Below are 57,671 nucleotides of genomic sequence, written 5' to 3'. Positions count from 1 at the left end.
GATTCCCAATTCGTATAAAGAGGCTTCATACGCGTTGGGCGCAACTAAATGGGAGACCATCATCAGAGTGCTGGTTCCGGCAGCCTCATCAGGAATTTTCACAGCCATCATTCTTGGAATAAGCAGGGCCATTGGAGAAACCATGACCGTTCTCATGGTCGCAGGAAATTCGGCCATAATCCCGACGAGCTTTCTCCAGCCGGTAAGGACAATGACGGCGACCATAGCCGCCGAGATGGGGGAAGCTCCTGTGGGAGGGGATCACTATCACGCCCTATTCGCCATAGCGATTGTGCTTTTTGTTATGACTTTGATTTTCAACATTGTCGCCGACTTTATATCCGAGAAGTATAAGGAAAGGATGGGGAAGGAATGAAACAGGCTTTGATGGCGACAAGACGGCGCACTCAGAAGGTGGCATTCTCGTTGAGTTGGGGAGCTACCGCGCTCACTCTGGCCTTTTTCTTCATCATCGTGGCTTTCATCGCTCGAAATGGACTTCCTGTGATGAGCATTCAGTTCCTGACTGATATGCCAAGGATGGGAATGACCGAGGGAGGGATCTTCCCGGCGATCCTGGGCACCTTTTATCTAATGCTCGGGTCCATAATCTTCGCCCTCCCCATGGGAGTCCTTGGAGCAATATATCTTGCGGAATACGCCAAGCAAGGCATATTAATGCGGATAATCCGTATAGGAGTGAACAGCCTCTCTGGCGTGCCCTCGATAGTGTTTGGCCTTTTCGGGCTTTCGGTGTTCGTGAAATTCATGGGCTTTGGCGTTTCCATCTTATCCGGCAGCCTTACACTTGGCATACTAATCCTTCCTACCATCATCAGGGCATCGGAAGAAGCGCTGATGGCGGTTCCCCATTCATTTAGAGAAGCATCCCTGGCCCTCGGGGCGACTCGCTGGCAGACAGTCCGCAAAGTTGTCCTGCCTGCCGCGATTCCGGGTATACTTACAGGTTGTATTCTGGGAGTGGGGCGCGCGGCCGGCGAGACCGCGCCAATCCTGTTCACTGCCGCGACTTTTTACACCATGAGATTGCCTGGTTCGATATTTGATGAGGTGCTGGCGCTGCCCTATCATATCTACGCTCTCATGACAGAAGGAACTATGATAGATAAGCAAATGCCCATAGCCTACGGGTCGGCTCTGGTATTGCTCTTCCTGGTGCTATCCTTCAATCTTGCGGCCATAATCATCAGGATGAATTATGCCCGCAAGAAACAATGGTAAGATGGCGGCCGGGCGCGGCGTCTAAACTTCCCTCCATTGGCACGTTCACCATTCTATGTCTCCAACGCCGGGGTGTCTTTCCACTTCCCCGGCCATTTCTCCTTTTATTCTCTCGAGCGCGGCTTCATTTTTGGCCTCGCAACGCATGACAAGCTCGGGTCCGGTGTTTGACGCTCGCACGAGCCCCCAACCATCAGGGAATAGAACCCTCGCTCCATCCACGTCCACGACTGGATAGCGTGCCTTGAAATGGTCTCGTACAGATTCGACAACGCGGAATTTGACATTATCCGGGCATTTGACGCGGGTCTCTGGCGTGGATGGGTAATATGGCACATCAGAAAGAAGATCGGAAAGGCTCTTGTCGGTGTTGGACAGTATTCTAAGCAGCCTTGCCGCGGCATAGAGCGCGTCATCAAATCCGAAATATTCATCGGCGAAGAACATATGGCCCGACATTTCTCCAGTAAATACAGCGCCAATCTCTTTCATTTTGGCCTTTATCAATGAATGGCCGGTCCGGTAAAACATCGGCTTCCCGCCGAGTCGTTCCACTTCCTCGACAAGCGCCTGCGAGCATTTCACCTCTACTATGGCGGTTGTGCCCGGATATTTGGGCAGTATCTCCCTCCAAAAGAGAATCATCAGGCGGTCTCCCCATATGATATTCCCTTTTTCGTCGACCACGCCGATACGATCACCATCACCGTCAAAAGAGACTCCAAGGTCAGCTTCTTTTTCGCGCACTGCCTGGATCAGATCAGTGAGGTTCGCTGGCCTTACCGGGTCAGGAAAATGATTTGGGAAGGTCGGATCTGAATCGCAATAAAGCGGAATCACATCGCATCCCAGTCCTTCAATAAGCTTGGGCGCGAAAAGGGAGGCCGTTCCATTGCCGCAGTCTACGACCACCTTCAAGCGGCGAGGCCCCAATTTGACCTTTTCAATGATCATATTGATATAGGAATCCCGCGGGTCATCAGATGAGAGGTTGCCATGGCCCCGTTTGAAATCTCCTGATTCCGCCAGTCTACGAAGGGTCTGGATCTCATCTCCATATATAGTAGAATGGCCGCAGGCAACTTTCATTCCGTTGAATTCGGGCGGATTGTGGCTGGCGGTGATCATCGCGCCGCCTCCGATATCATAGAGGATGATGGAATAGTAAAACGCGGGAGTTACAACCAGACCAATGTCGACCACGTTGCACCCGGTTTCCAGTATGCCAGCAATTACATTTTCCTTTATGTCTGGCGATGAAGCCCTATTATCCATTCCGACGATAGCGCGCCCTTCCCCTGCGGCCTGCAGATATGTTCCGATGGCGAGACCGAGGCGACCGGCCACCTCGGGTATGAGGTCTCGAGACGCTATTCCCCTGATGTCATATTCGCGAAAGATCTCAGGATTGATCATGGTAGGCATAGCGATCACTCCCTGGGGCATATATATTCTGTATCCTGATTATTGGACAGCCTGTATTATATCATGGTATTCACTACATTGCTATATTATGCCATGATTGCTTGGCCATCATGTGCGATTGAATGTGTTGCCAAAATCTGATATACTTGGCTCGTACATCATTTTTCGGAAAGGGGCAATGTGGATGTATCGCGTTGGTGTGATAGGCGCCGGTACCATGGGACGAGTCCATGCAGGTTGCTATAAGAGGATCAGGGATGCAGAGCTGGTATGGATAGCTGACATTGATGCTGAAAAGGCCAGTTCCCTCGCAGATAGCCTGGGTGCCCGAGCTACGGCCAATCCAATGGGAGTAGTAGAAGATGCAAGCATAGATATTATTGATGTATGTCTTCCGACTTACCTTCACAAAGAATGGGTAATCAAGGCTGCGCGGGCAGGTAAGCATGTCTTCTGCGAAAAACCCATAGCCTTAACCCTTGAGGATGCCGAAGATATGATAAGGACATGTGAACGGGAGAGCGTAAAGTTCTCCGTCGGCCATGTGCTGAGATTCTTCCCGGAATATGAAATGCTGAGAGAATCCGTTGCAAGCGGTGAATTGGGCCAGATCGCAGTCGCTCGTTTCGGGCGCGGAGGACCTTTTCCTCGCGGGTGGCAGGACTGGTATAGGGATATCAGTAAATCCGCGGGGATGCTGGTGGATCTGAGTATCCATGATTTCGATTTTGTCCGCTGGTGTTTTGGAGATGTCGAAAGGATTTACACCCAGTCAATATTCACCGCCGCTCCTCTTCAGTACGCCCTTACGACCCTCAGGCTGAAATCTGGCGCCATAGCCCATGTGGAAGGGAGCTGGGCTCATCCAGGCGGTTTCTGGTATAAATTTGAGGTGGCAGGCAAGACTGGCATGATGAATTTCGATAGTCGCGCATCTGCCCCCATAAGTCTATCCAGAGCGATTTCTCAAGCCGGTCCGGGCGGGGTGGCGGTGCCAGAGAGCCCGCTGGAGGAAAAAAACCCTTACCTCGCTGAGCTTGCCAATTTCGTCGGCTACATAAAAGGTGAATCCCAACCAAGGGTCACTCCTCAAGATGCGTTCGAGGCACTGAGAATCAGCCTCAGCGCCGTCAAATCAGCCGAAGCCGGCAAGGTCATCAATCTATAGGGGGGAGTCTAGATGGTACGCATAGGGATCATGAGTTTTGCCCATGTACACGCTCCGAGTTATGCAAGCTGCCTCAAATCTCTTGAAAACGTAGAGTTCGTCGGAGTTGCCGACCCCGTGGAAGCGAGGGGCCGGGCCGCCGCTGAATCATTCGGCGTGAGATATTTCCCGGATTATGACGCGCTTCTTGGGGCTCACCCTGACGCTGTGGTTATTTGTTCAGAAAATGTAAACCATAAAGATATCGCTCTGGCTGCCGCAAAGGCTGGATGCCATGTGCTCTGCGAGAAGCCCATCGCAACTACCGTGGAAGACGCAAGGGCCATGATAGATGCCTGTTCACGGGCGAACGTGAAGCTTGCCACGGCTTTCCCCGTGCGGAATGCGCCTCCTATCCTGCGCGCTAGAGAAATAGTGAGGAATGGGGATATCGGAAAGGTGCTGGCGATAAATGGGACCAATCGCGGCAAGATGCCCGGTGGATGGTTCGTTGATCCTGTTCTTGCAGGCGGGGGGGCCGTGATGGATCACACCGTTCATGTGACTGATCTAATGCGCTGGTTCTTAGATCAGGAAGTGACAACGGTCTATGCAGAAATTGGCACAAGGATCTACGACATACCGGTGGATGATTGTGGCGTGCTAAATATGAAATTCTCCGGCGGGGTTTTTGCGACATTAGACGCCAGCTGGTCAAGGCCCCAGAGCTTCCCCACCTGGGGGGACGTCACGATGGAGATAGTTGGCACCGAGGGAGTGCTCTATGTCGACGCCTTTGCCCAATCATTCATTGCATATGACGGCAGGCAGAAGGGGGTCGCGCTCCGGCACTGGGGAGATAACATGGACCTTCTTATGGTCAAATCATTTGTAAAGGCTGTTGAGGAGGGCGGTCCTGTTTTCGCCACAGGAGAGGATGGTATGCATGCTATGGCCGTCGCCTTGGGCGCTTACCGTTCCTCCAAGCTCGGGCGGCCCGTGGAGTTGAAAGAAATATTGGGCCAGTAAATGCTTGTATTGCACTCAAGGCTTAGCACACATAGAGCCTGGCGCGTCGCGGCTCAACTGCTGCGCCACTGGAATGGGGCTTTCTGCGCCAGGCTCCCTAGATCTTTCAAGTTAGCCGCCAGGAGGCAAAGAGAGGCGCATGTCATTGTCATGATGTATAAGCCATACAAGCTTTTTCGTCGACCACTTGCGGAGCTGACACAGAAACTTGTGGCTGCCGCTATGGGACGGGAGCCCGCAGATCTTGTGATTCGAAAGGGAATCCTTGTGAATGTCCATACAGGCGAGATACTCCCTGATACGGATGTGGCTGTGAAATATGGGAGGATTGTGCGCGTAGGAGACGCTTCAGACCTGGTGGGGCAAGATACTGAAGTGATTCAGGGCGAAGGTTTTTATCTTGTCCCCGGCTTTCTGGATGGACATGTTCACGTTGAGAGCAGCATGGTGACAGTCACCCAATTTGCGAGAGCTGTGCTACCTCATGGGACTACTGGCATTTTCATGGATCCTCATGAGATCGCAAATGTGCTGGGACTACCTGGCATTCAGGTGATGCTAGAAGAAGGCAGGCATCTCCCGCTTAAGGTATTTGCCACAGTGCCTTCATGCGTGCCGGCGGCTCCTGGATTCGAGGACGCTGGGGCGACATTTGGCGCGTCTGAGATACGAGAAGCCATGGGCTGGCAGGGGATCGCAGGCCTTGGGGAGATGATGAATTTCCCTGGTGTGCTTTCCGGAAATCCGGAGGTTCATGCGGAAATCCAGGCGACTCTGGACGCCGGCAAGATCGTGACCGGGCATTATTCAATCCCGGATGTCGGCAAGGGACTTCAGGCATATATCGCTGCCGGGATAAGTTCGTGTCATGAATCGACGCGGAAAGAAGATGCCCTGGCCAGACTTCGCTATGGGATGTATGCCAAGCTCAGGGAAGGTTCGGCCTGGCTCGATGTCAAGGCTACCATAAAGGCAATAACTGAAAGCCGGATTGATTCAAGGCATGCTATCTTGGTTTCCGATGACGTGCACCCAGATACGCTTCTCAGCGTCGGGCATCTCGACCATGTTGTCAAGCGCGCCATTGAAGAAGGGCTCGATCCGATTCGCGCCATACAGATGGTCACCATCAACACAGCTGAATGCTTTGGCATGGATCGCGATCTTGGCAGCATCGCCCCTGGTCGATACGCAGATATCCTCATGTTGCGCGACCTGGCGGATGTTGCGGTATCCCGGGTTATTACAGATGGGGTCTTGATTGCAGAGGACGGAAGTCTGCTGGTTGATATGCCAGCTGTGGAATATCCTGATTTCGTAAGGCACTCCGTACATTTGAAACGCTCGCTTCAATCTCAGGATTTTGAAGTGAAGGCCGGCCGGTTCAGTGATGGGACCTCGGGGTGGAATGGCAAAGTTGTACGGGCTCGGGTCATGAAGGTGATGGAAGGTAAAGTGGGGACCGAAAACATCATACTTGAACTGCCGGTTGAGGATGGCGGCATCATCTCGGCGTCAAAGGAGCATGATGTGGCGAAGATCGCTGTGGTTGAGCGGCATCATGCTACAGGCACGATGGGATTGGGATTTGTCAAGGGCTTCGGTTTTGATAGGGGCGCCGTGGCGTCAACTGTGGCCCATGATAGCCATAACCTTCTGATAGTAGGCATGAATGATGAGGATATGGCATATGCAGGCAATGTATTGGCTCAATGTGAGGGAGGAATGGTGGCAGTAGACCGCGGCCGGGTCCTCGCGCTGGTTGAATTGCCGATAGCGGGGCTACAGTCTGATCGTCCTGTGGAGGAAGTATCGAGGCAGGTTGAAAGCCTGGCAAGGGCCTGGAAGGAGCTTGGGTGCCAGCTTGTTTCTCCCTTTATGACCATGGCGCTGCTTTCGTTGCCGGTATTACCCGAACTCAGGCTCACGAACCGTGGCTTGGTGGATACTCTAGCTTTCAAGTTTGTTGACCTGGTGGCGGGTGATTAAGCTCCTCATCATAGGGTTGTTTGCGCGCGGCGTCGTCTTATTATATGCCACGGCGCCGCTGCTTACTGAGCAATGCCGCGTAACCCGGCCGTCAGCCCTGCTATGGCAACCTGAATGCCAAGCACTGCCGACCACATGATGATTGTAGCTATGAGTCCTTTGGCCCTGGAGATTCTCCAGAGTTCTGACAGACCAAATACGCTGAGGAATATATACATTAGCGCGAAGATATTCAGGTTGCTGAGCAGTACCCCACGGGGGGTCGAGAGTTCTGAGAAGGATAGCGCCATTCCCAGCCCGGGAGTGACCGGTCTCCCCGCGCTCCATATCGTGATAGCTGAGACAAGTCCGGAAAGCAGCGACGGGTAGTTCAGATATCCAGACACCGCAAGGCTCTGTTTGAAATCCAGTTTGGCCTTAAAAATGTTTCCAATTCCCAGGAAGATCGCGGCTCTAATAGGCCACCATATGGCGAGGGCGATCAAAGATGAGATGGATCCGATGATGGCTGATGCTGTAACATTTATTGGGATATTTTGCGCCTGACCCGGGGCCATTTCAGGAATCTGTTGAAGGGTATAGGCTGTCGACGGCATCGAAAGAGCAGCCGTTATGACGATAATGGTCATGGGACCCATGAAATCAGGTTTTTCAATGATATCCTTGAATATGCTTCCTGGGTCCACCAGTATCGTCAGCAGCCTTTCAATAACTCCTCTATGTGCCTTTCGTGTATTGCCATTTGTCGGTTCCATTTCGTTTATCGCCATCTAGATCATCTCCTTTTAGATCCTCGCTTATTGCCCACATCAAAGATATCTTATGCATGGGATTCGATTTTCCTGTCATCGCTAAGATGTATCAAAGTAAAATCCACGCAAAATCTCATATCAGCGCCTGACGAAATGAATAAAACTCGATATGATTAGTCTAAAGGTACCGGTTTTGGAAATAACAGCAATCAAGGCCGCATGGGCACGGGGTCACCTCCGTGCCAAGCAAAAGAAAGGAGGCAGGCGCATTCCTCCTTCCAATAAATCGGGGGCAATCCTGCGCCGGATCTTGTGAAAAGGTTGATAGCAGGGATTTTGATAATAGGTATCATCATCAGCGGGAGCGTCCTCCTTGCGAGGCGGACAAAGGGGGCGACAGGCACTCTTGTGGAAATCGGGACGGCGAGAAAGGGTGCATTTCAGGTTACAGTTTCGTGTTCTGGCGAGATAAGATCCGTCAAGTCATTGGAAATACGGAGCGCAGTCACCGGAACGATCGAGAGGATCCTGGCGCAAGAGGGAGATCAGGTGAAAAAAGGGCAAGATTTACTTGTCTTTGATACCCGCGACCTTTCCATACAACTCAATGAGGCAAAGGCAGCGGTAGCTGGAGCTGAAGCGGATCTGGCAGAATTATCCCTCGCCCCTGACGGGCGGGATCCTCAAGTTGAGCAGGCCCGGGCGCGACTGGCGTCTGCGATGGCAAGATTACAGGACGTGGAGTCAGGTCCCAGTAAGTCACAGATTGCTCAGGCCAAGGCGTCCCTGGATGAGGCATCGGTGGCCCTTTCCGAGGCTCGGAAAAGCCTTGAGGTCACTAAAGCCCTTTTCGCCGAAGGGGCTGTGGCAAAGAATACGCTCGATGAGGCGGCGTCCAAGGTCAAGACGGCTGAAGCCAGGCATAGAGCGGCGAAGGAACAATATGAAGAGCTGCTCAAAGGACCTGATGAAGCGGATATCGCCATCGCTAAAGCTGAGGTAAAGGAAGCAAAGACTGCCTTGGCCGCGGCTCAGGATGCAGAGCGTGATAAAACCCGGCGCAGGTATGCCGCTGAGATGCGCCTCAAGCAAATGAAGGCGTCCTTGAGCGCCATCCAGGCCAGAATTGCGGCGGCCATTGTGAAGAGCGGCATCGACGGGGTTGTAGCAAATATGCTGGTCAAGGAAGGTCAGCAGGCGCAAGAAGGTATGCTGCTTATGAATATCCTGGATCTAAGCCGCCTTCTTGTAGAAGCCAGAGTAGATGAGGTTGATATTCCCAAAGTCCGTCCCGGCCAATGGGCGGTGATAACTGTAGACGCGGTTCCCGGGACCGAATTCCGTGGGAAGATAGTTAAGATCTCCCCTACGGCGGTAATGGACGGTTCTGTCCCCAAATTCAAAGTTGATATAGAACTCGAGGGCGGGGCCGCGATTCTGAAGCCAGGCATGGGAGCGGATGCTGAAATCACAGTGTATCAGCGAAAAGATGCCATCCTGGTGCCAAGCCAGGCCATTGTGGAACGCGAAGTTGATAGGCCCGAGGCTCATTTTGGCGGGGCCTCTTCCCGCTTGAGGAAGGTAGTCTTCAAAATAGAAGGAGATCGTGTGCGCGAGGTCCCGGTAAAGGTCGGGATGGAGACCGCTCTCGATGTGGAGATCCTCGATGGAGTGAGCGCTGGAGATAAGATCGTAATTGGTGACTACAGGGCATTGAAGAACCTCAAGGACGGGGATCGAATCAGGGCCAAGCAGGAAAATAAGAGTGGAGCCGCAAAACAGAGAAGTGGCCTCCAGGTAGGGGTGGCGCCTTCATGAGTTCTTCGGGTAATGCCATTGAGATTGTCAATGTAACAAAGATCTACAATTCTGGCGAAGTGAAGGTCCATGCATTGAGGGGCGTCTGTCTTACTGTCTCATCCGGTGAGTTCATCGCCATCATGGGACCTTCTGGGTCCGGGAAGTCTACGCTCATGAACATAATCGGCTGCCTTGACAGGCCGACCTCTGGGTCATATTTGCTCGACGGGAAGGAAGTTTCCACTCTCTCGTCCGATGAACTGGCCGAGGTGCGAAACAAGAAGCTGGGCTTTGTGTTTCAAACCTTCAACCTTTTGCCCAAGCTTACAGCCGTGGAGAATGTGGAGCTTCCCCTTGTTTACGCCGGTGTGAGTTTAAAGGAAAGACGGGAGAGAGCCATGGCTGCGCTGCGTGCCGTAGGACTCGGCGATAGGTGGGGACACAGGCCAAATCAGCTTTCCGGAGGCCAGGCCCAGAGGGTTGCCGTGGCACGAGCGCTGGTAAACAATCCTTCTATCATCCTGGCGGATGAGCCGACCGGCAACCTTGATTCAAAGTCAGGCAAGGATGTCATGAATCTGCTAATGGAGATGAACAAGACCGGGATTACGATAGTGATGGTGACTCATGACTCAACCATTGCGAGCTTTGCGGAGCGGGTCATATACATAAGAGACGGAGAGATCGTGCCAGAATTGTCAGGCATTCCCCCCGAGCCAGGCGCTCTCGGCACAAGGACCTTGTGATACTCGCCTTATCATCGATATTGCCGAAGGAGGAAGATTGCACATTCTGCATCTTTGCAGGCTGTTGCAGATGTCTATGGGCTTTAGAGATTATCTTCGTCTGGCGCTATCTAGTCTCTATCAGAATAAACTCAGGTCTGCGCTGACCTTGCTGGGGATAGTCATCGGAGTGGCCTCGGTGATAACCATGGTGTCTATAGGTGAAGGCGCCCGAACAGAAGTGACAAGCCAGCTCGAGGGATTGGGATCAACTATGTTGTTCATCCAGCCCAATTACTTCGACCAGGATGTAATGATGGGGCAGGTTGTCACAATATCTCCGGAAGATGTCGAGCTTCTTAGGCAATCCTCTCCGGCTCTAGTTTATGTGAGTCCCCAGATAACGGCAAGAGGCGTGATCAAGTTCGCAAGTGAAGAGAAGAAGACAACCATTGTATGCACCAATGATGAACTGGCCTGGATGCAAGGACTTGCCATGGATGAAGGCAGATTCTTCTCCCAGTCTGATATTCAGAGCAGGCGCGCAGTCGTCGTGCTGGGACGCGATCTTGCGGATTACCTCTTTGGGAATATGGATCCCCTTGGACGGCGCGTCCGGGTAAATGACACCATCTGTAGCGTCATTGGCATTATGAAGAAGAGAGGACAAAGGGCTTTCTCCGGGGGAATGGATACCGAGGATATGTACGCTTACCTTCCCATCACTCTGGCCAGGAGGGCCCTGGGTGTCGATCAGGCGCAAGTTGTGTTGACCCAGGCGAAAGATGTCAACTCGGTCAGAGATGCCAAAGAACAGATGGAGAACTTCCTCCGACGCAGATTTGGTCGCGGTCATAAATTTCGTGTCGAAAGCGCTGAGTCGATGCTGGAATCAGCTAAGATGATCCTCGGAATATTGACGGCCATTTTGGGCGGGATAGGAAGCATATCTCTCCTGGTAGGCGGAATTGGTGTGATGAATATAATGATGGTCACCGTGACGGAACGTACGCGTGAGATCGGGATACGAAAGGCCATCGGGGCCAAAAATAGCCACATATTACGACAATTTGTCACGGAAGCCGTAGTCTTGTGTCTGGTTGGCGGAATAGTAGGTATACTCCTGGGCGCTATAGGCGCGAAGATTGTGTCGGCACTGTCTCCCATCCCGGCCGTCGTTTCTCCTTTTGCGATAATCATCGCATTCGCGTCCAGCAGCCTTGTGGGCCTTATCTTCGGGGTATACCCCGCATATAAGGCTGCAAACCTGGATCCTATCCAGGCTTTGAGGCATGAATGATCCTTTCGACTGACCTCATGTTTTGAAGGATTTCTTGAAGGCTTGTCGCATAATCGCTGACTCCGGGGGACATAAACCAACACGTTCCTGAGAGGGGTCCGTGTTATAATCTGCCTCGGAAGATAAATCTGAATGCCGAGGCAGGAGGAACGGGGAAATGCTATCTGGTGCCAGGAAAAGGAGCGCCTGGAGCAGGAATTTCAAAACCGGGTCAAGGCGAAATGTTGCACTGAGTATTTTGGGACAAGCTCCGTTTCGGATGTCATTCATTTGCTTTTTCATGGCATTCTTACTGTCGCGCGGGAGTCTCCTGGGTTTCATTTGGCCCTTTGGGTTGGCCTATTATGCGGTTGCCGTGGCATACTGGCCTCATTTTGCCCTTATCTCTACCCTGGGGGTCTTTTTGGGCAAACTATCATTGGGATCCATGACAAACGCCCTGGGCGCGCTTCCGCAGCTTTTCCTCATATGGTTTGCCATGACGCGCGCTTTGCCGGATAAGAGGGGATCCAGGTTGATCCCTCTTGTAGTCATGTTGATCGGTAGCGCGGCCGGGACTCTGATGCACGCCTTCATGGGCACGCTGGATGTGGGTCTTATTCCTACGTTATTCGAGAGTTTCATCGCTGCCTGTCTCTCATTCCCTCTCTCGTTCTTCGTTCCCAAGATTCCTTCACTGGGATATGCACAGGGCCTTGGATGGCATGAAAAGATAGGCATGACAGTTTTGGCGGCCGGGATGATCATCGGGATGGGGACGCTGACCCTCTGGGGGATTTCACTTGCGGGGGTCATCGCGGGGGCGGTGGTCATCCTTGGGTCCGCTAAAGGAGGGGTAGGGGGCGGCACCATTTCGGGGGTAATCATGGGCACGGCTCTCAGCCTGTCAAATGCAGTTCCCTTCCCCCTGACTTCCGCCTTTGCTGTCGGAGGGCTTATATCCGGAATTTTCAGTTCTTATGGGAAACTGATAATGGTCCTGGCATTCTTTCTAGGGGCCGGAATCTTCTCCCACCAGGTCCCCAATGCAACAGGTGTTCTGCCTTTCATCTGGGGACTTGCCATCTCTTCTATTCTCTTTGTCGTTACGCCAAAGAGATGGCTCTGGTTGATTCCCGGGTTTGAGAAGGAGCTATCGCCCAGGCGTTCCGCAGATGTCTCTATATATCGGGATAATAGATCTATCACTATAGCTTCGCGCAAACTTGACCAGGTGAAAAGCATTTTCGATGAACTCGCTCGCGATCTGGCGGCGGTGCCGGACCTTAGCGGAATCTCAGATAGAGCGTTACTGGTCTCGCTTTTGAACGACATTTCTCGTCTTGCCTGTCATCGCTGCGGCGCCTATCTTACCTGCTGGCGCGACAATTTCCACAGGACCTACAGGAACTTGGTGGATTTGCTGGCCCTTGCGGAGTTGAAGGGCGTGTTATCGCCAATGGATGCGCGGGAATCTACCGGTTCATGGTGCCACCAGAGCGACCGGATATCGCAGGCTGTGGCCAGTTGTCTCGAGAGCTGGCGTATGAAGATGAGGTCAAGGGGTTTTCAACAGGAACGCAAGATCATTTCATTGCAGTTGAAGGGAATCTCAGAAATCATGCAGGGTCTTGTGTCAGAACTAGAAACTGCCGCCTATTTTGATGCTGCCAGGGAGAGCGCGTTGCGTAAGGAACTCAAGGGTGTCGGGCTTCCGGTAAGAGCGATTTCCGTAACACGGCATTTCGGAAGGTACTTTGAGATCGTGGTAAACATGGATAAATGCGGAGGAGTGGCAGAATGTCGAAGGGCGCTTCTTCCGGTGCTCAAAAATATACTGGGTGAGGATCTCTCTGTCTCTCAGACGAGTTGCGGTTGGGCAAGCGGGAGGCCATCCTGCGAGCTCAGAATCATACCTTCCGTCCGGCTCAAGGTCCAGGCCATCCAGGTGCGGCAACCCAAGCCTGGCAGCAGTGTTTGCGGCGATACTTCATATATAGCGGAGCTCCCTGATGGACGCGTGTTGATGATCATAAGCGATGGTATGGGCTCAGGGCAGGATGCCGCCATCCAGAGCCGGGCTGCAGTCACCATGCTCAGGCGCTTGATCGAGGCCGGTTTTGGACACGAGTTTGCGGCAAAGACGACGAATTCCCTCCTGCTTCTCAGATCACCTGGAGAGACTTTTGCGACAGTCGATCTTGCGGTAATAGATCTTTACACGGGTGAGGCCGAATTCATCAAAATAGGATCATGTCCAAGTTATATAAGACGCCGGCGCGGCGTCGATGTGATAAAGTCTCAATCCCTACCTGCTGGGGTGCTGAATTCCGTGGATGTGGAAAAGAGCGCCACGAGGTTGAGGCCGGGGGACCTGCTGATTATGGCTAGCGACGGTATAGGGGACCCCCGCGTCCTTGGAAGCGATCGTGAGGGAATAATTGCCAGGATCTTGAGAAAACTCCCGCCTGACGATCCCCATGCGACCGCTCAGGCTCTGATGGACAAGCTCTCCAAGGGAAGGGAAAGAGGTTTCACCGATGACATAACTCTCATCGTCGCGAAAATATCATTGCGCTCCGAACGTCAACGTCCTTCCTCGGGTAAAAATGAATTGCGCGTCGCGGGCTCTGAAAATCAGCCCAATGATACTCCATTCGAATCCTATAGTCAGGTAGGTTGGTTTGCTTAAAGAAGGATATTTTGGGCGCTTTGTGGAAAGTTAAAGGTCAAGCAGATTTGCCCGGGATGAGGCAAGAGGCAATGAAATAAGATGCTGCCAACATTGGGCGCCCAAAGCAGGAGATTTGTGAGGGTGTTCCGGTAGAAGGTTGTAGAAGGTTTTTGAAACAGGGATATGGGATTTATTGAAAGAGTGCGCAAGGAAATAGAGAGGCATAAGATGATCCGTCCGGGAGAGCGCGTGATTGTCGCCGTCTCAGGTGGACCGGACTCAGTCGCCCTCTTAAACGTCCTCCATACTCTCGCGTCGGAATACAGGATCTCGCTGCATGTGGCTCATTTCAATCATCAGCTGAGAGGTCTCGAAGCCGAGCAAGATGCTAGATTTGTCGAGGATCTGGCCAGGGGGATGGGCCTTCCTGTCACGGTGGGAAAAGGGGATGTGGCAGCCTATTCCGAGCGGCAGGCATTGTCAATCGAAGAAGCGGGGCGGGTGCTTCGATATGACTTCCTGCGTTCGGTTGCTCGCGAGATAGGGGCAGATGCGATCGCGTTGGGGCATAATTGCGACGACCAGGCCGAGACCATCCTGATGAGGATTCTCCGCGGCGCCGGGAGAGCGGGCCTTGCGGGCATTCCTCCGGTGAGGGAAGAGGCGCTCTCCCTTGTAGGACATGAGGAAACGCGGGTTATAAGATTTATAAGGCCGTTTCTTGGAATCTTGCGAGAGGAAATAGAAGCATATTGTAGAACCCGGGGCCTTGCAACAAGGCTTGACCGGACCAATCTCGAGCCAGAGTATCTTAGGAATAAGATACGCCTCGAGCTGATTCCATTCTTAGAGCGCGAGTACTGTCCCGATCTCAAGAAAAGGCTCTCGGTAATTGCTGAGATCATGAGAGAAGAGGATGAATATCTAGATAGAGAGGCTCAGGACCATTTCGAGCACGTCTTGAGCGACAGGAGTGAATCTTCCCTGGAGATTTCGGTGAGTCATCTTCTTGGCCTTCCATGGGCCTTAAGACGTCGCATCATCCGGCTTGCGTTGCAGGAGATCCTCTCATCCCTCCGGGATATTGATTTCCGCCATATCGAGGATGTCCTGGATCTTGCGTGTTCTGGCAGATCGGGGCTAGGAATAGATTTGCCATGTCGCGTGAGGGTGTCGAAGGAATATGATAGGCTAGTCCTCGAGAAGAATCGGCTCCAGGACCGAGGCTATAGAGATAAGTCTGAGTGGTCTTTAGATCTCCCTGGGGCGGTAGATATCCCACATGGTTTCAGGATAGCTGCTGAGGAAATTCCGCGGGAGGAGTGGGAGAAGAGGGTCGGGATAGGAGAATATGATGCCTATTTCGATCTTGATCATATTACCTTGCCCCTTCTCATCCGTTTCCGTCGTCCAGGCGACCGTTTCCAACCATTGGGGCTTGGTGGGGCTAAGAAGCTGAAGGACTTTTTCATCGATGCAAAGGTGAGCAGGAGGATAAGAGACACAACCCCTTTAGTGCTGAGCGGGAACGAGATTATATGGGTTGTCGGATTTCGGATTGATGAGCGATTCAAGGTGACCCGTGAAACGGCCCGTGTTCTCCATCTTTCGGCAAGTCGCATACAGATAGCCGAATGAGGGCGGCAAGTGCTCGGGTATGTTCCGTATCTAAACTGGAACAATGGGGTAATTCGCTTCATGAACATTGTAGACAATTGGCAATCCGGTGGCGCTGTGCTATAATAGCCTTGGCGTAGGGATTATCCATTGTTTACATGTGTCTGCCAATTGGGCAAGGCGCCTTTAGACGGAAAACTGCAAGGAGGTATTCTTTGTTGAATAGAGCATTCAGGACCCTAGGGCTATGGCTTCTGCTGGGTCTTATAACGGTCTCTCTCGCAAGCAACATGTGGGGGGCTAGAGAACAGCCAAGAACTATCAGCCTTAGTCAGTTTTTGGATAGGTGGATAGCTGGAGACGTCCGGGAACTGCATATAGTCGGCGAACATTTCGTTCGGGGAACACTTCGAGATGGGCGCGACTTCCAGACTTATGCGCCGGATATCACGCTTTTGACAGATAAATTGAAGCAGCAACCCGAGATATTGAAACAGGTAGAAATAACTGCTGAACCCGCTCCGACTCCGCCCTGGTGGGCAGCCATCTTGCCTCAGGTTGTCGGCATGCTTTTCTTTGTCGGGTTGTGGATTTTCCTCTTGAACCAGATGCAGGGAGGGGGAAACCGGGCTATATCTTTTGGCCGGAGTCGCGCGCGGCTTCATGTTGAAGAGAAGGGGAAGACCACCTTTGCAGACGTTGCAGGCGTTGATGAAGCAAAGGAGGAGCTTGCCGAGGTCGTTGAATTCCTTAAGCATCCCAAGAAATTCATCGAACTCGGGGCGAAAGTTCCCAAGGGCATTTTGCTCGTAGGACCTCCGGGCACGGGAAAGACCTTGCTTGGCAGAGCTGTGGCCGGCGAAGCAGGCGTGCCATTTTTCATAATCAGCGGGTCTGATTTCGTAGAAATGTTTGTCGGTGTCGGCGCGGCCAGGGTTCGCGATCTTTTTGATCAGGCCAAGAAGAATGCCCCATGTATCGTGTTCATAGATGAGATCGATGCTGTGGGGCGTCAGAGGGGCGCAGGACTTGGCGGCGGCCATGACGAACGTGAGCAGACCTTGAACCAGCTCCTCGTCGAGATGGATGGATTCGAACCCAATAATGGGATCATCGTGCTTGCAGCTACCAACAGGCCGGATGTCTTGGACCCGGCATTGCTCAGGCCCGGGCGGTTCGACCGTCAGATCGTGGTGGATATGCCGGATGTGAATGGACGTGAGAGTATATTGCGCGTCCATTCCCGAGGCAAGCCACTGGCGCCTGATGTCGATCTGAAGACCCTGGCCAGAAGGACGCCGGGATTCACTGGCGCGGACCTTGAAAATATGTTCAATGAGGCTGCGCTTCTTGCGGCCAGACGCGGCAAGAAGAGAGTATCGATGGTTGAGTGCGATGAGGCCATCGATCGAGTCGTGGCGGGTCCGGAGCGCAAGAGCCGCGTCATGAGCGAAAAGGAGCGCCAGCTTGTAGCTTACCATGAGGGTGGTCATGCGCTTGTGGCCAAGTCCCTTCCTGACGCAAATCCAGTTCATAAGGTGTCTATCATCCCGCGCGGGAGGGCCGGTGGATATACATTGATGTTCCCGGATGAGGACAGGTATTTTCTGACCAAATCGGAGATGCTGTCCGAAATTACGGTATTGATGGCCGGACGAGTGGCTGAGGAGATTGTATTTGGTGAAGTCAGCACCGGTGCGCAAAACGACCTGGAAAGGGCGACCAAGATGGCGCGCAAGATGGTGACTGAATACGGTATGAGTGAAAAGCTGGGCCCTCTTACGCTGGGCGGACGCCATGAAGAAACGGTGTTCCTGGGAAGGGATATAGCCAGAGAGCGTAACTACAGTGAAGAAATCGCCGCTGCTATAGACAAGGAAATCCATGAGATTATAATGAATTGCTACAACAAGGCGCGGACGATACTGACAAACAACAGGGCGAAGCTGGAAAGATTGGTGGCATTGCTGAAAGAGAAGGAGACCATTGAGGGGAAGGAGCTGGAGGCCATCCTCAACGAGGCCGATGAAATGCCCCAGAGTGCAGGGATGCATGGTGGCGAAGCGATGGACGATGGCCGGGCAGCAGCTGTAACCACGGGGCCGGAGGCGCAGGGCGGTTCCGGTGCCAAGGAATCTCGCAAACCCAGGATACTTGCGGAGAATCCAGGAACTGCCTGAGGCTCGAGTTTGAGGTTCTTTTATCATTCGAACCATTTCAAAGCAATAGTGTCGGAAACGCAGGGGTAGAGGTATGGATTTGTCATCTGGCAGCAGGCGACAAAAGATAGTCGAGGTGCTCAAAGATCGGGGGGAGCCTGTTACAGGCTCAGATCTTGCTGCTTCCCTAGGAGTTTCGCGCCAGGTAATAGTTCAGGATATAGCTTTGCTTCGCGCCAGGGGCGAAAAGATCCTATCTACCCCGCGCGGATACCTCCTTGCAGGCAAGGTCATCCCCGGGCTCGCGACGCGGGTTATCGCCTGTAAACATACAAGGGAACAGCTGGCTGATGAACTCCACACTATCGTTGCCCACGGCGGGCGCATTATTGATGTGATCGTCGAACATCCACTTTATGGAGAACTTAGAGGCATGTTGATGATCGAATCGCATAAAGATGTAGAGGAGTTCGACAGGGCGCTGACCGAGAGTGCCGCGAAACCTCTTTCTGCTCTGACCGAGGGAATGCATTTGCATACAGTGCAGGCAGCCAGTGAGGCGGCGCTGGACGGGGTTGAGGCTGCTCTGGAGGCTAAGGGATACCTCTTGAGTGAATAGTATGATTCCGCCGCAGTCAGGCTTATACCGTTCCGGCGGTCCCGTGGGGTGATCGATCATGGCCAGGGTGGTCGATTTCGCCCGGGATTCGTCGGGCGTTTTTTATTGATGACCATGGTGGTCGCGTATGACATCATCAACCATCTAATTCCGAAAGCGTAGTAGATCTTCGTGGTTCTATATCATAGGGGTTGAGATAAATGAAGCTAGTAGAATGTGTTCCAAACTTCAGTGAGGGTAGGCGGGAGGATGTCGTCCGGGCGATTGTGGCCGCCATAGGAAGCGTAGATGGCGTGCGGGTTCTGGATTATTCCATGGATTACGACCATAATCGCTCAGTGGTTACTTTCGTGGGAAAGCCGGAGGCCGTGAAGGAAGCCGCGTTTCTTGGGGTGGCCAAGGCGGCAGAATTGATCGATATGAATAAGCATCGCGGCCAGCATCCGCGCATTGGGGCCGCCGATGTGGTGCCATTTGTGCCAATCTCAGAGGCTACAATGGACGAGTGCGTCGAGCTTGCCAGGGAATTGGGCCAAATGGTGGCAAATGAATTGAGGATCCCAGTCTATCTCTATGAACGGGCGGCTCTCAACCCGGCGCGCAGGAACCTCGCGGATATCAGGAAGGGTGGTTTTGAAGGTCTTAGCCGGGAGATACAGAGTCCTGAAAGGCGCCCGGATTTTGGCGCGCCCGAGATGCATCCCACCGCTGGAGCAGTTGCCATAGGGGCTCGAGATTACCTGGTTGCATTCAATGTCAACCTGGGGACTGATGACCTGGCCATAGCCAAGAGGATCGCCAGGGCCGTGAGGGGTTCCAGCGGCGGGCTCGTGAACGTGAAAGCCCTTGGCATCAAATTAGAGAGCAGAGGCATTGTGCAGGTCTCAATGAATCTCACCGATTTTAGAAAAACTCCGATACATCTGGTCTTCAACCTCATTAAGGCTGAATGCGAAAGGTATGGCGTGCAAATAGTGGGGAGTGAGATCGTAGGGCTTATCCCACAAGAAGCCCTCCTTGACGCGGCTGTTTATTTCCTCAGGCTGAATAATTTCATGCCTGAGCAGGTGCTAGAAAACCGTCTGAGCAAGATTTCCGTCTAAACCGGGATTGCGGTGATGTTCCCCCTGATCAGTTAGTGTGAAAATATATGTCAAGACACTTGACAAGACAGATTTTAATGGTTATCATCAGCTTAGCATCTCTGGAACCCCTTTAGGCCACCCCTGTAGTGCCGGCGGTCGCCAGTGAGATGCGCATTTTGCCATGAAAGGATTGATAATCATGAAATCTCGCGAGCTGATATGGGGGGCTTTGCTCGCCGCGCTTTCCTTTATGATCCCGGTATACTTTGGAGGATTGTTGACAGTTCCCATTCCGCCATTTACCGCGACACTTGCATCGCATGTTCCAGTGATGATCTCGATGCTGCTTGGCCCATGGGTAGCCATAATGGTCGGACTTGGTTCGGCCTTTGGGTTCTTGCTCAAGCTTGGCCCTGTCATCGCGGCCCGCGCTGCAATGCACGCGATCTTTGGACTCGTGGGGGCCATGATGATACGCAGGGGAAGGACATTTGCCGAAGCACTTGCTGTAACAGCTCCTATTCATGCAGGCCTCGAGGCCCTGATTGTCCTGCCTTTTGGCTTTACGCTGGTCAAGGCCGGGTCAGTAGTCTTTGTCGGGACATTTTTACATCATATAGCTGACTCGCTCATCTCGCTCACTGTCGCGCGGATAGTAGGGCTCACCGGCAAGAAAAAGATGCTGCGAACAGCGTAGATCGCCCTCTGAGCGAACCTGATAGATTCATTGTCCAAGTGATTTGGACTTTGACCATTCTGGATAAGACCCAAGGATTTTCAAGTAGGAAGTCTTGGGTCTGAGCCCCATGATGGCGTCTGCTACATCGGCATCATCCTTATGTCCCTGGCAATCGACAAAGAAGATGTATTCTCCAAGCATTCGCTTTGTGGGGCGTGATTCAATCTTGGTAAGATTGAGAGATCGTTTAGCGAATTCCTCCAGTATGGAATAGAGAGCTCCCGGTCGATCGCGCATCGTGGAAAAAGCGATAGAAGTCTTGTCGCGGCCGGTGCTCCGGGTGTTTGCGGACTTCGCCAGCAGGACGAAACGTGTTTCATTCTCCTGGACATCTTGGATGTCAGTATCTATGACCGAGAGGCCATATAGTTCCGCGGCTCTTAGCGTCCCTATAGCCGCGGCTACCGGTCCTGAGTCCTTTCGAGATGAGACCTCGCGTGCAGCCTCGGCTGTGCTGGTGGTTGCTCTTTCGCGGACACCTGGAAAGCGTCCGAGTATGTAGTTTCTACATTGGGCAAGGGCCTGCGGATGGGAAAGAATCTCCTCGACGGGCCTTGATCTGTTAGATTCCCAAATCAGGAGGTTGTGGCTCACCGGTATCGTGATCTCACATTGAATGAAGAGGTCTTCAGAACGCACTAGCAAGTCCAGAGTCTCTGATACTGAGCCCTCGATGGAGTTTTCTATTGGGACTACTGCCGCCGGGAGCGAACCATTCTCCACGGAAGTGATCAATTCCCTTATGGTCCGGCCCGGGATGAGAGACGAAGCCGACAGGCCGGAGACTACGCCAGATCGAACCAGGCGTATTGTAGCTTCCTCACAAAAACTGCCGGGCGGGCCGAGGTATCCAATGGATAAGTCATTCTCTTTACTTTCATGGTACTCATGTATCATTCCACGTCACCCCCATCTGACGCCAGAAATTCCAGGGCCAGAATATATCCCATCGGGCCCAGGCCGATTATCTGGCCCTTTGTCACAGGCGCCGTGACCGAGGTGTGCCGGAATTCTTCCCTCGCGTGAATGTTGGACAGGTGGACCTCGATGGCCGGTATTTTCACAGCTGCTAAGGCGTCTCTTATAGCATAACTGTAATGGGTATACGCTCCCGGGTTTATGACGATCCCTGTCGCCCACCCAGCAGCTTGTTGTATTGCATCGATTATCTCGCCTTCATGATTTGATTGGATGATCTTGAGGGTAATGCCCTTACCTTGCGCATAGTCCAGCATTCGCTGATTTATCTCATTCAGGGATGCTCTTCCATATATTCCTGGTTCTCGCTGCCCCAGGAGATTTAGATTCGGCCCGTGGATCACCAGTATATTCAGCATAGCATCTCCTCCAGAAGAGACCGGATAACAACATCTGATATTTCCATCTCCGTGACTTCACCGATTCGTCTGGGCAGGATAAACCTCAGTTTGCCGCCCTTTGCCTTTTTGTCGAGGGCCATATGATCCATAAGCTCTTGGATCACCTGCGATCTCTTTTCCGCCATGGCCGTCTGGTCTCGAACCTGACCAAGATGTTCCCTTATCTCAATAGGAAGCCCAAATCCCCCCAGCAGTCTTTCGAGCTTTGTAAGATCCGCTGCTGGCGCAAGGCCAAGCCTTATGGCGAGCCTCATGGCAGCCATCATGCCAAGGCTTATCGCCTCGCCATGCCTGAGCGTTCCATACCCTGCCAGAGCCTCGATGGCATGCCCGATCGTATGGCCGAAATTGAGATAGGCCCTGATGCCATGGTCCCGTTCGTCCTGGCTTACGACCTCTGCCTTGATACTGCAGCAACGATATACAAGATCCGTGAGGAGATCTGTATCCCGGCGTAGAATGGCTTCTATATTTTTTTCCAGGTAGGTGAAGAAATGTGAATCCCAAATTACTCCATACTTCACTACCTCAGCCAGGCCTTCCCGGTACTCGCGTTCAGACAAGGAGAGAAGAGTGCCCACGTCTGCGATGACTACCGTAGGCTGGTAGAATGCGCCTATCAAATTCTTCGCTCTCGGATGATTTACCGCAACCTTCCCCCCTACGCTGCTATCGACCTGGGCAAGGAGAGTGGTTGGCACCTGGATGAATCTTATGCCGCGCATATAGGTGGCTGCCACAAACCCTGCCAGATCCCCCACCACCCCGCCTCCGAGGGCGATCAAAATGGTGTCGCGGCCCACCCCATGAGAAGCCATGAAATCATAGACAGACATGACCTGGTCCATTTCTTTGAATTGCTCTCCATCGCCAATCTTATATTGAAAGGCGCTGACACCATGCCTTGAAAGGATTTTCTCCAGGCGATATCCATAAAGCTGCGACAGCAGAGGGTTGGTTATTATGATGGCCCTTGACCCGGGAGCAAGGGCTGATACGATACGGCCAGTTTTGGCCAATATTCCGGCCCCAATATGGATAGAATATGGCGGCGAAACTTCGACCTCCACAATCTGTTCAACTGAGTGATTATCGGGCATGTTGAATTTGCCAAGGAAGGCGCAGATCTTATCCACCGCTTGATCGGGCGACAGCTGCGTAGTGTCCAGATAAAGATCGCCAGATTTATAGTAATCTTCTCTTTCCTTGAGTAAAGCCGTGATCCTCTCGAGTTTCCCATCGCCAGCAAGGAGGGGTCTGGTAGAATCTTCCCCAACTCGTCTGAGGATTTCTTCCGGGGAGGCTGAAAGCATTACGACGATTCCTGATGAATCCAGGATTTCCCGATTTTTTGAACTTATAACAGCGCCCCCGCCCAGGGCGATCACAATACCGCGCAGTTCCGCGAGTCTTTCGATGGCCTCCTCTTCGAGTTTGCGAAAGTAAGACTCCCCATATTTGGCGAATATCTCACTCACCTTTTCCCCGGTGGAATCTTCAATGAACTGGTCAACATCCACGAAGGGGCGCCTGAGTTTCTGCGCTAGTTTCTTCCCCACGGTAGTCTTACCAGAAGCCATGGGACCAGCTATCGCTATGTTCAACATCCTGCATCCCCACCTGTCGCTGGGGTTGTCATATACTCCTCTATCCCTTTCAAGTATCCAGCGAAATTTCGGCGCATCTCCTCGAGGCTGTCCCCGCCGAATTTGTCAATGAAGGCTTCACATAAAGAAAGCGCCACCATGGCTTCCGCTACAATGGAGCATGCTTGCACTGCGCATACATCCGAACGCTCGCTATGCGCCGGGGATGGCACCCCGGAAGCGATATCCACCGAATTCAGGGGGTTTCTGAGGGTCGGAATGGGTTTCATAGCCGCGCGGACCACTACAGGCTCACCATTGGTTACACCACCCTCGAGGCCTCCTGCATGGTTTGTCTTTCGATAAAACCTGCCATCAAAGTAAATCTCATCATGCACTTGTGATCCAGGGTACCTGGAGGCTTGAAACCCAAGCCCGATCTCTACACCTTTCACCCCGGGAATGCTCATGACCGCCTGAGCAATCCTGCCGTCCAGTCTCTGATCCCATTGGATATATGATCCGAGGCCTACGGGAACTCCAGTGGCTATGACCTCAAAAGTTCCTCCAAGAGTGTCACCTGTTTCCTTAGCCCTATCGATGGCGGCGATGATCTGCTGCTCAGCCTTTGCACTGATTCCGCCAATATCCAGCACGCGGCTTTCTATCTGGATGCCGAACTCCGCCAAAAGTATTCTGGCGATGGCTCCGGCAGCAACCCTGGCTGCAGTCTCTCGGGCGGAAGCCCTTTCAAGAACATTCCGTATGTCATGATGGTCGTACTTCAGAATGCCTGCGAGATCCGCGTGCCCTGGCCTTGGAACCGTAACAGGGATGGATTTCCCCGCATCCGCCGGGTCGTGCGACATCACCTGCTTCCAGTTTTCCCAATCCTTATTCCAGATCAATAAGGAAATAGGGCTTCCTAGCGTGATTCCATGCCTGATTCCAGATATTATCTCAACGCGATCATGTTCGATTTTCATCCTGTCCCCGCGACCGTAACCCGCCTGTCTCCTGGCAAGTTGGAGATCTATCCCATCGTTGGAGACTCTGAGGCCCGCAGGGATCCCTTCCATGAGGGCGATGAGCCCCTTCCCATGGGATTCACCTGCAGTATAAAACCTGAATCTACCCACCTGCGTTCCTACCTTTCCACTGAGATCTCAAGCGCCCTGCGCATGACTTGCACGGGAGCCTCCTGGTTCATCCACAACTCAAAAGCTTTAACCCCTTGATAGAGAAGGATTGAAAGGCCCAGGACCGTCCTGGCGCCAGCCATCTCAGCTATCTCAATAAGCCGTGTCTTGCCTTTTGGCATTCCGCGCCTATAGACAAGATCGCAAACTACCATATCCTTGCGAATAGCCCCAGGATCATCTACGATACAGTCTCCCGCAGATTTGAGGCCTACAGACGTGGCATTTATGAGAAGGCCCGCGTCTTTCATAAGGTCCTTCAGTTTCGCCAGCGGAAACGCCTTGCACACGGTCGCATGATTTACTACTTTTTCAGTCTGCTGCGGCGTGCCTAACTGGACCTCAGCCCTTCTCACCTGTTCAGCCAGGTCCTCTGCCTTGTTCAGGGTCCTGTTCACTATCAATATTCGTGCCGCTCCGGCCCCTGCAAGGGTCAGCGCGCAAGCTCTTGCAGCGCCCCCAGCCCCGGCGATGACCACTTCTTCGCCCTCGGGCTCATATCCCGCGTCCTCAAGCGCTCTTAGCAAGCCGTAGCCATCCGTATTATGCCCTATCAGCCGCCCGTCCTGGTTTATGATGGTATTCACGGCGCCGATCCTTTGAGCGTCAGGGGAAAGTGAATCCATCAGGCCCAATGCTTCCACCTTGTGGGGCACGGTGACGTTAGCGCCGACCATCCCCAGTCCGCGGATACCGGCCATTGCGTCCGCCAATCTTTCCTTTTGCACCTGAAAAGACATGTAGCAGATATTGAGCCCGAGATGCCTGAATGCTGCATTATGCATGGCTGGCGAGAGGCTATGCGCGACAGGGTATCCCAAAAGACATACTAGTTTTGTACTGCTATCAATTCCCCGTAAGGGCATCAAGGGTCTCCCAAAATCCTGGGAATGAGATATCAACGCATTCAGCTCCCTCTATGACAATTGGTTCAGATGAAATCAGGCCTGCTATCGCCAAGGCCATGGCAACTCGGTGATCGCCATGGCTCGAGCAAGTGACGCCGCCCCTTATTGGCGTCTTGCCCGAGATCACTATTCCATCCGGAAGCTCCCGGACCCTCCCTCCGATTTTCGTAAGCTCAGAGGCAAGAGCTGCAATCCTGTCACTTTCCTTTGCCCTTAACTCGCCTGCCCCCCGGATGATGGTTTCCCCTTCGGCCTGAGTCGCCATCACGGCAAGAATAGGTATCTCATCTATCACACCCGGTATTGCAGGGCCTTCAATTGTAATGCCTTTTAGCTGTCCGTAGGATACGGCGATATCCGCCACTGGCTCTGGCCCATCAGAACGTTCATCGAGATATTTGGCTTCATTGCCCATGGATCTCAGGCAGTCGAGGAAACCAGCGCGCGTTGGGTTGATCCCCACGTCACGCACGACTATAGACGATCCGGGAACCAGCGCAGCGGCTGCTAATAGAAAAGCTGCCGAAGAGATATCGCCAGGTATGAAGATCTCTTTGCCGCTGAATTCCTTATTTCCATCCACGCTCACCGTATGCTCGCCACCACCAAAGCTTTCGTGCACCTGGATGCCGAAGAACCTCAGCATTCTCTCTGTATGATCCCTCGAGATTGCCGGCTCCACCACTGTGGCTCCACCGCCGAGCAATCCCGCAAGCAGGATGCATGATTTGAGCTGCGCGCTGGCGACAGGGGCGTTCCATGTGATAGGACGGAGAGCCGCTCCCTTGATGGCCAGGGGAGCATATTTTGAGCCGCCCCGTCCAAATATGGTCGCGCCCATTTCTCTGAGAGGTTCGATGACTCTAGCCATAGGACGCCGCCTGAGAGATGCATCACCAGTTATCACGGAAAAGAAATCCGAAGAGGCCAGGACTCCCGCCATAAGCCTGATTGTGGTCCCGGAATTGCCTGCGTCCAGCACATCTTGCGGCTCTTGAAGGCCGGATGGGCCCTTGCCATGGATCAGAATCATGTGCTGGCTCATGGACTCAGCTTCTTCTTTGATATGTTTGACCTCCACTCCTAGATCTCTGAGGCATTGAAGAGTGCTCTGGCAGTCTATGCCGCTGGCATAACCATGAATTATAGTGATACCATGGGCTATTGAGCCTAATATGGCTGCGCGATGAGATATTGACTTGTCCCCGGGAACCCTGATTTCCCCCTTGAGCGGGCCACAAGATGATACTTGGCGGTTCAAAGAAAAACTCTCCCCTCCGATCAGGATCTACATACTAAGATTTCGGCTCCACGAGACCGTAGCTCAATTAGAACTGGGCGGGAACTTCAGAGAATCACGAAATAACTTTATTTCCCTCAGCTTTTGTCTCAGGCCCTCTATATCCTGTTTTCTCACCATGGACATGATCTCCTCTATGATAGAGTTGAATTCAGATGCCATGTTTTCAAGCGCCTCGGGATTTGTGAGGCATATGTCAGCCCCCACCAGAGGATCTCGACTGGCGGTCCTGGTGGAATCCCTGAAACCCCCTGCCATAAGCCGCGATAAACTCGGGAAATCCTGGGACTTTTTGAGCGCTAGCCCTGCCAGGGCGACGGAGCATAGATACGGGAGGTGACTGACGATCGCCACATATATATCATGCTGTTCTGGTTCCATGAAAATCTCTCTTGCGCCAGCCACCCTCACCATCTGGCGCAGGGTCAAGAGTTCTCTGGAATCTTCCTGGATGCCATCAGGCGGGCAGAGCACGTAAGTCGCGCCTTTAAGAAGATCCTTCCGGGCTGCCTCTATCCCGCTTTTCTCAGAGCCGGCCATCGGATGGCCACCTATGTATGTGATGCTCCCGGGAAGCCTTGCAGGCATTTCCTTTGCCAGGTAGGCCTTTGTGCTACCCAGGTCTGTCACAATGCTGCCCGGGCGCATATGTGGCGCTGCCTCTTGAGCGAGGTGCGGCATTTCACGGATCGGCGTCGCCAGCACAAGGATATCGGTGAAAGGGGCGGCCTCCGAAATATCTGCGACTGTTCTGTGAGCGGCATGCTTTTCTATCGCCCTTGCAAGAGTGTCTTTATTTCTGTCGACACCGATGATTTCATATTTAGGCTCATTTTCATAGAGGGCCATCCCAAGGGAACCGCCCATGAGACCCATGCCAACGATGGTCACTGTGAGCCTGCGCGGGGATTCCTCTCCCATTTGCTCAAGCGTCACCTCCTATCAAGCGATCCTTCCTACCGCTTGCGCCACAGGTTTGATTTCATTCATCAGCTGCTCGAAGCCCTCGGGCTTGAGGGATTGCGGTCCATCAGACAGGGCTTTCTCAGGATAAGGGTGAACTTCCACCAGTAAGCCATCAGCCCCGGCGGCCACAGCGGCCCTGCTCATGGGAATGACAAGATCGCGTGATCCAGTCCCATGGCTGGGGTCGACCAATATAGGAAGATGGCTCAGCTTTTTCACCAGCGGGACTGCACTAAGGTCAAGCGTGTTGCGGGTGTAAGTCTCAAAGGTCCGAATTCCTCTTTCGCACAGGATCACCTGATCATTGCCGCCAGAGAGGATGTATTCTGCAGACATCAACCATTCCTCGATGGAATTCGCGAGGCCTCGTTTCAGCAGCACCGGCTTTCGTACTTTCGCGACAGTCTGCAGTAGACTGAAGTTTTGCATATTCCTTGCGCCTATCTGCAATATGTCCGCATACTTTGAGACAAGATCCACGTCTTGCGGGGACAGGACTTCGGTGATCACAGGCAGCCCTGTTCCTTCCCGCACTCTGGCCAGCATCTTGAGACCCTCCTCTCCAAGGCCTCTGAAATTATATGGTGATGTCCTGGGCTTGAAGGCGCCGCCCCTGAGGATGGTCGCGCCTGCGGCCTTGACCTTTATCGCTACTTCCATCAATGTGTCTTCGTCTTCAACTGCGCAGGGACCAGCCATCACGACCAGCTGCCTGGACCCGATCTCTGCCCCATTGTCAAGCTTGACTATGGTGGGCTCGGGTTTGAAATCACGGCTCGCCAGCTTGAATGGATGGAGAATACGGACAACCCTTTCCACGCCTGGGAGCGCTTTGATTGAGTCAGGCAAGATCTGGCGGACATCCCCCACGACGCCAATAATGGTCCTCTCAGAACCTTGAGAGAGGTGAAGAGAAAGTCCTGCCATACTAATCCTCTCCTCCACTCTCTTAATATCTTCTTGAGTTGCGTCACGATTCATAATGATGATCACTTGAATTCACCACCGTGTTCAATCAGGTTGCTCCGGGTCGTTGGAATATTGAGCTAAATCGGGCCTGAGATTTTCTGCCTCTCCCAAATAGACATGTTTTATTTCATCAAGGCGCTTGTCACTGCTGAAAAGGATAAGAATCCTTATGCATCTATCGAGAGATCCTGTGACATCTATCTCGCTGCAGCAGAAAAGAGGCACCAGAGAAAGACCAAGCTCCCTCGCTCCGGCTGCAGGAAAGGCAGCGTCGAGATCAGGGGTCGATGAAAAGATTATGGCTCCTATATCTCCAATATCGATGTGATTTTCGCTTATCATCTTGTTCAGAAGCTCTTTCGTGCCCTCTATGATGGCTTCAGATGAATTCTCTTTGACGACGATCGCTCCCCTTGCACCCCTCAGGCGCATTCCTCAAATCCTCCTCCTGATACCGGACCGGACTTGTATCGGTATATTAATGGTCAGTATACCATGCAATACGAATTTCATCAAGTGGTGGACGAATTTATACGAAAAACTTTTTGTTGGACATCTTGAGATACGATATTTGAATAATATGACATGCATTCGTCGGCTCTTCGCATTGATCGTTCAGGCCCTTTGGATAGAAATGGCCAAACGAATCGCCAGCCTTCTGATCGAGATGACCGAAGAAATCACCAATGCTTGCCATATGGTCATGATTCGCATATAATGAATCTGCTATGAATGTCAATGTCAGGATTATAGATATTCCAAATATAAAACGCGCCCGGGAGGAAATGGAGCGCCTTTCCGTCTCTCCAGAAGGGATCCGGATAATGGCTCCTAAGGCTGTCTTTCGGGCTGTCAAGCTCTCGCAAGTTCCCATAAAAGCTGCCATCCTCCTGAAACAGGAGATGCTGGCAAAAGGGGGCGAGGCCGCGACCAGTGAAGGTGTAGCCAGCCTGTCGGTAGAAGCGGCGGATGTTCTTCTTCTGGGAACCTTGCGCCAGTTTGACGAAGCCCTTGCAACCCTCAAACGACAACCTTTCGGGCTCAGGGAGATTGCTGATAAGATAGAAGAAGCCCTGAGACGATGCGAAAGCCGATATCTCCCTGAGGTTAAATGGAATGAGCATGTATTCCGGCCCGGCGCGCGGACCTATGTTATGGGCATCGTAAATGTGACCCCTGATTCATTTTCTGATGGAGGAAAATACATGGATCCCTTTGCTGCGGTTGAGCATGCCAAAACCCTTGTGGCAGAGGGAGCCGACATAATTGACATCGGCGGCGAATCGACTCGTCCCGGGTCAGAGCGAGTGCCCTGCGATGAGGAACTCAGGAGGGTAATCCCCGTTGTAGAGCGGCTTTCCCGGGAGATAAACATTCCCATTTCGGTAGATACTTATAAGGCGGAGGTGGCTCGCAGGGCGATAGAGGCCGGGGCAAGCGTAATCAATGATATCAGCGCTTTGAGGTTTGACCCGGATCTTGGTCGCGTGGCAGCGGATTTCGGGGTGCCGATGATTCTCATGCATATGTTGGGGGAACCCGGAACAATGCAACGGAATCCCCAATATCATGATGTAGTGTCAGATATTATCTCCTTTTTTGAGGATGCGGTGGAACGTGCAATCTCGGCTGGAATCAAACCCGAGAAGATCATACTGGATCCTGGTATTGGATTTGGAAAGCTCCCCGAGCATAACTTGGAGATCCTGAGACGACTGCGGGAGTTTCGAGCGCTTGGATACCCCATTTTGGTTGGCACATCACGAAAATCATTCATTGCCCGGATAGTTGGGCAGTCTATCGAGGAACGCGATGATGGAACTATGGCAACGGTCGCCCTGGCAATAGCCGGTGGAGCAGATATAGTAAGAGTGCACGATGTAAAGAGAACTGCGAGGATGGTGCGCATGACCGACGCGATAGTCCGAGAGGGGGAGCAAAATGGGTGAAGATAAGATTCTCTTGAAGGACATGGTATTCTATGGATATCATGGGGCTTTTAGCGCGGAGAAAGAATTGGGTCAACGATTTGAAGTGGATGTGGAGATGGTCACGGATCTTTCTCAAGCTGCGCAAATGGATGATGTGGAATTGTCTGTCAACTATGTGGACGTTTATACCCTTGTCAAGGACATTGTGGAGGAGAGGGAGTTCAACCTTATTGAAACCCTGGCGGAGACCATTTGTCAGGAGATCCTGGCTGCCTATGCCGTTCGCGAAGTGACGGTCAGGGTGCGTAAACCTCATGCTCCTCTTGGCGGACTTCTCGGTTATGTTCAGGTGGAGATCACCAGGAGGCCTGAGCAGTGATCGCCTACATTGGCGTTGGCTCTAATCTCGGGGACAGGCAGCGAAATCTCGAAGGAGCACTAAGTCTCGTCCGGAGCTTTTCTGGTATCTGGATTTTACGGACATCACGTGTCTATGAAACTGAACCATGGGGCTACAAAGACCAGCCAAAGTTTCTGAATATGGTGGCGGAAGTTGAGACTTCTCTTGGACCGTTTGACCTCCTTGACGGTCTACTCAATATAGAACAGCGACTGGGGCGCGAAAGGCGAACTCGCTGGGGCCCGCGCGTCATTGACCTCGATATCCTCTTATACGATTCTCTCACTCTGAATGATGAGAAGCTGACTATCCCTCATCCGCGAATGTGGGAACGAGGGTTCGTCTTGGTTCCTCTGTCAGAATTGACTCCCGATCTTAAGAATCCCACCGGGGAAAGCTTGAAAGACATTGTAAGGCATCCCGAAATCAACCAAGGTGTAGCATTGTATGGGAGCCTGAGCGGCTGGTCAGAATAATTCTGATCTTGGTTGTAGGGGGTTTTTGCGAATCTTGTCTGCCAAGATTATGGCGTTAGTAATCGCCTTGATAGCGGGCATACTCATGGCTTTGCAGGGATCGCTGAATTCGCGCCTTGGGAAAGTGGTAGGGCTCTGGGAGACTACCTTCATCGTTCACATATTCGGGCTCGCTACCATTATATTCATCCTTTTTGTCCTGAGGCTTGGAAAGGGGCAGCTTGAGGCGGCGCCTCATGCTCCCTGGTACACCTTTCTCGGCGGCATTTTGGGGGTATTGATCGTCTATGGGGTGGTGACCAGCATTCCCAGGCTAGGCGTTGCGATCGCCACCACCTCCATAATAGTGGGCCAGGTACTTACGGCTTTGATAATCGATCATTTTGGGCTATTCGGACTGGCCAAGATGCCCTTTACCTGGATCAAGGTCTTGGGTCTCGTGCTGCTCGCAGGCGGCGCGAAACTGCTCCTGGGATGAAATCTAGCAGAGCCATTACCAGCCTTGATCATCAGGATCTTTGTCCAGTTACGACAGTCCCATTTTTCAGTGAGCCTCTCGCCATGCTTTTTGACACTGCCAGCGCGATGGGCGTGATCACCACTGCTGCCACAATTGCTTCTGGTATACCATGGGCGATTGCTATGGTGAGTATGCCTTTCTCTCCAGCGACCGGGGCATAGCCACGCAGCGCAAAAAGGGAGAGCGTCCCTATAGTGTTTGTGGCGCTTCCTGCAGCCGCTGCCAGTGCGAGCCCCCAGGATGTCTTGCGGGTCAGCATATAGACATAATATGCTACGACCCCAATCAAAAGCCGGGCAGGGATGACCACGAGAGGATCGGCCAGGAATTGCAAAGTGAAGAGGCCGAAGATCAAGCCAGTTAGGGAGCCGACCAGGGGCCCTTCGAGGATACCAGCCAGAATCACGGGGAGATGCATCAAAGTTGCAGCGCCAGCGGGGGTAGGTACCGGGATGAATCCGATGCCGGTAGCTCCCATGACGATGGTGAGCGCCGCTAGAATACCGGATACTACGATCTGCCGAATGGATAGTCTCATATTCTATTTTACACCTCCGTTCCAGCCCCAATGGGTGCCGGACGTTTTTCATGCGCGCCTATCTACGATATCACCAGCCGCAAGCACCGAACCCACACGGGTTGCCTTCATGACAGCGCGCACTATGGCCATGCTCACTACATCTGCCGCCACAGATCCGATAGCGGTCACGTCCGCTTCTTTATCTCCTGTGGACAGGGCAAAAACAGTATCTCCATCATACATAGTATGCACCGGACGAATCGATCTTGCAATACCATCATGGGCCATTTCCGCGACTTTATTGGTTTCTTCTTTGGTGAGCTTTGCATTTGTCGCCACAACCACCAGGGTGGTGGAGGAAATTGGGCCTGGAGATTCTGGTGGTACCTGATCTGGCGACTTTGCGAGATTCGACCTGCCGAAGTCCGCGTTTGTCGCGCCCTGTACCCCAAGCCTCCTCATCGCGGCCGAGCAATCAAGGAATCTACCTGACGCAAAGTCATATGCTCCTGCGATGATCCTGCCTGTGCCGGGGTCCACCACATCACCCAGGGCATTTACCACCGCAAGGGCCCCAACTCTTATCCCATCCCCGATTTCAACGCAATACGTCCCCTGTCCGCCTTTCATGCAAAATACAGGGCCATAGACTTTCCCCACCGTGGCACCCATCCCGGCTCCGGCATTGCCTTCGGGCACGGAGCCGGACGATGCCGCCTTACAAGCAAGATACCCCATTTCCTTATCTGGTCGCACCTTGCTGCTGCCCATTCCAAGGTCGAATATCACCGCAGCGCCGACAATGGGGACCCGCCCGAATCCTGTCTCAAACCCTATCCCTTGTTCCTCCAGGAATGCCATAACGCCGCTTGCTGCATCTAGTCCAAAGGCGCTGCCTCCCGAAAGAACTATTCCATGCACCTTTTGAACCAGCCTGGCCGGCCGCATAAGATCGGTTTCCCTGGTCCCAGGCGCAGATCCCCTAACATCAACGCCTGGAACAGCGCCTTCCTTCGCCAAGATCACGGTGCATCCTGTAAGGCCAACGGGATCCTCAGCGCATCCAACCTCGATGCCTGGCACGCATGTTATGGAATTATGCATCCCAAGAGGTTCAGCGTTAGATATCATGCGATCACCACATTATGACCTTCGACGTTTTTGGCCATTTCCCTCCTGCTATCAATCCCCATGGAGATTGTGCTGCTGGGGGCCTCTGGCGCTCTGGCGCGATGGCGTTGTATGGCTCCTATGAGGTATGCTAGAATTAAAATTGCCCAGGCATGGTGAGGAGGTAGGAGAATGCGCAGGTTTAACACCACCGGCCCATGTGACCCCACTTTGCATTATTATGTGCCTCGCGAGGAACTACTGCAGCAGACACTGAAGCAAATCGAAGGCGAAGGCTGCGACGGAATAACGAAGCGAGGGCGCTATTTCACGTTGTATGCGCCGCGACAAACTGGCAAGACCACATTTGTTGAGGCAATCGGGCGTAGACTTGGGGAAGAGTACCTCTTTTTGGTCCTCTCCTTTGAAGGCATGATCGACGTTACGGAGGAAGAGTTTTGCCAGCTCCTTGCCTTTCGATTGAATGCAAAGCTATCCCTGTGTGGGATTGACTTGCCAGAAAAGGGGCCTTGGAGGATTGCGGAGTTGCCGCGATTTTTCCAAATCATGCGGCAGATCACGAGAAGAAGACTGGTATTAGCGATTGACGAGTTTGATTCGCTGACAGGAGATTATGTAGGCAAGATTTTGCATGTGTTCCGCGAGATCTATTCTGATCGTGGTACAGTCTATAACCTGCATTCCCTGATCCTGATAGGAGTGCGCAATCTCACTGAGATCTATCTGGAACATGCCTCTCCATTCAATATTGCTGATGAAATCAGGCTGGAACCCTTTACCCGAACGGAAGTTTTCGATCTTATAGGCCAGTATGAGAAGGAGACCCGCCAGACTTTTTCACCCGCTGTAAAGGATAAAATCTATACCGAAACCAATGGCCAGCCTGGCCTGGTAAATGAACTTTGCCAGCTCCTCGTGGAGCGTTTTAACCCCATCGACCCAGATAGGTTGCGGAAAGGCGAGGTTGAGCCCGTTGAGATTGGGATGGATGCCTTCACCCGTATGCTCGACTACTATATTAACGCCTATATCTCAAAAAACGTGAGCAATATTATCAGCAAGGCCAAGGAAGAAGAAACCTCGGTTTTGCGCCTTTTCGACACTGTGGTCAAGGTGCCTTATATGGTGGATGAACCCTGGCAAAAGCACCTCCAGGTGAACGGTATCATTGAATATGAAGAGGATCCGAATTCCTTGCGAAAATATGTCAAATTTTCCTGTCCGATCTATCAGAAGAAGCTCTATGCCTATTTCAAGCCAAAGCTTGATCTTGCCTTCGAGCAGAGAAACTATCTTTTGCCCGGCGAGGACTACCGGAGTTATCTGCGGTCTGATGGGACTCTAGATTTGATGGCGGTGCTGAAGAGCTACCAGCGGTATGTTAACAGAAGGGGGAGCAAGGCCTTCAGTTTCGCGAAACAGCGACGGGGCGGGACCAGGTATGAGGCTGTCTACCATTATTCCCTGGATGCTTATCTATCGAGTTTCGTTGACCGACTGGGGGGATATAGCAGCGTCGAATTCCCCACGGGGAACGGCAGAGTTGATATATGGATTTGGCTTAATGGTCGACGCTATGTGGTCGAGGTAAAAAGCTATGTGGATGAGACATTGTTAGCCAGGGCCAAGGTCCAGACGGCACAATACGCGCGCAGTGAAGGTCTCTGCGAGGCTTATCTAGTGATTTTTACAGAGGTTCATGATCGGACCGCCAATACACTTGATTTTACCGAGGAGGTCGAAGGAATCAAGGTCTATGGGGTTTTCATCAATGTGGGGTTCAAAGACTGACCCAGCCTGAGGCGTAGACTACCGCAATGTAAGGTCTCCTTTTTCTATATCAGCTGCTGGCAATGCAGATCTATGGCCAGCTATTCTGTTCAATATAAGGGCGCCTCATATCAAATGCTCAGTACGTTACGCTTTGGCGCCTTGCTTTCTCCCCATTGAAGCGATACATTATTATCTGGAAGGCTATTGCAGCTTCCTTGGCGGGAGCGTATCAGTTTTTTGCATTGAATAGCGGAACCTTGCGCTGACAGACAGCAGGAACTATGGGGAGGGCTTTTGGCGTGTATGATTTGAAGGTATTCACGGGACGGGCTCATCCCGATCTCGCCCGTGAGGTATGCTCGTTTCTGAGCATTCCATTGGGACAGGCTGAAATTATGACCTTTGCTAATGAGAATATCTTCGTGAAGATCAATGAGAGTGTGAGAGAGGCTGATGTTTATGTGATACAGCCTTCTTGCTCACCGGTGAATGACGGTCTGATGGAATTACTCATAATGATCGACGCCTTAAAGAGGGCTTCGGCTGGTAAGATCACTGCAGTCATACCTTATTATCCATATTCCCGGTCTGACAAGAAAGATCAGCCTCGCGTCCCCATAACGGCGCGGCTAGTCGCGGATCTCCTGACTGTGGCCGGAGCTAATCGTGTAGTTACAGTTGATCTCCATGCCAGCCAGATACAAGGCTTCTTTAGTATACCAGTCGATCATCTTACCGCCCAGCCTATCATCGCTTCCTATTTCAAAAAGCGGGCTATTGACTCATTGGTTGTGGTAGCGCCTGACGCAGGGCGCGCGAAACTTGCCACGAAATATGCTGAGTCTCTTTCAGCGTCCATGGCTATAATTGACAAGCGGCGTTTGGGGAATGAAGATGTTGCCAAGGCAAGCGATATGGTAGGGGAAGTGGAAGGCAGGAATGCCCTTTTGGTTGATGATGAAATCACCACGGGAAGATCCCTCCTAGAGGCTGTGGGAGTCATCAGGAGCCACGGGGCCAAGGACATCTATTTCGCCTGCACTCATGCGGTTCTTACTGAAGATGCAAGAAAGCGAATAATTGACTCTGGTGTCAAGGAAGTCGTGGTTACAAACACGGTTCCAGTGGATGCAGAAAAGAAAACAGAGAACATGACCGTTCTTTCTGTGGGCAGGCTCCTCGCTGGCGCTATCAGGTGCATCCATTCCGGCGGATCCATTGGCAAACTCTTTGAGCAGGAATGGTAGCATTTGTTTTGAACGGCACGCTGTCTCCGGGACCAATTTTCAGTTTGACGTGTGCGGGAAATTGCCCTAAACTAATAATAGCACTGTTAAATCAGTCATAAAAGCAATGAGTGGAAGAAGTACCCCCTGTTAGACCTGCAAGAGAGGGCCCGTTTGGTGCGAAGGGCCTCAGGTTTGCGGGGCGAAATGCATCCATGAGCTGCCGTCGCGAAAAGGTACACCTGATTAGCGATGGACGCAAGACCAGCGTTATTGGGTCAAGGTATAGGCCGCAATTGGGTCAGTGAATGCGCCGCACATCTCATGTAGCCTGACTGGAAGGCTTTGTACCTGGTAAGATGGTTATGTGACAACGTAACCAAGCAGGGTGGAACCGCGAAGGCTCTTCGCCCCTGAATCGGGGGCAAGAGCCTTTTTCATTGGGCTTTTTGTTGGGCAGGATTCTTGGCTGTATAAGAGACTAGAATAAATAGTCTGGCCATTCAGGCGGCCCTAATGCGGCACAAATGTTGGCGGGCTATTTTCGTGGTAGTCGGGCATTGTCCGGCATTATTAAGACGGGAAGATGGTAATCACTGGCTATTTTCAAAGAGGCAGGTGAGGGGAGGGATATGGATGAAAATTCCAATTATAGAGCAGGTCCGGCAAGATATCAGGGCTGTCATGGATCGGGACCCGGCAGCAAAGAGCGTGTTTGAGGTGCTGCTTTGCTACCCTGGGCTTCATGCCCTATGGATTCACAGAATAGCCCATTTCCTGTATATGAGGCGGATGTTTCTTCTAGCCCGGCTACTTTCCCAATTTGCTAGATGGCTCACTGGCATAGAAATTCACCCGGGAGCCCGGATTGGAAAGGGATTTTTCATTGACCATGGCATGGGTGTCGTTATAGGAGAGACCGCAGAGATTGGAGATAATGTCACCCTTTACCAGGGGGTAACTCTGGGAGGCACTGGCAAGGAAAAGGGCAAGAGACACCCTACAATAGGAAACAATGTCATGATCAGCGCCGGGGCGAAGGTGCTAGGCTCCATTACTATTGGAGACAACTGCAAGATAGGCGCCGGGGCAGTTGTCATCAAATCTGTCCCTCCGGGCTGCACCGTTGTAGGCGTGCCGGGCCGTATTGTTAAAAGGGATGGAATACGGGTTGGCGGGGTGGATCTAAACCACGGCGACCTGCCCGACCCTATAGCGGATCTGCTTCAGAACATGAATTATAGGCTATCACAGATCGAGCAGCATCTTCCTGAGCTTGTGCCCCATGATTAGGGGTATCGCATCCATATACTGCTTTCCCACGTTGGATGTGTTCGCGGCTTGCGGAGGGCCAAATCTATCATAGATAACCAGACTTGGCCCCCTACAAGCCCCAGCCCTCTATATCGGGCTTTGATCAGCTGCGCGAAAGGCTCTCAGTTGAGGCTCTCTTTGATCCACCCAAGGCGAGGTTTGGGTATGAGCCCATAGTTATAGAAAACAAGGCCATCTGCGCCACCTTTTAGCGCCGCGGAAACTCTGCTTTTTAGCTCTGGAGCGGAGCTGATCTCGGGATAGAAGAGCCTAAAGCCTGCATGGAGCTCTGTATTCTCGCTTTGGGTGGTTTTCGCACTTTTGCCGCTTTTGCTCAGAATAGCCGCGGTTTCTGATATGTTTGTTCTCACCATATCAGCGGTAGAATCGTAACAGCAGACGATCATGCCCTCGCATCGTTTACCGATCTCCTCGATGTCCACCCCGAAAAGCCACCCCGCATCGGGGGATGAAAGACTCAGGAACAACACCTTCGTGTCTGGTAAGACTGCGTCCCTCACCTCTTCTAGAAGCGACAAGACGGGACTCCTGCGCCATTCAAGGTAGGCCCTGAGATCAGGAAGAGCGTCAAAGGCATTCGGTCCTTGTCTTAGAAATTCAGCCTCGCTTCTCGCGAAAGAATCTATATCGGACGCGGAGGTCGCTTTCTCAAAACTGCGATTCAGCTCATTTATAACGAGCTTGCGAGCTGCCTGCGCGTTTACGCCGGCCGCGCGAGCGGCCTTCATGCATGCTGGGCAAAAGCAAAGAGATAGGGATGAAAATCCCCCAAAGTGGGTGCCGCTATTTTCAGAGGAGGCTTTAATACCATCATGCATTCTCTGGGGTAACATAAACATGACAATATAGCCGATTTATCCGTCAAGGGAAGGTTGGTTTGAGCCGCCTGGATACTCTACTCTAATGATAATTCAGTCAACTCCTTTGTAACGTCCTTGGTCGAAATGTAGAACCTCTCATAGAGGCCGTATAACCTGGCATAGAGACGCACCTTTTCTGGATCTGGTATTTCTGAATCGGTTGGATCGGAGATTTTGAGGCTCAAGGTTGCCAAATCGCTTTGGAGCCCGAGCCCGACCATTGCAATAGCGGCAGCTCCCGCCGCCGAAGCATCTCGTGTCTTTATCAGCCTCAGCGGGATATTGCATACATCTGCTATTATCTGCCTCCATAGCGGGCTTCTCATGCCACCTGCCCCGACATTCAAAGTTTCTATGGAAATTCCCATCTCCTGAAATACCTTCAGAGAATCATAGATATTGAATGCGATCCCCTCGAGCACTGAACGAATTATGTCGCCCCTTGTATGACTTGTGGCGAGCCCCAAGAATCCAGCTCTTGCCCTCGGGTCAAAGTATGGCGTGCCCGCGCCTACTAAGAATGGCAGGAATATCACGCCCCGGCAGCCTGGCGGCGCGGATTCAGCTTCACTCAAAGCAGATGCAATCGCATCGCCCGAGGCATGTCCTTCGCCCGCCAGTATTTTCGAGATCCATTCAAGCCCAAGCCCACCTGTGAAAGGAGAGCCCATCGCATAAAGGAAACCAGGTATTGCATGGGGATGGAAAGTTATTTTTCCATATCCGGCGGGCGCCGGCGCGTCAGCGAGAGCGACTACCTGAGCGGAAGTACCCAGGGTTATGGCTACGACCCCTGGAGTGACTATTCCGGTGCCTATGGCGCTACATGCCATGTCGGCAGCGCCGCAGACAACAGGAATGCCCGGGGTAAGTCCTAGCTCAAATGCTGCATCGCGGCCGAGATAACCAGATACTTCACAGCTCTCCTTGATCTCCGGGAGCAATCTCAAATTGAACCCCATTTCGCTGAAAAGTTCCGTATCCCAGGAGCGAGTGGTGGGATTCAGAAAGAGACTGTTTCCCGCATCGGTAGGCTCTGTCAATATTTCCCCGGTAAGCAGCATTCTGAGGTAGTCCTTGGGGAATATGAACTTATGGGCAGAATTATATGCCTGGGGGGCCTCCATCTTCGCCCATAGAAGCTTTGGGGCCATAAATGCGTCAACACAGGGGTTACCGGTGAGCACACGGATTCTATCGCCAGCCTGTTCCTGGAGAATTTTAGATTGCCGGGAAGTTCGAGTATCAAAAACGGTAATGCATGGGAGCAGCGGGCGCCCGTTTTTGTCTATCAGCACAAGGCCACTCATATGGCCCGACAACCCTATCCCAACTATTTCTCCAGGTGGAGAACTAGCTTTATCAAGCGCCTGGCGGGCAGCCGCCTTTGCTGCAGGCCACCAGGAGTCTGGGTCTTGCTCTACCCAGCCGGGGGCAGGAGAGTGAGTAGGGTAGGGGGCTGATCCTACGCCAACCACCTCCAGATTCTCCTGCATCACCAGAGCTTTTACACTTGAAGATCCAAGATCCAAAGACAAGATCTTTTTCATAGGGACCGGGCACAGAAAGCCTTCCAATTTATTCAATTTGTGCCGCAAAACCTCTTTTTGAATTCGAGCTTGGCTATCTATAATATCGCATATCCATCTAGCTGGCTATTCGTCTTTCTAAGCAGGAAATCCTTCCTGGGTGCTCGTTGTTTACTGCTTTTTCTGAAGCGCACATGCGGTATATACGGGATGACAATTTCGCGCCGAGACGATTGGTCACGGGATGACAGCCTGGTGCCTGGGACAGATGAGCGCGGGATGACAATTTGGACCGGAGATAAATCATCACGGGGTGACGGAGATAAGCAATCGCGGGATGACAGTTTTACGTCGGAGGTATATGGTCATGCGGTGACAGTCTAGAGATGGTCATACCATGACAGATTAGCACTAAAGACAGACGGGCCGTGACAGTTTGGCATCGGGGTAAGCGGTCACCATGAAATGGAAGGAGATCTGCCATGGGTACCGAATTCTCTATATGGACAGCGACATGTGAGCAACAGTAGGGAAAGCGCGCCGTAATCGCCCGCGAGGTACCGTTGGAACCACAGAGCCTTTTGGGGGCATCGTGAGAGCATAAGATTTTTGCGGGTATTAGGGAAGCATAGAGCCGAAGCGGCGAGCGGGAAGGTGGTTTGAACAATGCGATCTCAGGCAGCATCACCAAAGATCGTCCTTATTGCGCCCTATCCGGAGCTTGGTGCAATGGCCCGCAAAATCTCTGGCGAACTGGGCGTTGACATAGAGGTGATGGAGGGGGTATTGCGCATCGGCGTCAAGATCGCCCAGGATATGGAGTCCAGGGGAGTCGAGGTTCTGATCACGCGAGGAGGCACGATCATCGAATCCCTGAAATCCGGCGTAAAGATCCCCATTGTCGAGATCGAGGTTACAGGCTATGATGTATTACGCGCACTATACAAAGCGCGTCAAATCAGCGACAATATTGGCCTCATTGATTATGAAAATATTGTGTCTCTCTCCAATTCTGCTCTTATCGAGAATCTACTCAAGGTCAAAATCCAGCGGTCCATCATCCGCCATCATGCAGAAATCGAAGAAACAATATCAAAACTTACGAATTTCGGCGTTCAGGTCATAGTGGGCGGTGGCCAGGTGACGAAGACTTGTGAAGCGCTAGGCATTCGTAATGTGCTCATAGAATCCGACCTGGAGTCCATTCGGCATGCAATGACAAACGCCATCGCGGTCCTGGAAGCGAGGAAGATCGAGCGCGAGAAGTCAAACCAATTGAAAGCCATCTTGGATTTTGCCTATGAGGGGATTCTGGCAACTGATGCAAAGGGGCGGATCACCACCCTCAATTCATCTGCTGCAAAGCTCATGAATATTCAGCCCGACAGGGCGATTGGACGGCGTGCAGAGGATGTCTTTCCGGGCATTGGGGTGGACGAGGTTTTAAGAAACGCCACCCCGCAGACGGATTCCATCTATCATATCAAGAATCTCCATATCGCATGCAATAAGGTACCCATCAAAACCGTTGGCGATGAGATTGCGGGGGTCTTGGTGACATTCCAAGATGTTGTGAAGATTCAGCAATTGGAGAAGAAGATCAGAAAAGAGCTTGCCGCACGTGGGCTTGTGGCGAAGTACTCTTTTGCGAATATCATCGGAGAAAGTCAGGAGATCAAGGATGCCATTAGCATTGCCAGGAGATATAGCGCTGTGGATTCCACTGTCCTGATAACCGGCGAGACTGGAACCGGCAAGGAGCTCGTCGCGCATGGCATCCATATGGAAAGTAAGCGAAAAGATGGCCCCTTTGTTGCTGTGAATTGTGCTGCACTTCCCGAAACCCTTCTAGAGAGCGAACTTTTCGGATATGTTGAGGGAGCTTTCACGGATGCGCGTAGAGGTGGCAAAGCCGGGCTTATTGAACTCGCCCATGGAGGCACGCTCTTTCTCGACGAGATAGGCGAAATCTCGCTCAAAATCCAGGCCCGCCTGCTCCGGGTGCTTCAAGAAAAGGAAGTCATGAGGATAGGCGATGATAAAGTCATACCCGTGGATATCAGGGTAATTGCGGCTACCAACAAGGATCTGTGGACTCTGGTGGAGGATGGGCGTTTTAGAGAAGATCTCTATTATAGGATAAATGTCCTGACTCTGAGGATGCCTGCTTTGCGAGAGAGGCCGGGAGACATACCGCTCCTTGCAGATTATTTTCTAAGGCTGTTTAGCGACAAACACAGACGTCCGTCAATGAGTCTAAGTAAAGGAGCGCTCCGGATCCTTTCCGAGTATGATTACCCCGGAAATGTTAGGGAACTCATGAATATCCTTGAAAGGCTCGTTGTGCTTTCTGACAACCCTGCAATCTCGGAGGACCTTGTGCAGAGAATCCTTTCGGAGCGCCAGCAAAGGCGCAGGCCAGTTTCCGAAATTACAGCTGGTAATGCAGTTAGCGTAAGTGCGGCAGGAGGTAATGCGGATATTCCTGGGCGGCTCAACTCAGGCGCAGGAGCTGCGGGAGAATCACAATATGGAATACTTTACAAGGAAGAAGAATCACAACATGGCATCCTTCGCAAAATGGAACGCGAACTGGTGTTAGAAATCCTTCGCCAGGAAAACTTCAATCGCTCAAGAACCGCGAAAAGGCTCGGCGTCAGCACTACCACGCTGTGGAGGTGGTTGAAGGAGATGCGGGCATGATGTCCCGCGATGTTCGATGTTCATTTCATCTGAAGGAAGGGAAGCATGGTGGCTATGAGAGATTTCAGTATGTCAAAGGATGAACGAGAAGCCCTGCTGACTGCTTTCGAGGGCCTTCGCACCACAGATGTAAGTGACGGCATGGATTGGGCTATGCTCCATGATAAAGGCCTTGTATCTCCAGCCATACGGCCCCTCTGGCGCCCAGTCAAGGTCTGTGGAATTGCCAAGACTGTGAGGTACGTGCCGACCCAGAAGCGGATACCCACAATGAGTCCCGACGAGTACGACAAGTATGTCGGCTGGTGGTATAAGGAAGTATGTTCATATCCTTTTGGCGCTGTAATCGAGCCAGGTGATATAGTGGTTATAGACGCAGGCGGTATTGACTGCGGACTCTTGGGTTCTAACAATTCACTGGCTTACAAGAACATGGGAGCAAGGGGACTCATAATAGATGGCGGGTGCCGTGATACTGATGAAGTGATCATAGAGAGAGTCCCTGTCTGGACGCGGCATATCTCTCGCACCATGGTGCAAGGGCGGTTAGAGTTTTCTGATATGATGAACCCCGTCAACATCGGCGGAGTGCTTGTAAATCCTGGGGACGTCATCGTGGCTGACGGAGATGGTGTTGTAGTGGTTCCTCGAGAAAAAGCCCTGGAAGTCGCGAAATGGGCGAGAAGAGAAGAGCAAAATGATAGGAAATCAAGGCGGGCGCTTTATGAAGAGGCAGGGTTGCAGTTTGATGACACTGTGATATGACGCGAAGCAAGCGACATCCAAGGCAATTACCGCAGCCTTTTGCCAGACTGTCAATATGTGGGGACGCCGGAAATGGTGGCCCCGCATATTCTGAAACATACCTGGCCATCTTTATAAGTCCGGTTTTTGCGGCATGAACATCGTTTTACATCCTCATAGGATAATCGGTTAGTTGTTCATGAGTATGAATAGATCTTGCCATCATGGTTTCATTTTGGATGATTTAATTTTTAAAATGAATTAGTAGCATTTCATCATGAAATGCTTATTTTGCCATTTTATCGGAAGACGATCTTAATCAGAAGAACATATCAGGCTCTGTGACATATCCGGACCTTTGGCATCTCAATTGCGTTATGAACGAAGTGTGAAAGGTCTGGGGCGGTCTGGCATGTTTTGTGGGACGGAGATCAGAACGAAACAGGGAGGAGCAGAAGTGGAATGGAGGTTATCGACTCTCTTCAAACAACAAGATTCGTAATCATACGCCTCGACCCGGGGGAACTCTTATTAGAGAATATACGGAAGACCATAGCGGATCTAGGCCTCACAAATGGGGTTGTTGTTTCAGCCATCGGGACGCTCAAGAAATGTAGAATGCATGTTACCACTTACGCAGGCTTTCCCCCGATTGACAAGTTCCTCGAAAGAGAGGGCGCTCTTGAGCTTGTCCATATTCAAGGAATCATAGCGGACGGGGAACCTCACTTGCATATGACCATCTCGGATGAGAATTGTGCCTATGCTGGTCACCTCGAGGATGGATGCGAGGTGCTGTACCTTGCGGAGATCGTGATTGCCAAGACTGATGGCATGGGACTTAAGCGCGAGGTGAACCCGTCAAATGGGATCAAGCAGCTGAAACCGGTGAAGGTTTGAAGATGTTGCCTGCTGGAGTCATAACACGCTTTTGGTTAACTGAGCTATAGGTCTATCAGAAACGCGAAATGCCATTACGATTCTGAGGTCGCAGAACCCAATAAAGGAGGGGTAAACTTGCCAAGTCTATTCGAGAAAATCTATGGATGCCTGGCCGCTTCAAATATTGCCTCGGCAATGGGAGCGGTGGTAGAAGGTTGGGAGACTGATCAGATCGTCCAGAAATATGGGGTGTTTCAGCAGCTGCTTCCATATTCGCATTATAAGAATTTCGGAAGGCCAGGGAGCGGAAGACTACGCCCGGCGGGAACCACGGAAGATGGCATAGAGCGTCAAAGGCTCATGTGCACAGCGATTATCGAAAAGAGGGGCAGGATAACAGCCGATGACCTTGCCAAGGTGTGGCTGCGTGACATAAATCCAGATTATTTCGGGGTTCAGATGGAACCTTGCGATGAGATTCTCTACAACCTGGTGAAGGCCGGAATTCCTCCTGCAGACGCAGGTCGATACTCGAACTTTCTTGGAATAGTATCGTTCGCGAGGTCGTGCCATCCCATAGGATTGATAAATGCATGCAATCCTGAACAGGCAGTAAGGGATGCCTGGGATGTAGGTCGCCTCTATCAGCCGCTGCATGGATATGGGTTGGACTGGTCTGCTGTGTATGTTGCCGCCATTGCTGAAGCATTGAAACAGGATGCCACTGTGGATTCTGTTATTTCCAAAGCGCTTGAGTTTGCGCCAGCCCCGGTCAGGAGAGAGATCGAGGAAGGGCTAGATATGGCCGCAAGGTCAAAGGATGTATTTGCGATGCGCGAGCCATTCAATAAGCGTTATTCAGGGCGCGGGACAACCTATGCTATGAGTATGGCACATGAGGTGGTAACCAAGGGGTTAGCTATTTTCTACATAACTAAGGGAATGCCAAAGGATGCGATAGTAGGTGCCGTTAATTTTGGTCGTGATACGGATTGTACCGCTGCCGTAGCGAGTGGTCTTGCCGGTGCTCTAAACGGAGTTTCCGGGATCCCTGAGGAATGGATCAGAACTGTAGATGAGGCGACTCTGGTCAATGACTATACGGTATCTAGGCGGACGCTCCGGGAGACTGCTCAAGGGATCTACGAGGCCGTGAAAGCCGAAATGAAGAAGGCCAGGGAATGGGCCGAGGAGATTGAGAGGGGGATTATAAGTGGCGAGTCTGTATGAGAAGATATTTGGATGCATCGCGGCCTCACGAATAGCATCTGCAATGGCTGTTCCTACAGAGGGAATGGATGAAGACCAAATCGAAGCGAAGTTTGGTAGGCTTGAGGGCTTCCTCACGGTTCCCAGACACGTGAAGGCAGGGGAACATATTGCCTGGCCTTCTCTCAAGAAGCTTACAAGGCATGAGTTTGATTACCAGCCTGGAGAAACGGAAGATGGCATAGAGCGGCAGAAGCTCCTATGCACAGCAATAATCGAGAAGAAACGTCGTATCACTGTGGAAGACTGGGCAGAGATAATCAATCGTGATGTCATTCCAGAAAAGCATTTTGGTTACCTGATGTGGATCGGAGATGAATACCTCTACCCCATGGTTCAAGGCGGAGTCCCTCCGTGCTACGCGGGCATATTCTTCCCCTGGCCTGGCGTGCATGGGTTCACGAGGGCTTGTCATCCTATCGGCATTGTAAACGCGGGTAATCCATGGCAGGCAGCTAGGGATGCTCTCGATGTTGGAATGCTCATGTATCCTAGATATGGCACAGGGATATGGAGCGCAGCCTCCTATGCTGCAGCTATAGCTGAGGCGATGAAAAAGGATAGCAGCATCGATTCAGTTATCAATGCAGCCGTCGAACACGGGGGAGAATCAATGGCCAATGCCATTACCTGGATGCTGAGATTCGCTGAAGACTATCGTGACGTATTTGAACTTCGCAAGCCGCTAAATGATCATTATCGCCGCAGCTCCATGTCTGGAGAGGAGAATGTATCGAAAGCCCTGGTGATATTTAAGATGACAAATGCGGATCCAAGGGCCTCGATAATAGCCGGGGTCAATTTCGGACGGGATACAGATTGCGTGGCGGCCATGGCAGCGGGACTCTCCGGCGCGTTCACCGGTCGGGGAAATATACCTCAAGAATGGATAGACAGAGTTGATGAAGTCACGAAGCAATCTCAGCGCACGGTTTCCAATATTTCCATTGACGAGACCGCCAGGGGGTTACTGGAGGCTGTGAAGGCGAATATCGAGTCTTTGAAGCGACAGATTGCCTCACTGGAGATCTAATGACACAGATCTTTGTGGTTCACATAGAGTGCGGAATCACGGATGGGTGAAACAGATATGCTCCAACATTGAGGTAATGGCTCGACTGCCAGACCCATCCCCTGGGGTATGTGCAGGATGCGCAGATTAGGGATGGGCCATAGGCTATGTCGAGTCGGGGAATTCGTCTCCTAAAGGGGCATGCGGAGTAGCTGGTTGGAATGGGCTCCGTCTGCCCCATACCCCAATATAGCGCCGGATACGCTGTAAGGAGGTGTTACCAAGGGTTGATAAGATCAAATCTTATGCTCTGTACCCTGGATTTTATCCTATCCTGAACCTAAATGCTAGAGTGATCCTTCAAAATGGGAGGGCGATTAGCTCATGAAAAGGGCCGTAACTATCCTTTTCATCTTCAGTCTGATACTCAGTCTCTTCCTGATGTTTTCTAGTTTCGCTTTCGGGCAAAAGAAATATCATGAGGCGCCGATGCTCACCGAGCTAGTAAAGGCTGGTAAGCTTCCTCCTGTGGAGGAGAGACTTCCAGAAGAACCTCTAGTGCTAACACCGACGCAAGAGATAGGAAAGTATGGAGGAACCTTGAAGGGAGCAGCGTTAGCCCCTGATACATGGAATGACCTTGAGACCGGAATGGTTACAGGCTTCGTTCAGTTTTCCAACGATGATACCAAGATACTGCCCGCTCTAGCTAAGGGCTATAAGTTCTCAAATGGATACAAGACCCTTACATTGTATCTTAGAAAAGGAGTCAAATGGTCTGACGGACAACCATTTACTGCGGATGACATACTCTTCTGGTGGGAAGACATCATTCTGAATGATGAGCTTACGCCCGTAAAACCCAGGGATCTATCTCCGGGCGGGAAGCTCATGACTGTCAAGAAGATTGATGATTATACGGTGGAATTCAATTTCTCTGTTCCCTATCCGGCTGCTCCATTCATCAACTACTCCGCGGCACCTTATATAGCATATCAGCCTAAACACTATCTCAAGAAGTTCCATATAAAATATAATCCCAAAGCGGATGAACTAGCCAAACAGGAAGGCTATGATCACTGGTACCGGTGCTTCGGGGCTCATGCTGCCACAGGTTGGGGTGCGCGCGATCCCAAATGCCCTTCACTACAGCCATGGGTTTTGAAGAGCCATGATAGCCATCGCAGGGTTTTTGAGCGTAATCCCTACTACTGGGCGGTAGATACAGCCGGAAACCAACTCCCTTATATTGACAGTATTACGGTGGAATTCGTGTCCAATCTCGAAGTCATGAATCTTAAGGCACTTTCAGGGGAATTGACCGTTGCTGGCATGGATTTGCTACTAAAGAACTATCCCCTGCTGAAAGATGGCGAAAAGAAGGGAAATTATAGGGTAATACTTGCCACCAGCACCAAACCTGCTGATGTGTCGTTTACCGTGAATCTCAATCACCCAGATCCGGTATTACGAAAGATCTTCCAGGATGTAAGATTTAGACAGGCGCTCTCCCTGGGAATTAACCGTGACGAGATTAATGAACTAGTGTTCCTCGGGTTAGGGGTCCCATGTCAGGCTACGGTGCTGCCAAGCTGCAGTTTCTATAAGGAAGAATGGGGCAAAGCTTTTGCGGAATATGATCCTGCGAGAGCAAATAGACTCCTTGATGAAATGGGGCTCAATAAGCGGGATAAAGAAGGATTCCGTCTGAGACCAGATGGCAAGACACTTGCTGTCAACCTTGAATATCTACCTCATGAGGGACCTAAGGGTGATGTGTGCGAACTAGTGGAACGCTATTGGGAGGATCTGGGCATTAAGGTAGATGTGATGCCGAGAGAGCGTTCGTTCTTGCTCACCCGCATTGGATCGGACCAGCATGAGATAACGGCCTGGCACATAGACCGGAGCATGGAGCTCTGCAATTATGCCCAAACCGACAAGTGGCTTCCGCCAGGTGGTTCGGTCATGGTTTACGCTCACCGATGGGGGTTATGGTTGAACCGCGGCGGCAAAGATGGGGAAGAACCCCCAGAGGAGTTTAAGGCGCTCTACAATGCGTTCTGGGAGTGGAGGAAGTACCCACCTGGAAGCCCCGAGTATATGAGTTGGGCGAAGAAGATATATGACATGCACGCGAAGAACCTCTATATGATCGGAACCGTTGGAATGGCAGGATGGCCACTGGTAATAAAGAACAACCTCGCTAATGTCGTTAAGGGTAATGAAAAGAAGATATGGTTCGGCGCTGATAACTGGTTCTGGATGACCTTCCGTCCAGAGCAATGGTTCTTTAAATAGTGGATTGAGGGATCTGCTCCATCTCAGGGTTACATTTCAAATCACTAGTTTGTCCCCAGTGACCTCGCCCCTGCTCCTTATCCCGGGGGCGAGGTCCTATCTTGCAGCTTTCCCGAGTTTGGCTAGATTGAAACTCCAGGCTTGTTATATTATCGGACCATTACACGGAGTGGCACAGAATTTATGTTAAATTCTTCTTTCCTATGAATCAGAGCTTGGCTCCCTTAGGCAGCGAACCTCCGCTTATGAGTCCACAGATCCAGGCAAAGAATCTGGGCACCAGTAGAAGCCCGAATGACTCCAACAAGAACCCTGCCGATAATTCATGGTTTTCGTTGAGTTTAACTGAGAGCACAGGATATAATCAATATAAAGGGTCTATCTTGAGGGGCAGAGGCGATATCGCATGAGCGAAAAGAAGTCTGCTACAAGAAGAGCTGCAGCCGGGCCATTGACTAATCCGGAAGCAATCCGAATTGTCAGGAAGTTCGTTGAGCGATTAAGGAAGTACGGTATTCAATATGAGCGAGTAATCTTATACGGCTCACAGGCAAGGGGAGATGCAGGTCCTGAATCGGATATAGATGTCCTTGTCGTGGTACCGAAAAGGACAAGGCCAATTCGCTTAGCAATTATCGAAAAGGTGGCTGAGATCGAACTTGAAGATGGCGTTATGCTCTCACCCCAGATCTGTGATTCGGAGTCATTCCATTTCAGTCTGTGGGCTAATCTTTGCCTACCGAAATGAAATCCTCCATTCGCGGACTCTTTCCGGAGTCTGTTATTTGTAAAGAAGGGGAACGTCGGTCGGGGTAAAGAGCGCCGCGAACCTTCTTGACCTGCAATGAGAAACCTGTCTCAGATCATGCTCTCAATACGGTCTTTCAGAGTTTCACCAGCTGGATCCTTTTACGTTGCCATCAGAGAAACTACCATTTTATAAATATACAAGAAATATACAAGCTCGAACTCAAGAGTTGCACCCGATGCGCAGGGCATCACAATGGCCTTGCGTGCGGTGCGCCCGGATTTCGCGGCAACTTCGGAGTCGGGTATCTATATCGATCTTGTCAGTCTTAATTAGCTTTCCGGGAGCTGAGCCGGGAAGGAATAGTCGCACATCCGTAGAATAAACATTTTTATGGACGGTGTTTTTGTTCCTGATTTTTGGTATGTCTATCATATAGAAACGTTTCGCTCAGGATGTCCGACACCCAAATAAGCAATAGAAGTGCTTTAGCAAAGGTGATGGTTCCACATGAAGATTGAAACCACAGCGATGGTCCTGCAGGCTCCTGGCAGGCCACTTGAGGAACGGCATTTCGAGGTCGATGTCGACCCTCACTATATAGTCGTAAGAATAGCAGCTGCTGGGGTGTGTGGTTCAGATGTCCACATGTTTCATGGAAAAGATGATCGTGTTCCGTTCCCTATCATTCTTGGCCACGAAGGGGTCGGCATCCTGGAATACTTGCCAGATGGCCTGGTAGATATCACTGGCAAACCTCTCTCTTCCGGCGACCTTGTGATCTGGAATCGCGGTCTGAGCTGCGGCCATTGTTATTTCTGTGCGGTCAAAAAAATCCCATCTCTCTGCCCTAACCGGAAAGCCTACGGGATAAACATGTCTTGTAAAGATTATCCGCATCTATCTGGTTGCTATGCCAGGCATATAGTTATTGCTCCGGGTACTGATTTCATTAAGCTTGATCAGGCAGTGGTCAATGACCCGGCAATAATGGTGGCGGCGGCCTGTTCAGGGGCCACGGTTGCCCATGCTTTTGAGCTTGTAAGGCCTGATATGGGCGACACCGTAGTGGTTCAGGGGCCAGGGCCGCTTGGAATTTTCGCTTGTGCTTTTGCCAGGGCTTACGGTGCCGAGAATGTAATAGTGATTGGCGGGACTGATTCAAGGCTTGAGTTATGCAGGCATGTTGGCGCCATCACATTAAATCGAAATAAAACGACTGAAGGGGAGCGGAGGGACTTCATCAGGCGCTTTACTGATGGGCGTGGTGCAGATATGGTAGTTGAGACAGTTGGAACTGCTGCTGCGGTTAGGGAGGGGCTAAGTTTGGTCCGCCAGGGAGGCGCATACCTTTCAGCAGGGTTCGGGGCGCCAGGAGGGCTGGTGGAAATTGATCCGTTCGGCGACATAACCCGGAGGAATATTAGATATCAGGGCGTATGGGTCAGCGACACCAGGCATGTCTTCGATGCGGTCTCACTGGTGAAGAAAATGCCCGAGTTCTTCATCAAGCTTGTCACTCACAGGTTCCCTCTTTCCGAGGCGAATGCCGCCCTTGCCGCCATGGAACATAGAGAGGTAATAAAGGCTGTATTGATCCCTTGAGAAAATATGAAAATCGAAGTTTCGGAGGCAAGACGCATCCATGAATTTGCCCTGCAATATTGATCATGTGCATATCGACGTTCTTGTAATCGGAGGGGGTGGGGCTGCCCTACGAGCCGCCATAGCCGCGAAAGAGAGCCTCGGCCCGGATGGACGAGTCGCCATGGCCATAAAGGGGGAACTCGGGAAATGTGGGGTTACGGCACTTGCTTGTTCTGACCGGATGGCTTTTCATGTTACGCTTCCATACACTGAACCCGAGGGTAGCGACAATTGGATCTACCATGCCAGGGATATATATGAGCTTGGCGGCAGAGTATCCGATGCCCACCTCGCCATGATCTTGGCGAAAAGGTCATATGAGGCTTTCTCCTATCTGATTGATTTGGGGATCCCTTTTGCAAAACGTGAAGATGGGAGATTCGATCAATTCGTTACGGATGGATCTGGCTATCCCAGGGCGTGCTATACCGGCCCCCACACCGCAAATCATATTGAATATGCTCTTGTTGATAAGGTCAGGCAGCTTGGAATTGAGACCTATGAGAATTGCATGGTATGGGAGCTCGCCATCGATTCGAATGGCCATGCGGCAGGGGCGTATGGTATCAGGTTTGACGGAAGGTGGATTTGCTTTCATGCCGGGGCCGTGGTCCTTGCCACTGGAGGGGGAGGTGGGGCTTTTGCAGTAAGTGTATTTCCCCCTGGACAGACCGGAGATGGTTATGCCATGGCATATCGCGCCGGAGCCCACCTTGTGAATATGGAGTTCATACAGATAGGGCTTTCCTCTATAAAGACAAACCTGGCCTGTTCTGGAAGCATGATGCGAGCCATCCCGAGGTTCATAAATGATGATGGCGAGGAATTTTTGATCAGATACTTTCCTCCAGGTGCTAGTTATTCCGAGATCTACTCCACTGTTTTCAATAAGGGAGCAAGCTGGCCTGTATCCTATGATAAGCCGTCCCACAGGATAGATATAGCGGTCTGGAAAGAAATGAGGGCAGGCCATAGGGTCTTTCTGGATTTCTCTCGGAACCCCCAAGGCTTTTTATTTGATGCACTGCCGGATTCCGTCCGCAATTTCTATTTCAGGGAGGCTAAAAAAGAAGCCGTATCCGGGGGAATGACAGGGTCGCTGGACAGGGGCCATTCACCTTTTGCACGTCTTTCTGAACTAAACCCAGAAGCGATAAAGTGGCTCATGGAGCGCGGGGTGGACTTGGCGGCAGGGGAAACTCTTGAGATTGCCCCTGCAATCCAGCATTTCCAGGGTGGGGTTAAAATAGGGGATCGTGCCGAAACAAACATCGATGGGCTATTCGCTTGCGGAGAAGTGGCAGGGGGCCAGCATGGCGCTAATAGACCTGGGGGGAATTCTCTTCTTGACTGCCAGGTATTCGGTAGGATCGCGGGCGAGGAAGCTGCCAGGTTCGCCATGAATGCTAAGATAACTAGGCCGTCGATCCCTGATAGAGAGTCAGCGGATCGGACAAAGGAAAGGCTTGGGGTTACCCTAAGGGCGTTTAGAAAGGGCCAGATGGAACACAAGGAGGCAAGGGCTAGAATTCAGGAAATCCTCTACTCTGTGGCTGGCGTGGTCCGAACTGAAGCAGAGTTGGAAAGGGGTCTGGAAGAGATCCTGAGAATAAGATCGGCTGGGATTAACTTCCCAGAAACTAAGTCGCCAGAGGAACTGATTCATGCTCTTGAAACCCGCAATATTCTTGATGTGGCTGAGATGATTGTACGAGCGTGTTTATTGCGAAAAGAGAGCAGGGGGCCTCACTTGTTTTTTTCGGATCCAAATGATATTGAACCCATGCCTCCTGATCCTTCGTGGGAGAAGTATATCATAATCGGTCACGGCTACTTTGATGAGCGCAGAGACTCTGAGGAACGCTCAACGGCTTCGCATGCAGAGGAAGCGGGAAGCTCTATGATCCTGCGCGTGGAGGAGCCAGTCTCATGGGGGAAGGCGAGTGCCTTGTATATCCTGTAACTGATACTCCGTTTATTCAGAGATAATCAAGCCCAAAGCTAAAGGACCCGCCGAACCCTGGCTCCAGGATGGTTTATATATGGTGTGTGCATAATTTGAGTTTCTGAGTTTCTCTCTGAATTTCACCTTGGTCATCTATAGCGGCAGATGAATCATGAGAATGGGGAGGAAGAGCAATTGGCTACGCTCGATACAACTTTTTGCGGTGTCAAACTCACAAGTCCCGTAGTTGTAGGTTCGGCCAATATTACAGGGAATTTCGAAAATATCAAGCGATGCCAGGATAATGGCGCAGGGGCTATTGTCATGAAATCTCTTTTTGAAAAAGAGGTCTGCCGTGAAGCGCCGACGCCAAGATTTGCCATCATACGAAGAGGGTCAGGCGAGAAGAGGTCTTTCATTCTCTATTCGTATGAGCAGGCGAGCGTCTGGGGTCCGGACCGCTATGCGCGAGAAGTTGAGCGATGTAGGAATGAATTATCAATACCAGTGATTGCGTCAATAAATTGCTATACTCCGGAAGGATGGGCCTCTTATGCCAAAAGGATGGAGGCCGCAGGTGCCAGCGTCCTGGAGCTTAATGTCTCATGTCCTCATGGGTCTGTGACGTTCTCCGGTGTCAAGGTAGAAGAGACTATTTTCGATGTTGCGCGGATCGTGCGTAGCGAGGTCAAAATCCCGATCGTGGTGAAACTCAGCGCGCAGCTCACCGCTCCGCTGAACGTGGTGCATGAGCTGGAACAGCTTGGGTGCAATGGGGTCACTCTATTTAATCGTTTCACCGGACTTGAAATCGATATCGAGCGGGAAATTCCCATAATGCATGGGAGCTATGCTGGTCATGGAGGACCCTGGGCCATTCATCTCGGCCTGAGGTGGATAAGCGCTATCCGTCCCCATGTAGCTTTAGATATCAGCGCCAGTGGAGGCGTAGATTCACCAGAGGATGTGATCAAGTATCTGCTCGTAGGCGCAAACACAGTTCAGACATGCACCTCGGTTATCATGAATGGCTATGAGGTGGTCCGAGAATTCAACGAAGGATTACTGAAGTTCATGGAAGGCAAGGGGTACAGAACAATTGACGAGTTCCGCGGGAAGATAAATGCCAGGATTTTGTCTACGGAGGAAGTAGATCGTCGCCATTTGTATAGGGCCAGAATTAATAAGTCTAGGTGTAACAACTGCGGACGCTGCAAATCTGTATGCACCTATTCCGCCATTGAAGAAGGAATTGAGACCCATGAAATCAACGACAGATGCGATGGTTGCGGACTGTGCAAGGAAATATGTCCGAGAGGGGCGGTAGATCTCATCTCTCTCGCTACCTCGCTCTAGATTTACAAGCCTGTTTGCCCGCTCTTGCGCCGGGAACCCACCACCGCTGTGGCTGCTCCTGGCGCTTTCCTTATTTTTGAGGTGCGGCTGTTCGCGAGGTGCGGCTCTCCGCCGGGTTTTGAAGAAATGCTATGTTTTTAATGCCGATAATCCGCTGATCTGTTTATAAGTTATATCTTTCCCTATCGTAAATAATTTTCGCCTCCCAGGAAGGAATAACACTATTCTTGTAGAATAAACATTTCTATAGAAAGTGATTTTATCCAAGAGATTTGGAGGGTTTATCTCATAGAAACGCTTCAGCCATGATGCCCGATATGCATGGTGAATTTGGGGGATTAGGATGTCTTCTGTTACTATCAAGGATGTTGCAAAGCTTGCAGGGGTAAGTCTTTCAACTGCATCTTATGTATTAAACAACAAAGGTGCTGTCAGTGAGAAAACCAGGGATAAGGTGCTCCTGGCAGCGCGAAAGCTGAACTATAAACCCAATGCTATTGCTCGAAGTCTAGTCACCGGAAGTTCCAAAACAATAGGCCTTCTTATACCCGACATCTCCGACCCTTACTTCACTGAGATAGTCAAGGGTGTGGAGGAATGCGCAAATTCCAATGGGTATTCCGTGATCCTCTGCAATACGGATAGAAAACTCGAAAAGGAGAATCAATATTTCAACATTCTCAAGGAAAAGAGGGCAGATGGCATCATTCTCACTGGTGGAGCCATGAATAATGACCGTCATCTTTTGAGACTAGAGGATGACAATATAGCAGTGGTTGTAATCGGGAGACATAGTCTTCCTTTTAGAGCAGTGGTTGTAGATAACGTAATGGCAGCAAGGGAAGTCACAGAATATCTTTTGGGCAAAGGCCATAGAAGGATTGGCTTTATTTCAGGTTCTCTTCTGTCGACCACAAGCCAAGACAGGCTTGAGGGATACAAACAAGCGCTAGCTTTTCATGGGGTGCCATATGATGAATCCCTGGTGAGCGAGGCAGATTTCAAGGTTCAAGGTGGTATGGAGGCTGCCCGAAGATTCTTCGAGCTCCCGATGGAAAGGCGTCCTACGGCGGTATTCGCTGGGAATGACCAGATGGCGATAGGGGTCATGGGCGCAGCCAGGGAGTATGGGTTAAGGGTGCCTGAGGATATAGCAGTAGTAGGTTTTGATGATATACCGCTTGCGAGCCTGGTAACACCATCTCTTACTACGGTGAGGCTCCCTATGTACGAGATGGGCTATAAGGCAATGGAGCTTTTGCTAGAATCCATCGCCGGAGATAAAGAAACTCATAGCAACCGCGTGGTCTTCTGTGGATATGAGTTCGTTATGCGGGATTCTGCCTAGAATCCTCAGATTTGGGCTTATCTGGATTAGTCTGGATCGTAAATATGGTTCGACCAAAGCAAGAGATATTCTTGTTCACTCTTTACCCGCCGCTGTATTGAATTCCAGAAAATCCCGAAAAATAACTTCCCCATTTGGACGCTATAGATAACCAACTAACCAACCTCGAGGTTAGATCATACCATTTTAAAGTATAACCTGGCATCGACTTGGTTCCTTTCGGCAGTATCGATGGCGCAAAAGTGATCGTGACAAAAGTACCCGCTCATCCCGATATAGTTCGCGGTGAGCCGCGCATTAAGCGCTCTTATAGAGAGGCCTGTAATGTAGTCGTATCGAGGTTTTGTCAAGACATGGTACGGTCTGGGGCGGGTTACGCAGCCAATACTCCCACCCCCATTGCCATATGTCTCCCAATGGGCGGTGGCTGAGTTATAATCGCGCCGAAGCCGGCCGCGCAGACGTATATGTCGTCTCGATCAAATGATAGGATAGTATAGCATCATGGTGAGTATGCCGGGATAAACCAAAAAGATTGAGGGAATGAGAAACTGTAGCTGAATTTGGAATTGACGGAAGGAGGTGGTCTTGATTCGGGAATGCCCACAGAGAAACGGATGGTAGGGAAAGAAAGGTAATCTAAGGGTGAGAGAAAGGAGGCACGTAAATTAAAATGCAGTATAGGAAGTATCGGCTAATTATAGTTTGCTTGGCTATATTAGTAGCCCTGCTAGGCATGTTTACGTTCGGAGCGGCTGCCGGGTATAATGAGGCTCCGCAGCTGGCCCAACAGGTAAGACAAGGCAAACTTTCGCCCATTGGAGAGAGATTGCCTGCGAATCCTCTGGTGGTGAAGCCTGTCGAGAGGGTAGGGGAGTATGGCGGCACATGGCGAATGGCCATGCTGGGAAGGGCGGATACGGCCATCCTCCTCAGAACGGTCGGCTATGAGAACCTGGTCCGGTGGTCCCCGGATTGGAAAAAGGTTGTCCCTAACGTAGTCGAAAGCTGGGAGATCACCGATGGGGGACGGGTCTTTACCTTCCACCTGCGTAAGGGGATGAAGTGGTCGGATGGCACCCCCTTTACTGCTGACGATATTATGTTCTGGTATGAGGATGTGGCCTTAAACAAGGAACTCACCCCAACTTTCCCCAAATGGCTTACGATCGATGGCAAACCTGTTAAGGTCGAAAAGGTGAATGATTTCGCCGTAAAGTTCTCCTTTGCTAAGCCATATGGTCTATTCTTGCAATTTCTGGCGTGTCCCGGAGGAGATCTTTATGCACCCAAGCACTACCCCAACTTCCGCACTCAGAGCACTGGAACCCTTACGGTACCTATGTTCTTTGTCAAATTACGTCACTATCTTACGACCATGTCTTCACCGGCTTGATCATCCGGGGCGATATGCCTAGCGCCTCATA

The 57,671-nt window shown here is 51.6% G+C and carries 48 protein-coding genes and 1 other annotated feature (1 of these 49 running past the window's edge); of the genes, 33 read left to right on the top strand and 15 right to left on the bottom strand.

Going from position 1 to position 57,671, the window contains the following annotated elements; translation table 11 throughout:
* Positions 1 to 376, top strand: partial view of a phosphate ABC transporter permease subunit PstC gene (gene pstC, locus HPY52_10185; protein ID NPV80626.1) — the 3' portion only. The gene continues 497 nt to the left of window position 1, outside the view; 376 of the gene's 873 nt are visible here — the last part of the coding sequence; its start codon lies off the left edge, out of view; the stop codon is at positions 374 to 376.
* Positions 373 to 1,242 (top strand): phosphate ABC transporter permease PstA, encoded by an 870-nt coding sequence (gene pstA / locus HPY52_10180; GenBank protein ID NPV80625.1) that lies wholly within the window; start codon positions 373 to 375, stop codon positions 1,240 to 1,242. Before pstC ends, pstA begins: the two co-directional genes overlap by 4 nt.
* A gap of 45 nt (positions 1,243 to 1,287) precedes the next feature.
* Here pstA and HPY52_10175 read toward each other — a convergent pair whose 3' ends face one another.
* Complete coding sequence (locus HPY52_10175; GenBank protein ID NPV80624.1) at positions 1,288 to 2,658, bottom strand: phosphomannomutase/phosphoglucomutase; 1,371 nt, start codon at positions 2,656 to 2,658, stop codon at positions 1,288 to 1,290.
* 193 nt (positions 2,659 to 2,851) lie between these two features.
* On the opposite strand from HPY52_10175, the gene HPY52_10170 reads away from it, so the two are divergent.
* The 3 genes from HPY52_10170 (at position 2,852) to ade (ending at position 6,832) form a co-directional block, all read left to right on the top strand.
* Complete coding sequence (locus tag HPY52_10170; GenBank protein NPV80623.1) at positions 2,852 to 3,835, top strand: Gfo/Idh/MocA family oxidoreductase; 984 nt, start codon at positions 2,852 to 2,854, stop codon at positions 3,833 to 3,835.
* Positions 3,836 to 3,847: 12 nt separating this feature from the next.
* Positions 3,848 to 4,843, top strand: a complete 996-nt coding sequence (locus HPY52_10165) for a Gfo/Idh/MocA family oxidoreductase (protein NPV80622.1) — start codon at positions 3,848 to 3,850, stop codon at positions 4,841 to 4,843.
* A 150-nt stretch (positions 4,844 to 4,993) separates the two neighbouring features.
* Entirely contained in the window at positions 4,994 to 6,832 is a 1,839-nt protein-coding gene (ade, locus tag HPY52_10160) for an adenine deaminase (protein ID NPV80621.1), read from the top strand.
* A 62-nt stretch (positions 6,833 to 6,894) separates the two neighbouring features.
* On the opposite strand, the gene HPY52_10155 is transcribed toward ade, so the two are convergent.
* Positions 6,895 to 7,602, bottom strand: coding sequence for a YIP1 family protein (locus HPY52_10155; protein ID NPV80620.1), 708 nt, complete (start codon positions 7,600 to 7,602; stop codon positions 6,895 to 6,897).
* Between the two features lie 294 nt (positions 7,603 to 7,896).
* Here HPY52_10155 and HPY52_10150 point away from each other — a divergent pair, with 294 nt between their 5' ends.
* From HPY52_10150 to HPY52_10110, 9 genes are all read left to right on the top strand, one after another.
* Positions 7,897 to 9,402: an efflux RND transporter periplasmic adaptor subunit gene (locus HPY52_10150; GenBank protein NPV80619.1), complete on the top strand. Its 1,506-nt coding sequence runs from the start codon at positions 7,897 to 7,899 to the stop codon at positions 9,400 to 9,402.
* On the top strand, positions 9,399 to 10,130 hold the full coding sequence (locus HPY52_10145) for an ABC transporter ATP-binding protein (protein ID NPV80618.1): 732 nt from the start codon (positions 9,399 to 9,401) through the stop codon (positions 10,128 to 10,130). The genes HPY52_10150 and HPY52_10145 overlap by 4 nt, the downstream gene beginning before the upstream one ends.
* Positions 10,131 to 10,194: 64 nt before the next feature.
* Positions 10,195 to 11,409 (top strand): FtsX-like permease family protein, encoded by a 1,215-nt coding sequence (locus HPY52_10140; protein ID NPV80617.1) that lies wholly within the window; start codon positions 10,195 to 10,197, stop codon positions 11,407 to 11,409.
* 157 nt (positions 11,410 to 11,566) lie between these two features.
* Positions 11,567 to 14,080, top strand: a complete 2,514-nt coding sequence (locus tag HPY52_10135; protein NPV80616.1) for a SpoIIE family protein phosphatase — start codon at positions 11,567 to 11,569, stop codon at positions 14,078 to 14,080.
* A 183-nt stretch (positions 14,081 to 14,263) separates the two neighbouring features.
* Positions 14,264 to 15,700 (top strand): tRNA lysidine(34) synthetase TilS, encoded by a 1,437-nt coding sequence (gene tilS / locus HPY52_10130; protein NPV80615.1) that lies wholly within the window; start codon positions 14,264 to 14,266, stop codon positions 15,698 to 15,700.
* Positions 15,701 to 15,969: 269 nt separating this feature from the next.
* Positions 15,970 to 17,859, top strand: coding sequence for an ATP-dependent zinc metalloprotease FtsH (locus tag HPY52_10125; GenBank protein ID NPV80614.1), 1,890 nt, complete (start codon positions 15,970 to 15,972; stop codon positions 17,857 to 17,859).
* A gap of 79 nt (positions 17,860 to 17,938) precedes the next feature.
* Positions 17,939 to 18,457 carry a transcription repressor NadR gene (locus tag HPY52_10120; protein NPV80613.1) on the top strand — a complete coding sequence of 173 codons (519 nt, stop codon included), beginning with the start codon at positions 17,939 to 17,941 and terminating at the stop codon, positions 18,455 to 18,457.
* A gap of 200 nt (positions 18,458 to 18,657) precedes the next feature.
* Complete coding sequence (ftcD, locus tag HPY52_10115) at positions 18,658 to 19,560, top strand: glutamate formimidoyltransferase (GenBank protein NPV80612.1); 903 nt, start codon at positions 18,658 to 18,660, stop codon at positions 19,558 to 19,560.
* 181 nt (positions 19,561 to 19,741) lie between these two features.
* Positions 19,742 to 20,239 (top strand): ECF transporter S component, encoded by a 498-nt coding sequence (locus tag HPY52_10110; protein NPV80611.1) that lies wholly within the window; start codon positions 19,742 to 19,744, stop codon positions 20,237 to 20,239.
* Between the two features lie 27 nt (positions 20,240 to 20,266).
* Here the strand turns inward: HPY52_10110 and pheA are convergent, their stop codons facing one another.
* The 9 genes from pheA to aroH form a co-directional block, all read right to left on the bottom strand.
* Positions 20,267 to 21,178 carry a prephenate dehydratase gene (pheA, locus tag HPY52_10105; protein NPV80610.1) on the bottom strand — a complete coding sequence of 304 codons (912 nt, stop codon included), beginning with the start codon at positions 21,176 to 21,178 and terminating at the stop codon, positions 20,267 to 20,269.
* Positions 21,175 to 21,618, bottom strand: coding sequence for a type II 3-dehydroquinate dehydratase (gene aroQ / locus HPY52_10100; GenBank protein NPV80609.1), 444 nt, complete (start codon positions 21,616 to 21,618; stop codon positions 21,175 to 21,177). Before aroQ ends, pheA begins: the two co-directional genes overlap by 4 nt.
* On the bottom strand, positions 21,612 to 23,267 hold the full coding sequence (aroB, locus tag HPY52_10095; GenBank protein NPV80608.1) for a 3-dehydroquinate synthase: 1,656 nt from the start codon (positions 23,265 to 23,267) through the stop codon (positions 21,612 to 21,614). The genes aroQ and aroB overlap by 7 nt, the downstream gene beginning before the upstream one ends.
* Complete coding sequence (locus HPY52_10090) at positions 23,261 to 24,385, bottom strand: chorismate synthase (protein NPV80607.1); 1,125 nt, start codon at positions 24,383 to 24,385, stop codon at positions 23,261 to 23,263. Before HPY52_10090 ends, aroB begins: the two co-directional genes overlap by 7 nt.
* Positions 24,386 to 24,393: 8 nt before the next feature.
* Positions 24,394 to 25,311 carry a shikimate dehydrogenase gene (locus tag HPY52_10085; GenBank protein NPV80606.1) on the bottom strand — a complete coding sequence of 306 codons (918 nt, stop codon included), beginning with the start codon at positions 25,309 to 25,311 and terminating at the stop codon, positions 24,394 to 24,396.
* Positions 25,292 to 26,614 (bottom strand): 3-phosphoshikimate 1-carboxyvinyltransferase, encoded by a 1,323-nt coding sequence (gene aroA / locus HPY52_10080; protein ID NPV80605.1) that lies wholly within the window; start codon positions 26,612 to 26,614, stop codon positions 25,292 to 25,294. The genes HPY52_10085 and aroA overlap by 20 nt, the downstream gene beginning before the upstream one ends.
* Positions 26,615 to 26,677: 63 nt before the next feature.
* On the bottom strand, positions 26,678 to 27,574 hold the full coding sequence (locus HPY52_10075; GenBank protein NPV80604.1) for a prephenate dehydrogenase: 897 nt from the start codon (positions 27,572 to 27,574) through the stop codon (positions 26,678 to 26,680).
* A gap of 21 nt (positions 27,575 to 27,595) precedes the next feature.
* Positions 27,596 to 28,612, bottom strand: a complete 1,017-nt coding sequence (gene aroF, locus HPY52_10070) for a 3-deoxy-7-phosphoheptulonate synthase (GenBank protein NPV80603.1) — start codon at positions 28,610 to 28,612, stop codon at positions 27,596 to 27,598.
* Positions 28,613 to 28,630: 18 nt separating this feature from the next.
* Positions 28,631 to 29,020, bottom strand: coding sequence for a chorismate mutase (aroH, locus tag HPY52_10065; protein ID NPV80602.1), 390 nt, complete (start codon positions 29,018 to 29,020; stop codon positions 28,631 to 28,633).
* A 296-nt stretch (positions 29,021 to 29,316) separates the two neighbouring features.
* Here aroH and folP point away from each other — a divergent pair, with 296 nt between their 5' ends.
* The 4 genes from folP to HPY52_10045 are packed head-to-tail and all read left to right on the top strand — an operon-like array spanning position 29,317 to position 31,873.
* Positions 29,317 to 30,537 (top strand): dihydropteroate synthase, encoded by a 1,221-nt coding sequence (gene folP, locus HPY52_10060; protein NPV80601.1) that lies wholly within the window; start codon positions 29,317 to 29,319, stop codon positions 30,535 to 30,537.
* Positions 30,530 to 30,898 (top strand): dihydroneopterin aldolase, encoded by a 369-nt coding sequence (folB, locus tag HPY52_10055; protein NPV80600.1) that lies wholly within the window; start codon positions 30,530 to 30,532, stop codon positions 30,896 to 30,898. Before folP ends, folB begins: the two co-directional genes overlap by 8 nt.
* Positions 30,895 to 31,395 (top strand): 2-amino-4-hydroxy-6-hydroxymethyldihydropteridine diphosphokinase, encoded by a 501-nt coding sequence (folK, locus tag HPY52_10050; protein ID NPV80599.1) that lies wholly within the window; start codon positions 30,895 to 30,897, stop codon positions 31,393 to 31,395. Before folB ends, folK begins: the two co-directional genes overlap by 4 nt.
* A 34-nt stretch (positions 31,396 to 31,429) precedes the next feature.
* On the top strand, positions 31,430 to 31,873 hold the full coding sequence (locus HPY52_10045) for a DMT family transporter (protein NPV80598.1): 444 nt from the start codon (positions 31,430 to 31,432) through the stop codon (positions 31,871 to 31,873).
* A 31-nt stretch (positions 31,874 to 31,904) separates the two neighbouring features.
* Here the strand turns inward: HPY52_10045 and HPY52_10040 are convergent, their stop codons facing one another.
* Complete coding sequence (locus HPY52_10040; protein ID NPV80597.1) at positions 31,905 to 32,453, bottom strand: ECF transporter S component; 549 nt, start codon at positions 32,451 to 32,453, stop codon at positions 31,905 to 31,907.
* 48 nt (positions 32,454 to 32,501) lie between these two features.
* Positions 32,502 to 33,539 carry a P1 family peptidase gene (locus tag HPY52_10035; GenBank protein ID NPV80596.1) on the bottom strand — a complete coding sequence of 346 codons (1,038 nt, stop codon included), beginning with the start codon at positions 33,537 to 33,539 and terminating at the stop codon, positions 32,502 to 32,504.
* 198 nt (positions 33,540 to 33,737) lie between these two features.
* On the opposite strand from HPY52_10035, the gene HPY52_10030 reads away from it, so the two are divergent.
* From HPY52_10030 to cysE, 3 genes are all read left to right on the top strand, one after another.
* Positions 33,738 to 35,357 carry an ATP-binding protein gene (locus HPY52_10030; GenBank protein NPV80595.1) on the top strand — a complete coding sequence of 540 codons (1,620 nt, stop codon included), beginning with the start codon at positions 33,738 to 33,740 and terminating at the stop codon, positions 35,355 to 35,357.
* A gap of 263 nt (positions 35,358 to 35,620) precedes the next feature.
* Positions 35,621 to 36,586, top strand: a complete 966-nt coding sequence (locus tag HPY52_10025) for a ribose-phosphate pyrophosphokinase (GenBank protein NPV80594.1) — start codon at positions 35,621 to 35,623, stop codon at positions 36,584 to 36,586.
* A gap of 97 nt (positions 36,587 to 36,683) precedes the next feature.
* Positions 36,684 to 36,983 (top strand) — a binding site (T-box leader).
* Between the two features lie 230 nt (positions 36,984 to 37,213).
* Positions 37,214 to 37,858, top strand: coding sequence for a serine O-acetyltransferase (gene cysE, locus HPY52_10020; GenBank protein ID NPV80593.1), 645 nt, complete (start codon positions 37,214 to 37,216; stop codon positions 37,856 to 37,858).
* Between the two features lie 143 nt (positions 37,859 to 38,001).
* Here cysE and HPY52_10015 read toward each other — a convergent pair whose 3' ends face one another.
* Positions 38,002 to 38,628 carry a hypothetical protein gene (locus HPY52_10015; protein ID NPV80592.1) on the bottom strand — a complete coding sequence of 209 codons (627 nt, stop codon included), beginning with the start codon at positions 38,626 to 38,628 and terminating at the stop codon, positions 38,002 to 38,004.
* Positions 38,629 to 38,795: 167 nt separating this feature from the next.
* A complete protein-coding gene (xylB, locus tag HPY52_10010) occupies positions 38,796 to 40,310 on the bottom strand; it encodes a xylulokinase (protein NPV80591.1) in 1,515 nt (504 codons plus the stop codon).
* Positions 40,311 to 40,955: 645 nt separating this feature from the next.
* Here xylB and HPY52_10005 point away from each other — a divergent pair.
* The 12 genes from HPY52_10005 (at position 40,956) to HPY52_09950 (ending at position 57,640) form a co-directional block, all read left to right on the top strand.
* Positions 40,956 to 42,992, top strand: coding sequence for a sigma 54-interacting transcriptional regulator (locus HPY52_10005; protein ID NPV80590.1), 2,037 nt, complete (start codon positions 40,956 to 40,958; stop codon positions 42,990 to 42,992).
* A gap of 69 nt (positions 42,993 to 43,061) precedes the next feature.
* Positions 43,062 to 43,757 carry an RraA family protein gene (locus HPY52_10000; protein ID NPV80589.1) on the top strand — a complete coding sequence of 232 codons (696 nt, stop codon included), beginning with the start codon at positions 43,062 to 43,064 and terminating at the stop codon, positions 43,755 to 43,757.
* Between the two features lie 441 nt (positions 43,758 to 44,198).
* On the top strand, positions 44,199 to 44,636 hold the full coding sequence (locus HPY52_09995) for a DNA-binding protein (protein NPV80588.1): 438 nt from the start codon (positions 44,199 to 44,201) through the stop codon (positions 44,634 to 44,636).
* Positions 44,637 to 44,753: 117 nt separating this feature from the next.
* Positions 44,754 to 45,848 carry an ADP-ribosylglycohydrolase family protein gene (locus tag HPY52_09990; protein ID NPV80587.1) on the top strand — a complete coding sequence of 365 codons (1,095 nt, stop codon included), beginning with the start codon at positions 44,754 to 44,756 and terminating at the stop codon, positions 45,846 to 45,848.
* Entirely contained in the window at positions 45,832 to 46,920 is a 1,089-nt protein-coding gene (locus HPY52_09985) for an ADP-ribosylglycohydrolase family protein (GenBank protein NPV80586.1), read from the top strand. The genes HPY52_09990 and HPY52_09985 overlap by 17 nt, the downstream gene beginning before the upstream one ends.
* Positions 46,921 to 47,283: 363 nt before the next feature.
* Positions 47,284 to 49,200: an ABC transporter substrate-binding protein gene (locus HPY52_09980; GenBank protein NPV80585.1), complete on the top strand. Its 1,917-nt coding sequence runs from the start codon at positions 47,284 to 47,286 to the stop codon at positions 49,198 to 49,200.
* A 406-nt stretch (positions 49,201 to 49,606) separates the two neighbouring features.
* Positions 49,607 to 49,948 (top strand): nucleotidyltransferase domain-containing protein, encoded by a 342-nt coding sequence (locus HPY52_09975; GenBank protein NPV80584.1) that lies wholly within the window; start codon positions 49,607 to 49,609, stop codon positions 49,946 to 49,948.
* A 516-nt stretch (positions 49,949 to 50,464) separates the two neighbouring features.
* Entirely contained in the window at positions 50,465 to 51,553 is a 1,089-nt protein-coding gene (locus HPY52_09970) for an alcohol dehydrogenase catalytic domain-containing protein (GenBank protein NPV80583.1), read from the top strand.
* Between the two features lie 40 nt (positions 51,554 to 51,593).
* Entirely contained in the window at positions 51,594 to 53,558 is a 1,965-nt protein-coding gene (locus tag HPY52_09965) for an FAD-binding protein (GenBank protein ID NPV80582.1), read from the top strand.
* A 147-nt stretch (positions 53,559 to 53,705) separates the two neighbouring features.
* Entirely contained in the window at positions 53,706 to 54,896 is a 1,191-nt protein-coding gene (locus tag HPY52_09960) for a 4Fe-4S binding protein (protein ID NPV80581.1), read from the top strand.
* 343 nt (positions 54,897 to 55,239) lie between these two features.
* Positions 55,240 to 56,244 carry a LacI family DNA-binding transcriptional regulator gene (locus tag HPY52_09955; GenBank protein NPV80580.1) on the top strand — a complete coding sequence of 335 codons (1,005 nt, stop codon included), beginning with the start codon at positions 55,240 to 55,242 and terminating at the stop codon, positions 56,242 to 56,244.
* Between the two features lie 709 nt (positions 56,245 to 56,953).
* Complete coding sequence (locus HPY52_09950; GenBank protein ID NPV80579.1) at positions 56,954 to 57,640, top strand: hypothetical protein; 687 nt, start codon at positions 56,954 to 56,956, stop codon at positions 57,638 to 57,640.
* Positions 57,641 to 57,671 lie beyond the last annotated feature (31 nt).

The organism is Bacillota bacterium (genome assembly GCA_013178415.1).
Lineage (GTDB): Bacteria > Bacillota > SHA-98 > Ch115 > Ch115 > Ch115.
This window is presented reverse-complemented; position numbering and strand designations above follow the sequence as displayed.

Coding starts and splice junctions, on each gene's coding strand:
- pstA (NPV80625.1), top strand. CDS start 373: ATGAAACAGGCTTTGATGGCGACAAGACGGCGCACTCAGAAGGTGGCA.
- HPY52_10175 (NPV80624.1), bottom strand. CDS start 2,658: ATGATCAATCCTGAGATCTTTCGCGAATATGACATCAGGGGAATAGCG.
- HPY52_10170 (NPV80623.1), top strand. CDS start 2,852: ATGTATCGCGTTGGTGTGATAGGCGCCGGTACCATGGGACGAGTCCAT.
- HPY52_10165 (NPV80622.1), top strand. CDS start 3,848: ATGGTACGCATAGGGATCATGAGTTTTGCCCATGTACACGCTCCGAGT.
- ade (NPV80621.1), top strand. CDS start 4,994: ATGATGTATAAGCCATACAAGCTTTTTCGTCGACCACTTGCGGAGCTG.
- HPY52_10155 (NPV80620.1), bottom strand. CDS start 7,602: ATGGCGATAAACGAAATGGAACCGACAAATGGCAATACACGAAAGGCA.
- HPY52_10145 (NPV80618.1), top strand. CDS start 9,399: ATGAGTTCTTCGGGTAATGCCATTGAGATTGTCAATGTAACAAAGATC.
- HPY52_10135 (NPV80616.1), top strand. CDS start 11,567: ATGCTATCTGGTGCCAGGAAAAGGAGCGCCTGGAGCAGGAATTTCAAA.
- HPY52_10125 (NPV80614.1), top strand. CDS start 15,970: ATGTGGGGGGCTAGAGAACAGCCAAGAACTATCAGCCTTAGTCAGTTT.
- ftcD (NPV80612.1), top strand. CDS start 18,658: ATGAAGCTAGTAGAATGTGTTCCAAACTTCAGTGAGGGTAGGCGGGAG.
- HPY52_10110 (NPV80611.1), top strand. CDS start 19,742: ATGAAATCTCGCGAGCTGATATGGGGGGCTTTGCTCGCCGCGCTTTCC.
- pheA (NPV80610.1), bottom strand. CDS start 21,178: ATGATACATGAGTACCATGAAAGTAAAGAGAATGACTTATCCATTGGA.
- aroQ (NPV80609.1), bottom strand. CDS start 21,618: ATGCTGAATATACTGGTGATCCACGGGCCGAATCTAAATCTCCTGGGG.
- aroB (NPV80608.1), bottom strand. CDS start 23,267: ATGTTGAACATAGCGATAGCTGGTCCCATGGCTTCTGGTAAGACTACC.
- HPY52_10085 (NPV80606.1), bottom strand. CDS start 25,311: ATGCCCTTACGGGGAATTGATAGCAGTACAAAACTAGTATGTCTTTTG.
- HPY52_10075 (NPV80604.1), bottom strand. CDS start 27,574: ATGGGAGAGGAATCCCCGCGCAGGCTCACAGTGACCATCGTTGGCATG.
- aroH (NPV80602.1), bottom strand. CDS start 29,020: ATGCGCCTGAGGGGTGCAAGGGGAGCGATCGTCGTCAAAGAGAATTCA.
- folP (NPV80601.1), top strand. CDS start 29,317: ATGAATGTCAATGTCAGGATTATAGATATTCCAAATATAAAACGCGCC.
- folB (NPV80600.1), top strand. CDS start 30,530: ATGGGTGAAGATAAGATTCTCTTGAAGGACATGGTATTCTATGGATAT.
- HPY52_10040 (NPV80597.1), bottom strand. CDS start 32,453: ATGAGACTATCCATTCGGCAGATCGTAGTATCCGGTATTCTAGCGGCG.
- HPY52_10035 (NPV80596.1), bottom strand. CDS start 33,539: ATGCATAATTCCATAACATGCGTGCCAGGCATCGAGGTTGGATGCGCT.
- HPY52_10030 (NPV80595.1), top strand. CDS start 33,738: ATGCGCAGGTTTAACACCACCGGCCCATGTGACCCCACTTTGCATTAT.
- HPY52_10025 (NPV80594.1), top strand. CDS start 35,621: ATGGGGAGGGCTTTTGGCGTGTATGATTTGAAGGTATTCACGGGACGG.
- HPY52_10015 (NPV80592.1), bottom strand. CDS start 38,628: ATGAAGGCCGCTCGCGCGGCCGGCGTAAACGCGCAGGCAGCTCGCAAG.
- xylB (NPV80591.1), bottom strand. CDS start 40,310: ATGAAAAAGATCTTGTCTTTGGATCTTGGATCTTCAAGTGTAAAAGCT.
- HPY52_10005 (NPV80590.1), top strand. CDS start 40,956: ATGCGATCTCAGGCAGCATCACCAAAGATCGTCCTTATTGCGCCCTAT.
- HPY52_10000 (NPV80589.1), top strand. CDS start 43,062: ATGTCAAAGGATGAACGAGAAGCCCTGCTGACTGCTTTCGAGGGCCTT.
- HPY52_09995 (NPV80588.1), top strand. CDS start 44,199: ATGGAGGTTATCGACTCTCTTCAAACAACAAGATTCGTAATCATACGC.
- HPY52_09980 (NPV80585.1), top strand. CDS start 47,284: ATGAAAAGGGCCGTAACTATCCTTTTCATCTTCAGTCTGATACTCAGT.
- HPY52_09975 (NPV80584.1), top strand. CDS start 49,607: ATGAGCGAAAAGAAGTCTGCTACAAGAAGAGCTGCAGCCGGGCCATTG.
- HPY52_09965 (NPV80582.1), top strand. CDS start 51,594: ATGAATTTGCCCTGCAATATTGATCATGTGCATATCGACGTTCTTGTA.
- HPY52_09960 (NPV80581.1), top strand. CDS start 53,706: ATGAATCATGAGAATGGGGAGGAAGAGCAATTGGCTACGCTCGATACA.
- HPY52_09955 (NPV80580.1), top strand. CDS start 55,240: ATGTCTTCTGTTACTATCAAGGATGTTGCAAAGCTTGCAGGGGTAAGT.